Origin of the sequence: Hyphomonas sp. (assembly GCF_016125515.1) — a bacterium.
Classification (GTDB): domain Bacteria; phylum Pseudomonadota; class Alphaproteobacteria; order Caulobacterales; family Hyphomonadaceae; genus Hyphomonas.
The window spans coordinates 342,103-395,963 of record NZ_WGLO01000001.1 but is presented as its reverse complement, the minus strand read 5'-3'; the positions used below and the strand labels follow the sequence as shown (position 1 = coordinate 395,963).

Sequence of the window (53,861 nt, the reverse complement as noted above, 5' to 3'; positions counted from 1 at the left end):
GATACGTCAGGCGTGACACTGCGCCTCGACAAGTCGCTGACCGATTCCATAGATGTGACCTATATAATCGGCTTGGAATCCGCCTCGATCGAAAGCCGCGGCGACATTGATGGCGGCTTCGGTGCTGCTTTCCTTGGCGCCGGCAATTTCGGACCCGGCAACATTCCGTTCCCGGTCGAAACCAGCGGCGCAGTCGACTCGTTGAACCAGACGACCCACGAAGTACGCTTCATGTTCGACAATGGCGGGCGCCTGCGCGCGCAGGCGGGCGTCTTCCTGTTCCAGGAAGATGTCGCCATCACATCGCGTAGCTTTGCGACCCTTACGCCGGGCCAGCCGCAGACCTCGGTCGCCCGGCGCGCACTCGATACCGACAGCAAGGCGGTGTTCGCCTCACTCAGTTATGACGTGACCGACCGGTTGGTTGTCGCAGGCGGCGCCCGCTGGACCGAGGACGACAAGCAGTTCCGTGCGGCCGGTGACCAGCGCGAGCTCGGCGACGAGCAAGTCAGCTGGGACGTCTCGGCCACCTACACGGCCAATGACCAGATGAACGTCTACGGACGGGTCGCCAAGGGCTTCCGCGGCCCGACCGTGCAGCAGCGCTTCGGCGCGCCGTCACAGGCCAACAGCGAAACGGTTCTTTCCTACGAGCTCGGCACCAAGACCCAGCTCTTCGACGACCGCCTGCGCGCGAACGTCAGCGTCTACGCCTTCGATATGGAAGGCCAGCAGCTGACAATCGTGGGTGGACTGACGAATGATGTCTCGCTGTTCAATGCTGACGAGAGCAGCGGTTATGGCTTCGAAGCGGATATCGAAGCGGCGCCGCTGCCGAACCTCCTGCTGACTGGCGGATTGTCCTCCAACAAGACCGAATTCAAGGATGCGGTGATCATTGCACCGGGCTGCGGCGCGCCCTGCACGATCCTCGACCCGGCTGTCTATGCCAGTGATGGCATTACGCTGATCGGCTACAATATTTCCGGCAACTCATTCCCGAATGCGCCGGAATGGATCGCTAACATGACCGCGCGCTATGCAATCCCCGTCATGGGCGGCGAGTATTACGGCTTCACCGACTGGGCCTACAAGGGCGAGACGAACTTCTTCCTGTATGACAGCGTCGAGTTCGGTCAAGAGGGCTATTGGGAAGGCGGCTTGAAGTTCGGCTACAAGTCGGATCGCGGATATGACGCTTCGATCTTTGTGCGGAACATACTGGACGAAGAGGCACTCGAAGGTGCCATCGACTTCAACAACCTCACAGGTTTCGTCAATGAGCCGAGAACCTACGGCGTTCAGCTGCGCTGGGACTTCTAGGTCGCTTTAGCCATCGCAGCGGTGCGCTCGCACACCTTGGGCGTCAGGCTCATGACGCCGGTCATGCGCGACCGGTCGTCGTAGAATTCGAGCCGCAGCGCGATGTCGTGACCGTCGAGGTAAGAGGCTAGATAACCGGCGCATGCCTGACGGAACGTATCTTGCCGGCGGCGGCTCTCCATGAGCGCGCCGTCGCTGCGCACCTTGACCCGGGCCTGCTTGGCATCGCCGGTAACGATCACCGCACGCGGCTCGTCGCGAACGACCAGCTGCGCTCGGCGCACCGCTTCCTGCGCCTGACGCTCAGTGAACGCGACGCGCTTCTCCGGGCTCGCGCGATCGAAGTTGAAGCCTGCATCGTGCGTGAAATAAAGAAACGCACTGACGACGAGCACAACGGGTGTGGCAATCTTGTCCATACCCGGCACTCTAGCGGGTTATGGCTAACACGCTGTGTCGGCAAGCGATTGAATCGACACCGGCCAATTAATCCTGCAGCAAGGATCAGACGGGCGAAATGTCCGTGACCTTGTAGGTTTGCGCGTCACTGCCCGGATGGTCGATCGTGATGTATTCGCCCTCGCGGAACACGTGGGCCCCGAAGCGGAATACCGCTTCGTCATCGCCTTCCGACTCCTCGTCATAATGGAAGAACCACTTGTCGCCGCGATGGGTGAGCCAGCCGTCTGCCTTTTCGGCGGGATCGGGATGGAACCGGTACACGCGGCAAGCCTTGCGCTGTGTGCGCCAGGCTCCGACGTCGAGATGCCCCTCCGCATCGATCGGCGCAATGATCATATAGCCTTGCGACGGGTCGCCGGCGGGAAGGCCCGGATTTCGGGCAAGCTGAAGGGTTATGCGTCGTAGCGTCATGATCGGCCTCCGGAAGGGTTCAACGGGCAAGTGCCAGGGCGGGCGCGTTTTCGGCCTCGAGCAGCCTGCGGCTGGTTCCACCGAACAGACGCTCGCCCAGGCGCGAGTGTCCATAGGCGCCAGCGATGATCATCGTCGCGCCGGTCTTTGCCGCGAGATTGAGCAGTGCGCCGGCCACTTGGCCTTCGAGGCTTTCGGACCGTACCGTCACGCCCTTGCGCTTCAGCCAGTCTTCGAGGGAATCGGTTGCGATACCGGGCCGCGCGCCATCGCGCTCGGCATCCTTGCGATTCTGCGCGATGATCACCTCGCCGGCGGCGCGGATCAACGGCAGATGAAAACGCACGGCGCGCGAGGCCGCGTTCGAGCCGTCCCACCCCACGATCACCGGGCCCGGCTTGAAACGCTCGGTGCCCGCCAGAACGACGGGCAGGCGCGCATCCATCAGCACATAGTCAAAGGCCATCGACAGGGGCTCGCCCGTCTTGGCGGCGCTGCGCGGAAACACGATGGCTTCGGCCAGCGTGGCCGCGCTGGCGGCTGCATGTTCGGACGTACCCACTTGATGCAGGAAGGTGCATTCCAGCCCGTGTGCGCCTGCCGTGACCGTATCGCGGAAGGCGTTTTCGGATTTGGCGAGGATGTCCTTCTGAAGCTCCATCACGTTCTGGACAGCGGCGGCGGACATGCCTGCCGACTCCGGCGTCGAGACAACCATGAGTGCGGATTGCGGGTCGGGCAGCGCACACAGGCCGATGAGCGGAAGGTTCATGCGTTGGGCGATGGCGAGTGCAGACTGGGTCGTCGAGATGTCGACGTCCGTCGAGCCTTCGAGCATGGCGATGATAGACACGGCGATCCTCCTTGCAGCCTGATGCAGCCACTAACAGGCCTCTACCATCACGCGGCTGAGGCGGGACTAAGGAGTCTTACCTAATTGCCCTTGCGGCGGCAATACGGGCGCGGGCAATGCGGTCTGCCACATAGTTTGTAGGCTGATCGGTTCTGCGCGCTTCATCCAGAACATCGCCGAGCGTGACGATCAGTTTCGCCAGTGTCGCATCCACCCACTCGCGCGAATAGCTGCCCGAAATCTCCGCCGCCACGTTGATGATGCCGCCGCCATTGATCACGTAGTCGGGCGCATAGAGGATGCCCTTGCGGCGCAGGAACTCGCCCATCTCGGGAACGACCAGCTGGTTGTTCGCGCCGCCCGCGATGCCCTTCACCTTGAACCGCGCAAGCGTCTTTTCGTTGACGACGGCGCCCAGGGCGTTCGGCGAGAAGATGTCTGCCTCGACATCGTAGATGTCCCCGGGCGCAACGACGCGCGCGCCGGTGCTTTTCGACACGGCGGCCAGGGCCTCCTGGTCGATGTCGGTGATGATAAGGTTTGCGCCCGCCGCCGCCAGGTGCTTGCAGGTATAGCCGCCGACTGAACCGACACCCTGCACGGCGATGGTGCGGCCGGTCAGGTCATCGGTGCCGAAAAGGCGCTTCGCCACCTCTCGGATGCCGAGATAGACGCCCCGCGCGGTAACCGGCGAAGGATCGCCGCTTGCGGCTGCGCCCTCGTCCAACCCGGCCACAAACCGCGTCTCTTGGCGCACGACCGACATGTCGGACACGTCCACGCCGACATCCTCAGCGGTGTAGTAGGTGCCTTGCAGGCTCTCCACCGCCCGGCCGAAGGCGCGGAACAGCTCCGGCGACTTGTCGGATTTCGGGTCGCCCCAGATGACGGCCTTGCCACCGCCCAGCGGAATTCCGGCCATGGCGTTCTTGTAGCTCATGCCCTGCGACAAACGCAGCACATCGGTCATCATCGCGTCGCCTGTGGGATAATTCCACATCCGGCAGCCTCCGGCAGCCGGCCCCAGGGCCGTGGAATGGACCGCAATCACGCTTTTCAGGCCCGTGGCCGCGTCGTGGAAGGCGTGAACGCCCTCATGGGCATCATAGGAGGGGTGGTCGAACATCTCTGCGGCCCGGAGCGTTACATTTGAAACTGTTGCGCCGCTCTACCCGCCCCCTTGCCGGAACGTCAACTGCGGCCCGCCGGCCAGGTGCCCGGCATTGACACCTTTGCAGGGTTTGCGGCGTAAGGTGCGCGCGCATGCAGCTCCGCCCTGTCATCTACGCCTTGGGAATGATGATCCTGCTGGTGACAGCGGCCATGGTGCCCTGTGCCCTGATCGACATTGCCGACGGAACCGACAAGCAGCACGTTTTCGTGATGTCGGGCGCCATTTCGCTGCTGGTTGGCAGCCTGCTCTGGGTCATGGCCCGCAGCAAGGATCTGCATATCGGCCAGCGCGAGGCCTTCCTGCTGACCGTCAGTATCTGGGTGGTGATCAACGCCGTCGGCGCCCTGCCTTTCCTGGTTTCGGGCTATTCGATCACTGACGCCTTCTTCGAAAGCGTGTCGGGCATGACCACCACCGGGGCGACCGTCCTGAGCGGCCTCGACACGATGCCGCGCGGTCTTCTGCTCTGGCGCTCGATCCTCCACTGGATCGGCGGCGTCGGCATCATCGTCACAGCCGTCGCCATCCTTCCGCAGCTGCGGGTCGGCGGCATGCAATTGTTCAATCTCGAAAGCTCTGACCGGACCGGCAAGTTCCTGCCCAAGGTCTCCGACATCGCGGCCTATATCGGTTTTGCCTATGTCACGCTGACGGCGCTCTGCGCCCTGCTCTATGGCCTCACCGGCATGAACTGGTTCGACGCCATCAACCACGCCATGTCGACGCTCTCGGCCGGTGGCTTCTCGACCTATGACGCCTCGTTCGGCCAGTTCAACGGCACAGGCGCGCTTTATGTGGGGATCGTGTTCATGGCGGTGGCGGCCATGCCCTTCAGCCTGTTCGCCATCCTCTTCCTCAACGCGCGGCCCGGCCCCCTGTTGCGCGATCCGCAGCCACGCCTGTTCATTGCCATCGGCGTCATCGTCTCGGCCATCGTCATCCTGCTGCGCGAACGCGAGTTCTACACGGCCGGCTTCAGCGACCGCTGGAATGAGGGCGTCGCTGCGGTGTTCAACGTTTTCTCCGTGCTCTCGGGCACCGGATTCGCCACCGCGCCCTATGACACCTGGGGCGAGCCGATTGCAGCGCTCCTGCTGCTGGTCACCTTCCTTGGCGGCTGCGCCGGCTCGGCGGCCGGCGGGATCAAGATGTTCCGTTTGGAGATCACCTGGAAGGCTCTGATCGCCTGGTCGCAGCGAATGGTCCAGCCCCACCGCAAGGCCCCGATCCGCTATGGCGGGCGCGTCGTGGACGCCGACACGCTCCAGTCGGTGATGGTGTTCCTGTTCCTCTACCTGATGACCTTCATGGTCTCAGCGGCGCTGCTGTCCTTCGGTGGCCTGGACACGATGTCCGCGATCACCGGCGCAGCAGCGTGTGTCTCAAACGTCGGCCCGGGCCTCGGCCCAGTTGTCGGCCCCTCGAGCAATTACGGCTCGCTCGGCGATTTCGCGAAATGGGTCTGTACCGTCACCATGCTGCTGGGACGGCTCGAGTTCCTCGTGGTGTTCGTGGTGCTGACACCCCGCTTCTGGCGCGGCTGAGGCGTCACAGCCCCGACGCCTGCCAGACCATCCGGATCGCCACGAGCACGAGCAGGGCCCCGAACAGCTTGCGCAGCAGCGCCGCGTTCAGCTTGTGCGCCAGCCCGGCCCCAACCGGCGCCATCAGGACCGTGAACGTCGAGATCAACAGGAAGGCCGGCAGGTTCACGAACCCCGCCGACAGAGGCGGCAATCCCTCCCGGCCCCAGCCGACAAAGATGGCCGCAATGGCGCCTGGGAGGCCGATGGCAACGCCCCAACCCGCCGCCGTGGCGACAGCCCGGTGGATCGGCACGCCGAACAGCGTCATCAGGCTGACGCCGAAAGTTCCTCCGCCGATGCCCATGATCGCAGACAAGGTGCCCACAGCCGCGCCCGCGCCGGCCCGGCCGATACCGCCCGGCATCTGGTCAGCCAGGCGCCAGTTCGGCCGGCCGAACGCGATCTGAGCCGCCAGCAGGAACAGGAGCGTGCCGAAAACGCCCAGCAACATCCGTTTCGACATGTAGCCGGAAAGGCCCATGCCGCAGACCGCGCCCAGCATGATCCACGGCGCCCAGCCGCGGATGATGTTCCAGTCGACCGCGCCATGCTTGTGGTGGGCCATCACGCTGCGCGCCGAGGTGAGGATGATCGTCGCCAGCGAGGTCGCCACCGCCACGTGCATCGCTGTTTCGGCAAAGCCCATCCCGTCGAGCAAGAAGAACAGCACCGGCACGATCACCGCGCCGCCGCCGATGCCGAACATCCCGGCCACAAGGCCCGCAAACAGGCCCGCCGCAACCAGCGAGACAATCATGACGCCATACTGGCTGAAGAACTCGGTCATGGCCCGGCCTCAAGGCGCCGCCGCTGCGGCACCGGTTGCGCAGCGGCAGGGGGCCGCCTCAATGGTGGTGATGGGGTTCGGTGTTGATCTTCCCGCACTTGCCGCACTTCACGACCACGCCGTGCGCATCATGGTGCGCCACGTTGTTCAGCAGCTTCGTCTTGCAGCCGCCGCAGCGATAGGTCTCGTCGCCGCCGCCCTCGCGCACGGGCTTGCCCGCAGTGTGCTCAATCACATTGGCACCTTCCGCTTGTTGGGGCGTAAGGAGGATCATATCGAACTGGGGCATGGACGGGGCCTTTCAGGAACGCAGTGTCAGAATCGCCCGCCCTTGTTCACCAGACGCCCGCATTCTTCAAGGCGGCGTCGAGACTTGGCGGCAGATCGACCGCCGCCTCGCCCGATTTGAGATCGCGTGGCGCCTCGCCCGGTTTCAGGTAACGCCAGCCCTGGAAGGGCCGTTTCGGCTGGGCATAGGTGCGCACAAGAACCGGATCGAAGACCAGCTCGCACATGTCGCGGCCTTCCTCATCCTTGATCGAGCGAATGTCGATGATGCGCTGGCGCACCCGGATGGCCCGTTTGATGACCCAGTAGATCGAGCCGCCATCGAGCATTTCCTCGGCGCGTTTGGGCGCCATCCGCGTGTGGTGAACCGGGCTGGGCAGCGTCTTCATCAGGCGTTTCTGCCAATCCGCCAGATCGTCAACGTCTTCGGCGCCGACGCAGAGTTTCACCATGTGAATCGTCATGGCGCAAAGACTAGCGCCCTGTCGTCCCGAAGCTAGAGGCCATATGTAACTGTGCCGCGCGGCGGCTGTCATATTCAGCCTCGGCAGCCGCGCTAGCGAAGAAGAACTGCGCATCGATGACCCGCGCTTCGAAGCGGCGATTGATGCGCTTGAACGCGGCCTTGGCTTCCAGGTCGATGGTGAAGCCGGACACGTAGGAAAAGCCCCAGCGCGGCTCGGTCTTCAGCAGGTAGCTTTGCTCGTAACGGGTCAGTTTGCCGCCCGAGGGGCCTTTGACCGGCTTGGGCAGCGTGTAGTCGATGCGCTGGAAGCGCTCGCCCACGGGATCGAGCCAGGCAGTTGCGCGCAGGCGCTCAGCGGCCCAGACGTCGAATTCGGTGTCGTTGTAATTGGGATGGTGACGGAAACTGAGGCGCCAGAACCCGCCATCGGTGTTCACATCAACCGAGGGGCCAAGGCTGGCGCGCAGGTCGTCCGGGAACAAGCGGCCATCGGGGGCGGCCTCGGCGGCCCAGCTAGCCGCGACCTGGTCCAGCTCGGGATCGTTGCCGGTCCGCTCGAGCGTGATCCAGCGTGACCCCGCCGGCAGGCGCGGATCGAAGGTATAGGTCTGGTGCGCGGTGTTGGAGATCAGCTCGACGGTAAAGGCGGCCCGGAAAGTCTCCGGCGCTTCTGTGGCTTCAAGTGCTGCATGCATCGGGCCCGAGCCCGTAGCCATGGCGAGCGATATCAGGAACGCAATCAGCATAACTCTACCCATCCCGAGCGGCGACGAGTCATCGCCCGCGATTGCGGCAGCTATGCGGCAGCCAGGTCCCGCACAGAGTTCTCGGAATCGAGGTCGAAGACAAAGGTCGATCTAACCTGCTTTTCGAAAGATTTACCGGAGTTGAACAACTTCCTGGCCCCGGCCTGCACGGCGCTTGAAATTTTCGTAATGTTGCCGACCCGGACGACTGGCGCGTTCAGCGCCCAACCCTGCAGGGCGCGGCTGGCGCCATGCAGGTTGATTGACCGCAGGGCGTTGGCTCTAATGCTTGTAGGCGAGCGGACGCTGGCTCTCGTCAAGCGTGCGGTACCGGTCGCGCAACTCCGTCTGGCGGGAGACCATCGATTGGGCCTCGCCGTCGATATAGACCGCCGTCGGCGCCGAAGTAACTTCCAGCGGATCGCCGTCCCAGGCCACAACATCCGCCCGCGCGCCCGGCGCCAGGACGCCCAGCCCGGGCATGCCGTAGATTTCCGCCGGCGCGGTCGTCAGCGCGCGCATCGCATCGTCGAACGCCATGCCATTGGCCACGGCATTGCCTGCGATCTGTGAAGCGAGATGGGCAAGGTGGTCGTCATTGTCGAGATTGACAATGGCGACGGTCACGCCCGCCTCGGCAAGACGTTTGGCATTCTCGCCCGTCGCAGCCAGCTGCGAGAACGACGCCGGCAGGTTCGAGAAGGAATCCACCATCACGGGGATGTCGAGCTTTGCGAGACGTTCCGCCACGCGCCAGCCTTCATCGGCCCCGACAATGGCGATCCGCAGAGACGGATTGGCCTCTGCGAAATCCATGACCGCATTGAGGTCGCTGGCCCGGCGGGCTTGGAACAGGATGAGCTGATCGCCCTTCACCGCCGGCATCAGGGCCTGCGCATCCATGCGCGTCAGCACGTTGCCCTCGTTGTGGCTCATGTAGCGGGCGCCGAAGAAGCGAACGTCATCAAAGGCCCCCCGCAGCGTTGTCCAGCTGGCCGGCCGCGAGCCGCCCGAGAGTGACGCGCCATTCTCACCAAGCATGATAAAGGCGAACGCACGGTCGCGGAACACGCTGTCGACCGCGCCGCTTGTGTTCGCCAGAAAGCCCTGGCCCCCGAACAGGTTGGATCGGGCTTGCGGCGCTACTGCCAGGCGGGTGAACCCGGCCAGACGCGTCACGCCGATCGCCGTGGCGTCGGGGTTGAACCCGTCCGCCGCATCGAGCGCCGCAGAGAAGTGCGATCCGCCGGCGCCGGCATCGTTCGTGTCATCGACGCCGCTGACTTCGGTAATACCCGTGCGCGAGAATGCCGAGATGAGACCCGGCGTGACCCATTCGGCGCGCACTTCCTTCGCGCCGGCCGGCACGGGTGTGGAGGCGGGCCCGACGGCCACAACGCGGCCATTGTCGATCACGACCACACCATCGGTGATCGTGCCCTGGCTGGTGCCGGTCCAGACGGACTTGCCATACACGGCCACCGGTTCGGCGAGAGCGACCGGCGCGGCGGTCAGGATCGTGAGGCTCAGAAGGATGCGGCGGATCATTTGCGGTCTCCTTCTCCGGGCTGGCCAAGTTCGAAATCCATCACGGGATTGTTTGCCGGATCGTCGCGATCAAACATCAGCGCCCCGTCGATATAGACCTTCTCGGCCTTGCTATAGGTGCTGAACGGATTGCCGGTCCAGACCACCACGTCCGCCATCTTGCCGGGTTCGAGGCTGCCGGTCTTGTCATCGATGCCGAGCGTCTTGGCCGGGTTGATGGACAGCCATTCCCAGGCCTCCTCCATCGGTATGTCGATGCCGATACGCTTGCCATCGGCCCAGGCCTTTGCCGCTTCCTGGTTGAGGTGCTGGATGCCGACATCACTGTCCGAGTGCACGATCGCGCACGCGCCCGCGTTGTGGACCAGCGGGATGTTCTCGGCGATGCCGTCATAGGCTTCCATCTTGAAGCCCCACCAATCCGCCCACATCGACGAACAAGCGCCGTATTCCGCCAGCTTGTCGGCGATCTTGTAGGATTCGACCGCATGGTGGAACGCGGTGACCTTGTAGTCGAACTCCTTCGACAAATCCATGATCACGGCCATCTCGTCCGCGCGGTAGCAGTGCATATGAACGAGGATGTCTCCGTTCAGCACGCCCGCCAGCGTTTCCAGTTCAAGATCGCGCTTCGGCGGCTCGCCATTGCCGGCTTTCGCCTTGTCGAGTTGCTTCTTGTAATCGGTCGCCTTGATCCAGGCGTCTCGGTAGCCTGCGACGTTGCCCATGCGCGAATATGGCGCACCGCCCGGCGTCGAGCCGCGGCCGTAGCCGTAAACGCGCTTGGGGTTTTCGCCGCACGCCATTTTCAGCGTGTAGGGCGCGCCGGGAAACTTCATCCCCTGCATCGTGCGTGCGGGAACGTTCTTGAGCGTCACGCCGCGCCCGCCGAACAGGTTGGCGCTGCCCGGCAGGATCTGCAGCGAGGTGATGCCGCCGGCCAGCGCACGGGTGAAGCCGGCATCCTGCGGCCAGACCGAGTGTTCGACCCAGACTTCCGCCGTCACCGGCCCGGATATCTCGTTGCCGTCACCATGCGAGTCGACACCCGGCGATGGGTACGCGCCAAGGTGGCTGTGATTGTCGATGATGCCAGGCGTGATCCATTTGCCGCGCGCATCGAGCGTGGCGGCGCCTTCAGGTGCTTTGAGATCAGCGCCCACGGCAGCGATCTTTCCGTCCTGGATCAGCACCGAGCCGTTCTCGATCCGCCCGCCGATCCCGTCGAGCACCGTGGCGTTCCAGATCAGCAGCGTCCCGGATGGATACGCCTTGTAGGTCGAGGGAAAGGGATCCGCCGACGCCTCGAACGCAGGCGTCTTGGCGCTGCCTTTACCCGGCGCATCACACGCAGCAAGCGCCAACACGGCCGCCGCCGCCAGCCACAGATTTCTGAGTCGCATTGCAGCCCCGCTTCAATGTTGTGCGCTGCATGTGTGCGATCTTTTTTCCAGATGGCAAGCCCTGCTGCCACTTCAAACCGTCTCGGTCGTATGACCGGTCGAAGGTGAGGCGGAGACGCCGCGTTTGCGCAGCACCGTCAACAAATCCGCTGAGCCGGTTTTGCTGTGACTTGAAATCGTAGAGCGCCGCCTTGAGGCGTTCGTCGAGCGGACCCCAGGTGAGTTTAAGCTCGTGGCCGTCCCGGCCCATCTGGCTTTCGAGCCGGCAGAAATTCTTGAACCGCTTCGGAAACTCGGCCCGGCGCTGTTCCAATTAGTCGGCCGGCGCCAATCCCTCCATCCGCACGAGGCGCGACGCCGTGCCCCCGGTACGTTCGGCTTCAAAACAGTTCCAGGGATCGAGCAGGCTGTTCGTCCGGTATCCGCCCAATCCAGCCATGGCGACAATCTCGCGCAGGCTGAGGCTCAGCCCTTCACGGACAACCGGCCCGGAAAAATCACAGCGGGGTGGGCCGATCGGACGGCCGAGGCCGCACGGGCGCGCATGGAAGGCAAACGCCACGGCCAATCCGTTCGCATCTTCGATCAACGCAACACGTACATCGCGCCGCGCGCGACCGATCGTCTGCGCGAATGCTGGCGACAGCAGCGGCGTATCATACTCCGGATGGGCGTCGCGCAGATGGTTCCAGGCCGCGATGTCGTCCGCGCGGAGTTCGACGGGCGGCACGATACGGCTGTGCCAGGATGGCAGGCCTGCGTGCTGATCGGTCAAGACTACCCCTCCGACGGACTGCGGCCGCCCCCTTGCCGGGGCAATGCCTTGTCCGCCTCCGGGCACCAAGCGCCGGGCGAACTATTCGGAATGGACCCGCTTGTCGCGGCCGAACACGCGGTTCATCAGCCAGTTCGGCGCCATGCGCTCCAGACGCGGGTGGCGGGCAAGCATGCCCTCCATCCAGCGGCGCCCCCAAACGGCATTGCGGCCTAGCAGCACCACACCGACGATCGCCATCGGAAGGCCGACCGGAATGAACGGCGTTGCAAACGCGACAGGCACCGCCAGCGCGATCATGCCCAGCCCGAGCAGGGCCAGCACCTGGCGCACGGCGACGTTGACGCCCTGCCGTAAGACATGGATGCGCATAGGCGGCGCGAAAGTGGCTTCAGGGGGCGGCGGGATCTGATCGTCGGGCATGGGCGTGGATATGGGCACTTTTTGAGGTTCCACCAGACTATCCAACAACATGTGTCGAAAGTCTGGCAACACCGTTGCCCCGTTGCTACACCCGATAAGGTTTATATTACGCAACCGGGGGGCCGGAGAGTCAGGGAATGAAGCTCCAGTCCATCCAGGCCCTGCGCGGCATTGCGGCCCTCATCGTGGTCGCCTACCACGCGCACGCGCTGGAACTTGCCGGCATCGCCCGGGCCTCGAGCGCCGAACCGGGCTTGATCCGCGGCCTGTTCGCCAGCGGATTTGCCGGGGTCGACCTCTTTTTCGTGATTTCCGGGTTCATCATGGTCTGGGTCACGCGTAACGCCCGTTCCGGCCCGGCAACCAGCGCTGAATTCCTGTTCAGCCGCCTGACGCGGATCTACCCGGTCTGGTGGGCCGCCGCCGCGCTCGGCCTGGCCTATATGGTGCTGAGCGGCGGCGTGGCCCTGATCGATTCCAGCGGCGCCCCCGTCACGCCGGATTCTCCCCAGTACCAGTACGTCCTAAAATCCTTTCTGCTGATCCCGCAACAGGACTTCCCGGTTCTGCTGATCGGCTGGTCGCTGATCCACGAGATCTACTTCTATTTCATCTTTGCGCTGATCCTGCTTCTGCCCCGCGGCTGGCTTCCTTTCGCCCTGTTGACCTGGGGCATCGGCATCGCGGCGGCCTCGTTACTCGGCCTGTCGTTTCACACGGCGCGAGACTTGCTCACGCTCATCGTGCATCCCATGACGATGGAGTTCATCTTCGGCGCGGTCGTGGGCCTGATGCTGACCTCGGGCCTGGTCTGGCGCACCGGCCTCGTCACCCTGCTGGCGACTCTGGCGCTTGTCGCCGCGCTCGGTCTGCAGGGCGAACCGACACGTTACACTTTGCAATGGGGCCGCGTGCTGGAGATAGGCCTGCCGAGCGCCGCGCTGATCTATGGCCTCGCCGGGCTAGACCTTCAGGGCCGGCTTGCCTGGCTGGTGCCGGCCTTTCTGGGAGGACTGACCGCAACGCTGGTCTTCCAGATGTTCGGCCTCATGCCCCAGGCGCCCCTTGATGCGCGGCGGGACGCCGTCATCCTCGCCGTGCTCGTCGGCGGGCTGGTGATGCTGATTGTGCTGTGGGTGGGCTGGCTGCTTGGCCAGGCCCGCCCCGGCTGGCTGATGGCAATGGCGCCCGCCTGGCGCGGTCTGCTCAATGCCGCCTCGCACACAGGCGACTGGTCTTACTCGATCTACCTCTTCCACCTCTTCGCGCTCGGCATCGTGCAGCGGCTGATGGCGCGCACCGAGGCCGACAGCGCGCTCGCCCCCTGGCTCAGGCTCGGCGCGCCCGGTGGCGCGGACAATCTCGTTTTCCTGATCGGCGGGCTGCTTTCCGCGCTCGCCGCAGGCTGGCTCGGCTACATGATCATCGAACGCCCGGCGCAGTTCGTGTTCGGCTGGCTCCGCCGGCGCCTGTTCCGGCGCCGGCGGAGCCCGGCCGGTTGAGTGCTATTCGGCGGCGACCCGCTCGGAGGACGGCGCGGTCCATTTCAGCACCGGTTTGCGAGCCGCCCTCGTTTCGTCCAAACGCTTGGCCGGCGCCAGATATGGCGCGCCCCTGAGCGTGTCATCGCCTTGCGCTGCACGCCGCGCGATCGACTCCAGCGCATCGCAGAACCGGTCGAGTTCGGCTTTGGACTCGGTCTCGGTCGGCTCAATCAGCATGGCGCCATGCACGACCAGAGGGAAGTACATCGTCATCGGGTGATAACCCTCGTCGATCAGAGCCTTCGCGATGTCGATCGTCTCGATCCCGTCCGCCGTGAATGCATCCGAGAACAGCGCCTCGTGCATGCAGAACCCCTCGAACGCCGGGGTCATCACATGTTTCAGGCGCGCCTGGATATAGTTGGCGTTCAGCACCGCATCTTCCGCCACCTGTTTCAGGCCGTCGGCGCCGTGGCTGAGCATATATGTCAGTGCACGGACGAACATACCCATTTGGCCATGGAAGGCCACCATGCGCCCGAATGAGTCCTTGGCCGCGCCTTCGGTCTGCTCGACGAGACGGTAGAACCCGTCTTCATCCTTCACCACGAAGGGCACCGGCGCAAACGGCGCCAGCGCTTCGGAAAACACGGTCGGGCCTGAACCCGGACCGCCGCCGCCATGCGGCGTCGAGAAGGTCTTGTGCAGGTTGATGTGCATCGCGTCGACACCCAGGTCGCCCGGCCGCACGCGGCCGACAATGGCGTTGAAGTTCGCGCCGTCGCAATAGAAATAGCCGCCCGCCGCATGGATCAGGTCGGCAATCGCCTTGATGTCGGTCTCGAACAGGCCGCACGTGTTCGGGTTGGTGAGCATGATGCCGGCGATGTCGTCGGTGCGGACCAGCTTGGATTTCAGGTCGTCCATGTCGACCCGGCCGCGCTTGTTCGCCTTGATCTCGTCGACGATGAAACCGCATTGGACCGCGGTGGCCGGGTTTGTTCCGTGGGCGGATTCCGGCACCAGCACGCGTTTGCGTGTCTCGCTCTCGCCGCGTGCGATCAACGCCTGACGGATCGCCAGCATCCCGCACAGCTCGCCATGTGCGCCCGCCTTCGGGCTCATCGCGACTGACGGCATGCCGGTCAGCGTCTTCAGCCAGGTCGCGAGTTCGTCGATCAGTTGCAGCGCGCCCTGCACCGTCGCCTGCGGTTGCAGCGGGTGGATATCCGCAAAGCCCGGCAGGCGCGCCATCTTCTCATTGAGGCGCGGATTGTGCTTCATCGTGCAGCTGCCAAGCGGGAACAGGCCAAGATCGATCGCATAGTTCTTCTGCGACAGACGCATGTAATGGCGAACCGCCTGCGGCTCGGACAGGCCTGGCAGGCCGGTATCCACCTTGCGCGTCACGCCGCCGAGACGGCTCTTCAGGCCCTTCGGCTTCGGCAAGTCGACGCCGGTCGTCTCGCTCGTGCCGATCTCGAACAGCAGGTCTTCGTGCTGCAAAAGCCCACGCGAACCGGACACAGTTTCAATGGTCGGTGTGGAGATCGCGGCCGGCGCCGTGGGGCGGCCTTGAGTGTTCATGCTCATCAGATGATCTCCTTCAACGCCGTCACATAGGCAGCAATATCGTCCGCCGTCGTACATTCTGTGGCGGCCGCGATGATTACGTCGCCCATATGGCCATCCGGGAACAACCGGCTGGCGCGCACGCCGCCGACCACGCCGGCTTCATCCAGCATCGCCAGAACCGCTTCGGCATCGACCGGTGTGCGGAAGGCGAACTCGTTGAAGAAGCGCGGCGTCAGGATCTCGACCCCCTTCATCGCGCCGAGCGCGTCGGCAAGTTCGCAGGCCGCTTCGTGGTTCAGTTCCGCCAGCTGCTTCAGGCCTTTGCCGCCGAGCAGGGTCATGTGGGACGTGAACGCCAGCGCGCAGAGGCCGGAGTTCGTGCAGATGTTCGAGGTCGCCTTGTCGCGCCGGATATGCTGCTCACGCGTCGACAGGGTCAGCACGAAGCCGCGGTTGCCATCGGCGTCCACGGTTTCGCCGCACAAGCGGCCCGGCATCTGGCGCACCAGTTTGTCCTTGCACGCAAAGAGGCCGACATACGGTCCGCCGAAATTGAGGCCATTGCCGATCGACTGGCCTTCGCCCGCGGTGATGTCGGCGCCCATTTCGCCGGGCGGCGTCACGAGGCCAAGGCTGACTGCTTCGGTGAACACCGAGACGAGCAGTGCGCCCTTGTCATGCGCGCTCTTCGCGACATCTGAGAGATCCGTCACCGTGCCGAACACGTTCGGGCTCTGGCCGATCACGCAGGCAGTCTCACCATCGGCAGCCTCCGCCAGCGCGCCTTCGCCGTCGATGGCGATGGGCAGCTGCACGACCGTCAGCCCCTGAGCCTCGCACAGGAGCCGCGTGGCGGCGGCGTAGTGCGGATGCAGGCCGCCCGAAAGAATGATCTTCTTTCGTTTCGTCACGCGCGCCGCCATCACGGCGGCCTCGGCGCAGGCGGTCGAGCCATCATACATCGAGGCATTGGCCACATCCATCGCGGTGAGCGCGGCGACCTGTGTCTGGAACTCGAACAGCGTCTGCAACGTGCCTTGCGCGATCTCCGGCTGGTAAGGCGTGTAGGTCGTCAGGAATTCCGACCGCTGGAGGATCATGTCGACCGAGGCCGGCACGTGATGCTTGTAGGCGCCCGCGCCCACGAAGAACGGGCCGGACGACGCGGAGCGATTCCTCGCGGCCAGCTTTATCATGTAGCGCTCGACCGCCAGTTCGCCCTGATGGTCCGGCAGGCCGGCAATCTTGGTCTTCAGCCGGGCAGCGGCAGGCACGTCCGTGTAGAAATCTTCGGCGGATTTCGCGCCAATTACCGCCAGCATATTCGCGCGGTCTTCGGGGGTCAGCGGGAGATAGCGCATGTGTCTCAGAGCCCTTCGCAGAACGCTTCATAGGCGGCCTGATCCATCAGGCCCGACAGTTCGGCCCTGTCGGCGAGCTTTACGCGGACGAACCAGGCATCGCCTTCGGCCGCGGCGTTCACGGTCTCCGGTGCATCGGCCAGCGCGCCATTCACTTCCACCACAGAGCCGGATACCGGCGCATAGACATCCGACGCCGCCTTCACACTTTCGACAACCGCGAAGTCGTCGCCCTTGCTGAATTTCGCGCCGGTTTCTGGCAGCTCCACATAAACGACATCGCCCAGCTGACCGGCCGCATAGGCCGTGATGCCCACCGTGCCGGTGTCGCCTTCAACGCGGATCCATTCATGGTCTTTAGTAAAATAGATGGTCATTTCGGAATCTCCTTGAACGGATTAACGTTTGTAACGGGCAGGAATGAAGGGCAGGCTTGCGATCGCGGCGGGGCGGGCCTTGCCGCGCACCATGAGCTCGATCTTGGTGCCCGCCGCAGCAAAGGCAGCATCGATATAGCCCATCGCCACCGGCGCATCGAGGCTCGGCCCGAAACCTCCTGACGTGACGATGCCGGCCGGGACGCCATCGACATATATCTCCGTGCCCTCGCGGGCCGGCGCGCGCTCCAGCGGCCGTATGCCGACGCGCTTGCGGGCTGGGCCTTCCTTCAGCTCACGGAGAATGCGCTCAGCGCCCGGGAAATCGCCCGCCTCGCGGCGGCGCTTCTGGATCACCCAGGAGAGGTCTGCCTCCACCGGCGAAATCTCGGGAGACAAGTCGTGCCCGTAGAGGCAAAGCCCAGCCTCCAGGCGCAGCGAATCCCGCGCACCCAGCCCGATCGGCCGCACGCAAGGGTCATCCAGCAGCAGCCGCACGAACTCCGCGCCTGCCTCGGCCGGGATCAGCACTTCGAAACCGTCCTCGCCGGTATATCCGCAACGCGACACCATGCAGCGCGCGCCGTCGAGGTACATCCGGCGGCTTTCCATGAACTTCAGGCCCGCACATTCGGGGAAATACGCCGCGAGAACCTTTTCCGCCTTCGGCCCCTGCAGCGCGAACAGCACGCGGTCATCCGCCCGCGTCAGCGTGGCTTGCCCAGCCAGCGCCGCCTCAAAGAGGCCCCAGTCCTGTTCCTTCATCGCGCCGTTCACGACGATATAAAGCATGCCCTGCCGGTCTTCAGCATACGGACGGGTGATGATCAGGTCGTCCAGGATGCCGCCGTCCGCGTTCAGCAGCACCGTCAGGCGCGACTGGCCGGGCTTCAGTCCCTTGATGTCGGACGGCACAAGTGTCTCGACCAGCGCGGCGATCTCTTCATGCGCCGCCGGTTCTGCGCGCGTGCCGGAGTTCAGCGTCAGGAAACACGGGCCCATATGGCTGACATCGAACAGCCCCGCCTCGCTGCGCGTCCAGAGGTGTTCCTCCTTCACGCCGGTGGGAAACTGCACCGGCATGTCATAGCCGGCGAATTCCACAATCTTGCCGCCATATTCGACGTGCAGCGCATGCAGCGCGGTCTTCTTCAACGGTTGGGTCGTCGTATCGGCCATGGTGCATCCCGGAAAGCAGATGGTCTGCAGCCGTAGCCGCGCGATCATCGCCCCCGCTGTCCTTGGCGCCTGAGAGATTCCGCCGGTGAACGCCCGGCTTGCTCCTTCGGCGAGGCCTGTTTCAGCCTCTTTCCAGCGTGTTGGGTCTCTTCCGGCCCTTTTGCCTGAGCGTTTCCGGGGCGGTTGCGCCTTCGGCGGCGGCTACCGAATGCCGCTCTCTCCCGGAAGAGACTACTTGACTGTCAGCTATCCCGGATTCTCCGGCGCGGCAAGCGGGTCAGATGTCACCGAATGCGCCGGAACATGAACTGCACGGTTTTGCAGCGCGCTGCATCCGTGCCGGCACAGCAACGCCCGCGAGGCCAAGCCCCGATTCCAGCTGGTGTCGCGCCGATCAAGCCAATCCCTCGCCACGTGGGCCATTCAACTGCAACAAACGAAAGTTCAGCGCCGCAGCAACCGTGACCCATGCGAGATACGGCGTGAGCAACAGGGCTGCTGGCACACTGATCCGGGCAAAGGCTATGATAACGCTTAGGATCATGATCCAGAGGCAGATGACCTCCGCCATCGCCCAGTCCAGTCGTTTCAAGCCGAAGAACAGAAATGACCAGGCAGCGTTCACAAGCAGGTGCAGCGCATAAAGTGCCAAATGGGGCCAAGCCTCCAATCCGGCCGCTTCCCAAACCAGCCATGCCGAAACAGCCATTGCGCAGAACAACACCGACCACACGAGGGGGAACGCCCAGTTCGGCGGTGTCCACTTCGGCTTGCGCAAATTCCTGTACCAGGCCCCCGGGCGGAAAATAGCACCTGACGACGCGGCGGTGAAGCTCAAGACAAGAAACACGACCAGACTGGCGGTCGAGGAAAAGGGCACAAGACACCTGTGTGTTACGGATCACTACAGTAGGGCTAATTCTAACCTGGGTCGATGCAATCCTTCCCCGATGGGCCCGCGTCGATCGGCACCAGCATCGGCTTGGCCCTGCCCTTAGGCGCGCACGAAATAGGCGCAGAGCTTGTTTCCGTCGAGGTCGCGAAAATAGCTCATATAGAAAGGTGAGCCGCCGCGATAGCCGGGCGCGCCCTCGTCCGTTGCGCCGAGCGAAAGCGCCTTTGTATAAAGCGCGTCGACTTCCTCTGGCGTGCCGCAAAGAAACGAGATCATAATGCCGTTGCCCGCAGTCGCCGCCTCGCCATTGAACGGACTGAGCACGCCAAACGCTATGCTGCCATCGCGCGCATACACCCGGCCGCCGGACGGATGATCAAAAGCCGGCGCAATTCCCGCGACGGCGAACCACGCATCATAGAACGCCTTAGCCTCATCTAAACGGTTAGACCCAACCGTGGCATAGCCCAATCGCGCCATCGGCTACATCCGCTCTGGCACTTCGATACCAAGCAGGCCCAGCCCCGTTTCCAGCTGGTGCCTCACGGCGTCCGCCAAGGCGAGGCGGCTCGCGCGCCTCGCCGCATCCGCTTCCGCTGCAATGGGCAGCGCCGCGTAGAATGCGCTGAACGCCTGAGCGAGGCTGTAGAGATGTTCGCACAGGATATGCGGCATCCGCTTCTCCCGCGACCCTAGCAGCGCCGCGCCGAACCCGTCGAGCTGCAGCACCAGCGCGCGCTCACTATCCTCGGTCACTGCCAATCGGCCTGGCTCATGCCCGGCTTCGGCGGCCCGGCGCAGTACGGACTTCACCCGCACCGCCGCGTACATCAGGTAGGGCCCGGTCTTGCCCTCGAAGCTCGTGAAGCGGTCGAGATCGAACACATAGTTCGTGGTTCGCGTATTCATCAGGTCGGAGAAGCGCAGCGCCGCCACCGCCACCTTCTTCGCCACATCCAAGCGCTCTTCTGCGCCCATGTCGGCCGGCAAGTTTGCGGCGGAGAGTTTCTTCTCCGCTTCATCCATCGCCATCGCCTGGAGGTCGGCCAGCCGCAACACGCCGCCTTCGCGCGTCTTGAACGGCTTGCCGTCCGTGCCGTTGACTGTGCCGAAGCCGATATGTTCCAGCTTCGACTCGTCGATCAGGCCCAGAAGGCCCGCCGCTCGGTAAACCTGTTCGAAGTGCAGCGCCTGGCGCTGGTCGACCACGTAGAGCATCCGCTCCGGCGTCGGCTTCAGGCTCTCCATCCGGTCCTCGATCGTGGCGAGGTCGGTCGTGTGATAGCCCGTGCCGCCGCGGCTGTTGACCAGCATCACCGGCGGCATCTCTTTCTTGTCGCTCTCGCGCGCCACCGGCACGATCCACGCCCCATCGCTAAGCTCGGCAAGGCCCGCCTGCTTGAACCGCTCCACAAGGCCCGGGATCAGGTGATCCACATCGCTCTCGCCCTTCCACAGGTCGAACGACACGTTGAGGAAGCCATAATCCTTCTTCAGCGCCTCCACCGACACGTCGATGAAATGGCGCAGCAGCGCGCGGTAGCCGGCCCGGCCCGCCTGCATCTCCGCGACCGCCCTCTGCGAGCGCTCGTTGCGCGCCTCATCCGCTTTCGCCTTGTTAGACGCCTGCGGATAGAGCCGGCCCAGATCGTCGATCGTGACCGGCGGCTCTTTCGGATAGGGCCCCGAATAGCCCGCATCGAAATAGATCAGCCCTGGCTGCTCGTCCTCAAGCTCGGTGACGAGGTGGCCCATCTGCAGGCCCCAGTCGCCGAGGTGCACGTCCGAGATCACCGTATCGCCGAGGAAGCGCAGCATCCGCTGCAGCGTGTCGCCGATCACCGCCGAGCGGAGGTGCCCCACATGCATGGGCTTAGCCACATTCGCCCCGCCGTAATCGATCACCGTCACCTGGCCGTCCGCCGCCTTCTCGGCGCCCGCCATCGCATCGCCGCGCACCGCCTGCGCCCGCGCCGACAGCGCCGCGTCCGAGACCCGCAGGTTGATGAAGCCAGGCCCCGCCACTTCCGCCGACAGCACCATCGGGTGCGCCTTCAGCGTGGCGGCAATCTCTCCGGCAATCTCGCGCGGATTGCGCCCGGCCGCCTTCGCCGCTGCCATCGCGCCGTTGCACTGGAAATCCGCAAGTTCGGGCTTGTCGCTCCGGCGCACCTCACCGAAGCGCGCCTCCAGCCCCATGGCGTCGAACGCGGCGCCAGCGGCCGCCGACAACGCCTTCGCCAGGCTCGTCATGGCCTACTCCGCCGCGTCCAGACGGAAGCGGTTACCCCCGCGGTTGAATTCCAGCTGTTCCGGCGTCAGGTCGAAGCCAACCACGATCTCGAAGTTCACGCCCGAAATCGATTCGTCGGCGCGGGGGATGCGGATCTTGTTCACAAGCTCGGTCTTGCTGGACACTTTGCCCCGGCCGAAATCGGCCTCGGTGTTGAAGTATTCCTTGGCCAGTACCTTGCCGTTGCGCCGGGTGACCGCCACGAAATACGGATAGTTCTTCTTGTTGGCCGTACCTTCCGGGCCCTTGCCGAAGGCAAAATCCACCTCGATCTCGGCTTCCAGCGGCATGTCGCCGGTATAGCGGCAGAACAGACGCACATCGGTGATCTCGCCCGTATAGGCGATGTTGGTATAGAGCTTTGGCGCGCTCTCATCGGCAAATTTCACATACCGGGACGCATCGTACACTGAGCCGACCACCGGGCACGGCCCGGCATTCTTGTTGGTGTTGAGCTGGTCGGCAAGCCGGCCGCCGGTGCTGCAGCCGGCCAGGGTCAGCGCCAGAAGAATGGAGGCAAATTTCAGCATGCGTCGGCGTGTCCGTATTGGCCTTATATAAGGCGTGCCCATTTGATAGCTTGCTCGTGTTAAAGGCCTTGGCGCCCGCACGCAACGCATCAGGCGCAGGAGAATTCGCCCCCATGACGTCCGCCCCCCCGCCTGTACGCCCCCTGACCCTGCGCCTGGCCGCCCCGCGCGGCTTCTGCGCCGGGGTGGACCGCGCCATCCAGATCGTCGAGGAGGCTCTCACCAAATGGGGCGCCCCCGTCTACGTTCGCCACGAGATCGTGCACAACCGCCACGTGGTCGAGCGCCTGGAGGCCCTTGGCGCCGTCTTCGTGGAGGAATTGTCAGACTGCCCAGACGATCGCCCGGTCATCTTCTCGGCCCACGGCGTGCCCAAATCCGTGCCCGCCGAGGCCAGCCGCCGCAACATGATCTATGTCGACGCCACCTGCCCGCTCGTCTCCAAGGTCCATGTCGAGGCCGAGCGCCACCACAACAACGCCCGCGAGATCGTCCTCATCGGCCATGCCGGCCACCCCGAAGTCATCGGCACCATGGGCCAGCTGCCCGAAGGCACCGTCACCCTGATCGAGACCGTAGACGATGTCGCCTGCTTCACGCCGAAAAACCCCGCCAACCTCGCCTTCCTGACGCAGACCACCCTCAGCGTGGACGACACGGCCGGCATCGTCGCCGCCCTTCAGGCGCGCTTTCCCGGCATCGCAACGCCGCACAAGGAAGACATCTGCTACGCCACCACCAACCGGCAGGAAGCCGTCAAGGTCCTCGCCCCGGACGCGGGTCTCGTTCTGGTGATCGGTGCACGGACGAGCTCGAACTCCGTCCGCCTCGTCGAGGTGGCGCTGCGCGCCGGCGCCGCCCGCGCCGAACTCATCGCCTCGGCCGACGATATCGACTGGTCCTGGTTCGACGGCGTCACCACCCTCGGCCTCACCGCCGGCGCCTCCGCCCCCGAAGACCTCGTCCAAGGCGTCATCACCGCCTGCCGCGCCCGCTTCGACGTCACCCTCGAAACCGTCAAGACCGCCGACGAAACCGTGACCTTCAAACTGCCGAGGGTGTTGGCGGGGTAAGCAGACAGGGATGACCCTGCGCCTTTTTACCAGATGCCGCCCGCAAGGCCCGCCATCAGACCGGCGCCTAGCTCGCGGCATTTTTCCAGTACCGCTGTCTCAAGCACCTTCGGCGCCAGGATCTGCGACGGAGTCTGCGCCGCCGTATTCACGATCATCGGCGGCTGCACTTCCCTGAGCCGCCAGCCCGTCGCAATCCTGGCAAGCTGCCGCGCCGCGCCCGATCCGTCCGATCCCGCGCAGATCATCTGCGCATAAGGCCGCCCCTCGATCTTCCCGAGCACGGGGTAATAACACCGGTCGAAGAATTCCTTCATTTCGCCGCTGAGACCTGCGAGATTTTCGGGCGCCGCAAACAGGTACCCGTCCGTGCCCAGCACATCCTCCGCTCCCGCTTCGCCCGCCCGCATCAGCCGCGCCTCGCCCTCGCCCCGCGCGCCCTCAAACGCCGCCCGCGCCATAGCCTCCGTCCCCCCGGTCCGCGAATGCCAGACGATCAGCAGCTGCCGGCCCATCCGCGCCCCTAGGCGCCCGCGCGCCAGGCGCGATAGCGCTTGGTGAGTTTCTTCGCTTTCATCTGGTCGGTGACCAGGCTGATCGCCGGCGACAATCCCGCCTTCGGGCGTTTGCCGCTCGCCAGACGGTTCAGCTGCCGCTTGACCAGCGCCATCGTCGCAAGTCCCGCCAACGTGCGGTTCTTCCAGGTGATCTCCGGTAGCGTGACGTCCGCTATCCGGCCGGCCTTCCACTGCGCCGGCAGGTCCGGCACGAAAGCCATCGCCCGGCCAATGCCGAGCACATCGACCCCGTTGCCGATCGCGGCCTCCGCCGTTTTCAGACGGTGAACACCGCCGGTCACCATGATCGGCATGCTCGCAACTGACGCAATGTCGCGCGCGAAGTCGATGAAATAGACCTCCCGCTTCGAGGTCGAACTATCGTCCGTATGCCCCTGCATTGCGGGGCTTTCATAGCTGCCTCCGGAAAGTTCCAGAAGATCGATACCGAGGCCATTCAACTGCCCGGCCACCCATTTGGCATCCTCGACATCGAAGCCGCCCTTCTGGAAGTCCGCCGAATTGAGTTTCACCGAAACGCAGAAGCCCTGGCTGACCCGGGCCCGGACCGCTTTCACCGTTTCCAGCAGGAACCGCGCACGGTTCTCAAGGCTGCCGCCCCATTGGTCCGTCCGCTTGTTGACCAGCGGCGACAGGAACTGGCTGATCAGGTAGCCGTGGGCAGCGTGGATCTGCACGCCGGTGAACCCGGCCGCCTCGGCCTGCTGGGCCGTGTCGGCGTAGCGCTTGATCAGCTCACGGATTTCGGCCTCGTCGAGCGCTTTGGGCTCTGCCATCAGTTTCGAATGCTCGCCGATATCGACACGGATCGCCGAAGGTGCCACCGCCTGCTCGCCCAGCGCCTCCATTGTCTGGCGGCCCGGATGGTTGATCTGCATCCACAGATGCCCGCCCGGCGGCTTTGCAATACGCGCCCACTCACCGAAAGGCGCCAGATCGGTGCCCGCCTGAAGCACCACACCGCCCGGCCCAGTCATCGCGGCAGGCGAGATCATCACGTTGCCGGTCAACACAAGGCCAACGCCACCCTCCGCCCAGGCCTTGTAGAGGCGGAACAGGTCCTGCCCCGGAACCTGGCCCGGCGCAGAAAGATTCTCTTCCATCGCCGCCTTGCACAGACGGTTCGGCAAAACGGCGCCATTCGGCAGGGTCAGTGGTTCGAAAAGGGCAGACGTGTTCATCGAATCGGCTCCGTTGATCTAGCTTCTGCGTGACCTAAACCTGCAACCCCGGTTCAAGGTCAAGCGACATGAAAGCTGGCGCGCGTGCCGGGCCCCTCCCCCTTTCGTGTCCGTTGGGATAAGGTGCCCCAAGCTCAGGAACGCCCCCATGACCCTATCATCTGCGCCGCCCGTCACCTTCATCGGCACCCCGGACCACCGGAAAGCCAAAGCCTTCTACACTGATACGCTCGGCCTCACGCTCGTCTCCGAGGACGACTTCGCCGCGGTTTTCGATCTGGCCGGAACCATGCTCCGCCTCACAAGCCTCGGCGCGGGCCACAACCCCAGCCGCCACACCGTGCTCGGCTGGATCGTGCCGGATCTGCCCGCCGCGATGTCCGCGCTGAAAGCCAAAGGCGTGCAGTTCGAAGCGTATCCCGGCATGGGCATGGATGCCGACGGCTACTGGACCGCCCCTGGCGGCGGCCCGAAGATCGCTTGGTTCCTCGATCCCGATGGCAATAATCTCAGCCTCACGCAGTTCAGCTGACCGGTTTATTGCCGGACGGTACTCTGCCATAAGCCCGTCTCATGACCGTTCGCATTGCTGCCTTCTACAAATTCTTCCGGTTCCCGGACTATCAGCATCGCCGCCAGGCGCTCGCCGCCACGTTCTGCGGCCTCGGTATCAAGGGTTCGGTGTTGCTGGCCGAGGAAGGCGTCAACGGCACGATCGCCGGCAGCCCGGAGGCGATCGACGCCGCGCTGGCGACGCTGCGCGCGCTGCCGGGCGCCGAAAAGCTGGAGGCGAAATTTTCCGAAGCAGACGCGATGCCGTTCCTGCGTCTGAAGGTGCGCCTGAAGCGCGAGATCGTCACCATGGGCGTGCCGGGTACGGACCCGAATGCGCTGGTGGGAACGTACGTGAAGCCGCAGGACTGGAACGCCCTGATCACCGATCCCGATACCGTGTTGATCGATACGCGCAATGATTACGAAGTGGCGATCGGCACGTTCGAAGGCGCCATCGATCCGCAGACGGACAGTTTCCGCGGGTTCCCGGCCTGGTTCCGGGCGTTCCGCGACCAGCTGGAGGCGGAGGGGCGCAAGCCGAAGATTGCCATGTTCTGCACCGGCGGCATCCGCTGCGAAAAGGCCACCAGCTTCGTCAAGGCCGAAGGCCTCGACGATGTCTACCACCTCGAAGGCGGCATCCTGAAATATCTCGAAACCGTGCCTGAAACCGAAACGCGCTGGCGCGGAGAATGCTACGTGTTCGATGAGCGCGTGTCCGTGCGCCACGATCTTACCCCCGGCGAGCATGTTCTGTGCCATGCCTGCGGGCGCCCGGTCTCTCCGGAAGGCCGTCAGTATAAGGACTATGCCGAAGGCATTTCCTGCGCCGCCTGCGCCGGCGAGATGAGCGATGAACAGCGCGCCCGCTTTGCCGAGCGCCAGCGCCAGATCGAGCTTGCCCGCGCGCGCGGCGAAAAGCATATGGCCCGGCGGGAACAGGACGCGTGAGCGCGCCCGCGCCGATCCTCTATTCCTTCCGCCGGTGCCCCTATGCCATGCGCGCGCGTATGGCCCTCTCGGCCTCAGGCCTGAAGGTGCGTGTGCGCGAAATCGTGCTGCGCGACAAACCGGCGGAAATGCTGGACGCGAGCCCGAAGGGCACCGTGCCGGTTCTTGTTCTGGCCGACGGACGGGTGATCGACGAGAGCCTCGACATCATGCACTGGGCGCTGGCGCAGAACGATCCGGAAGACTGGCTCGGCGCAGACGCGGAAGACACGGCCCGCCTCATCGCGCAGAATGATGGCCCGTTCAAACGCGCGGTCGACCGCTACAAATATCCCGGGCGCTACGCCGCCGGAGGCGTCGATGCGGGCGCCCACCGCGCTGCGGGCCTCGAGATTCTCGACCGTCTTGCCGCGCGCATTGCGGAACAGGGCGGCCAGTTCTTCGGCCCCGCGCCGACGCTGGCCGACATCGCGATCTTCCCCTTCGTGCGCCAATTCGCGGCGACCGATCCGGACGTCTGGTCCCGCGACGCACCTGCGCCGATGCAAGCCTGGCTGACCGGGCATACGGCCAGCGCGCGCTTTGCCGCCATCATGGCGAAACTGCCCCGATGGCAGGCGGGCGCGCCCGAGCCGCTGCTCGCCTGAGGGCGCGTTCCGACCACCGGCGGGCGGGTCTGAGGAGGCGTCTTTTGCCCCTTGCAAAATCCGTCATGGGGCGTAAAACCCCGGCTTCCCGGCTCGGGCGCCCGACGGCGGCCGAGACAATTTGATGGCATCGGAGTGTGGCTCAGCCTGGTAGAGCACTAGCTTCGGGAGCTAGGGGTCGGAGGTTCGAATCCTCTCACTCCGACCATCTCTCACCGCAATTCCTTCCGGATGACCAGCTTCAGGCCGGACCAGACCGCATCCACCGCGCAGACTTTCACGTCCACGAAGCCCATGGGCAGCGCGAGCTGGCGGATCGTGTCTTCGGTGATGCCGGTCGCGACTTTCGCGGCCTTTTTCGGCCAGGAGACCCAGACCATGCCGTTCGGCGCGATCATCGGGCGCAGGCGCGTGAGATCGGCCTCGAGACCGGCCGCCGACGTGTGGAAAACATGCGCCGCCGCGAGCCCCATTGCGGACCGGGCGAGGAAGCGCGGGCGGGCCGTCGTCTCGATTTCGGCGCGCACGCTGTCTGGCAGGCCAGGTGCCCAGACCGGCAGGGCGTCCGTGAAGCCGAGCTTGCGGGCGAGCGGCGTACCTGAATATCCGGCGGGCATGTTCGACCTCCCGCCGGCCGGCGTCAGCCCTTGAGCGCCGCGCGAACGGCCTCGAGCGCGGCCTCGGCCTTGCCGGCATCCGGGCCGCCGGCCATGGCCATGTCCGGCCGGCCGCCGCCGCCCTGACCGCCGACTGCAGCGGCAGCGACTTTTACGAGCTCGACCGCGGAGAACTTGTCCGTCAGCTCTTTGGTGACGCCGACGGCCACGCCGGCCTTGCCGCCTTCGGTGCCGACGAACACGACGACGCCCGAGCCGATCCTGGCTTTTGCCTCATCGACCAGCGCGCGCAGGTCCTTGCCGGTGACGCCTTCGGCGACGCGCGCGATCAGGTTCACACCATTGATCACTTCCGGGCCCGACGGGGCGCTGCCGCCACCGCCCATCGCCAGCTTGCGCTTGGCATCGTTGAGCTCGCGCTCCAGCGTGCGGCGCTCCTCGGTCAGCGCGGCGACCTTGCGCGGCAAGTCCTTGAGCGGAACTTTCAGGCTTTCGGCGACATCGGCCGCGATCTGCGCCCGGCCCTTGAGATAGTTCAGCGCTTCGGCGCCGGTGGCAGCCTCGATGCGGCGCACGCCGGCCGAGACGCCGCCTTCCGAAAGCACCGCGAAGACCGCGATGTCGCCCGAGCGCGCGACATGCGTGCCGCCGCACAGCTCCACCGAATAGGAACGGCCACCTTCGCCGGGCTCTCCCATCGACAGCACACGGACTTCATCGCCATACTTTTCGCCGAACAGCGCCAGCGCGCCGGCCTCGATGGCCTTTTCCGGGCTCGTCACCTTGATGCCGGTCTCGATATTGGCGCGGATCTGGGCGTTGACTTCGTCTTCTACCGCTTCGATCTGCGCAGGCGTCATCGGCGCGCCGTGGGCAAAGTCGAACCGCAGGCGGTCGGCTTCGACCAGCGACCCCTTCTGCGTCACATGTTCGCCGAGCACCTTGCGCAGCGCGGCATGCATCAAATGGGTCGCCGAATGGTTCGCCATGACCTGGCGGCGGCGCACGGCGTCGACACTCATCTGCGCCTTGGCGCCGAGCCTGGCCGAGCCCGACACGAGTTCGCCGACATGCACGTGCACGTCGCCGGCCCGCTTCTGCACGTCGCGTACGATGAAGCGCGCGCCGCCTTCAAGGATGATCTCGCCATGATCGCCCGCCTGCCCGCCGGATTCGGCGTAGAAGGGCGTCGCGTCGAAAACGAGTTCGGCGGCGCCCGGCTGCAGCGTATCGGACAGCGCGCCGCCCGCGGCGATGGCCACAAGCTTTCCGTCTCCGGAGGTTGCGCCATAGCCGGTAAACTTTGTGGCGCCCTGCTTGGCGCGCACATCGAACCAGATATCTTCGGTCGCCTGGTCGCCGGACGAGAAGCCCGAGGCGCGGCTGTTCTCGCGCTGGGCATCCAGCGCCGCTTCAAAGCCGGACACATCGACTTCGAGATTGCGCCCGCGCAGGATGTCCTGCGTCAGGTCCAGCGGAAAGCCGAACGTGTCCGACAGGCGGAACGCCACATCGCCCGGCAGCGCGGCGCCCGGCTTCAGATCGGCGACCGCCTTGTCGAGCAGCGCGAGACCGTTGCCCAGCGTGCGCTGGAAGCGGGCCTCTTCCTGCTCGATGGCCGTCTCGATGGCGACCTTCGCGCGGCCGAGTTCCGGATAGGCCTTGCCCATTTCCGCGATCAGCGCCGGCACCAGCCGGTGCATCAGCGGCTCGCGCGCGCCGAGCATGTGGCCGTGGCGCATGGCGCGGCGCATGATCCGGCGCAGCACATAGCCGCGCCCTTCATTCGACGGCAGCACGCCGTCAGCCACGAGGAAGGCGGAGGTGCGCAGGTGGTCGGCGATCACACGGAACGAGGCGAGCTTGTCGCCGGCCGCCTTCTGGCCATACACGGTCTCTTCCGCATCGATCAGCGTACGGAACAGATCGATCTCGTAATTGTTGTGCTTGCCCTGAAGTACTGCCGCGATGCGCTCCAGGCCCATGCCGGTGTCGATCGATGGCTTCGGCAGGCTTGTGCGGTTTCCGCCTTCGTGCTGCTCGAACTGCATGAAGACGAGGTTCCAAATCTCGATGAACCGGTCGCCATCCTGGTCGGCGCTGCCCGGCGGGCCGCCGGCGACCTTGTCGCCATGGTCGAAGAAGATTTCCGAACAGGGCCCGCAGGGGCCCGTATCGCCCATCGACCAGAAATTGTCGCTGGTCGGAATGCGGATGATCTTCGAATCGCTGAAGCCCGCGACCTTCTTCCAGATGGCAGCGGCTTCATCGTCTTCGGCATAGACCGTGACCAGAAGGCGCTTCGGGTCGAGCCCGTAATGCTTAGTGATCAGTTCCCAGGCAAGGCGGATCGCATCATCCTTGAAATAGTCGCCGAAGGAGAAATTCCCCAGCATTTCGAAGAAGGTGTGGTGGCGCGCGGTGTAGCCGACATTGTCGAGGTCATTGTGCTTGCCGCCGGCGCGCACGCATTTCTGCGAGGTCGTCGCGCGCGGGGCGAACGGGGTCTCGACGCCGGTGAAGATGTTCTTGAAGGGAACCATACCGGCATTGACGAACAACAGGGTCGGGTCGTTCTGCGGCACCAGAGGCGCCGAAGCCCGGCGCGCGTGGCCGTTCTTCTCGAAAAAGCTGAGGAACGCTTCCCGGATCTCGTTTACGCCTTGCATCTGTCGCTTCTGGTCCTTGCCAATCATGAAGGGAATCCCTGCCCGCCTTAGCCGAGGCGCGCGCAGGATTACAGAGGCGATATAAAGGCCCCTTTGCAGCCCGCCAAGACAAGGCGCGCCGCAAAGGGGACTCATCCAGCCTGGAGATCGATAGGCCGGAAGCTTGCCAGGCCTGTCGTGCACCGGTTTCCCGGCGCCCTGACCTGGCCAGCGGAGACCACCTTAGACGTGGATCACCGCGAAATCATGTCCGTATGACAGGCCGGGTTCAGCCTTCTGCCGCATCTGGCGTGTCATCTTCATCTTCGGACGAGTTCATGCCGGCCGCCAGCAGCTCTTCGGCGAGCAGGCCTGCATTGCGGCGGATGGCATCCTCGATCTCATTGGCGACGGCGACATTGTCCTTGAGGAACTGGCGGGCCTTTTCACGGCCCTGACCGATGCGCTCGCCATTGTAGGAGTACCAGGAGCCCGATTTCTCGACCACATTGGCCTTGACGCCAAGGTCGATCAGCTCGCCGGTCTTGGAAATGCCCTCGCCATAGAGGATGTCGAACTCGACCTGCCGGAACGGCGGTGCGACCTTGTTTTTGACGACCTTGACGCGGGTCTGGTTGCCGATCACGTCCTCACGTTCCTTGATCTGACCGATACGGCGGATATCAAGGCGGACAGATGCATAGAATTTCAAGGCGTTACCGCCCGTCGTGGTCTCCGGGTTGCCGAACATCACACCGATCTTCATGCGGATCTGGTTGATGAAGATGACCATGCATTTCGACTTGGAGATCGAGCCGGTCAGCTTGCGCAGCGCCTGGCTCATCAGGCGGGCCTGAAGGCCGGGCAGCGAGTCGCCCATTTCGCCTTCCAGTTCAGCGCGCGGGGTCAGCGCGGCCACCGAGTCGATCACGAGCAGGTCCACCGCGCCCGAACGCACCAGCGTATCGGCGATTTCCAGCGCCTGCTCGCCCGAATCGGGCTGCGAGATCAGAAGGTCGTCCAGATCGATGCCCAGCTTGCCGGCATAGACCGGATCGAGCGCATGCTCGGCGTCGATGAAGGCGCACACGCCGCCATTGCGCTGGGCTTCCGCCACGCAGTGCAGCGACAGGGTGGTCTTGCCCGAGCTTTCCGGGCCGAAAATCTCGATGATCCGGCCTTTCGGGAGGCCGCCGATGCCGAGCGCGATGTCGAGACCGAGCGAACCGGTGGAAATCGCCTCGATATCCATCGATTTCTTGTCGCCAAGGCGCATGACCGAGCCCTTGCCGAACGACCGTTCGATGTTTCCAAGCGCGGTTTCGAGGGCCTTTTGCTTATCCACACCGGTTTCCTTCTGCACGATCGCAAGCGTCGGTTTGCTCATCAGTGATCTCCTTTGGTCTACCATGGGGGCCGATTTGGCAAGGCCCCCGATTGCCATGCTGGATCTGCATGTACACTATTTGTTCCGGAGAACAAAGCGGAAACTTTTGACAGCTCCGCTTTCCTTTCCGCGGCCGCTGAGTCATACTGCCAGCATGCTCACACGATCCGGAAATTCCGGCGGGGAAGCCCGTCTTCGCTATGGCGACAATGATTATGACATCCTGTCGCCCGGCAGTTTCGTCACCTGTGCCGTGACCGGTAGGCCGATTCCCCTCGGCGCCCTACGCTATTGGAGCGTTGACCTGCAGGAAGCCTATTGGGACGCCGAAGCCGCTGCCCATCGCCTCTCACCCGCGCAGTGATGCACCATGGGCTGGCCGCGGTTGCCATGAGCCTGCTGGCCGCCTGCTCGGCCGCCCCGCCCGCTGCGATGCCGGCGCCCGCGACGGATGAAACCACCGACATCGGATTGCCGGACCCGGTTCCGGAACCTGCCCCGCCTGCGCCGGAGGCCGAGCCCCGCCCCGCCCTGTCAGACGCCTGCACCGGCCTTTTCCAGCAAGGCGGCCTCGTGATCTGCCGCGCCCCACCCGGCGAAGCTGTCCGCTTCGATCAAACCGTGCTGACCGCCGATGAGACCGGCGCCGTGCAGTTCGGGCTTTCCCGCGCGGCGCCGGAAACGCTCACCGTCGAGGCCGGGAGCGAAACGCTGACTCTTTCCGTGACGGCGCGCAGCCACGAGAGCCGCGTCGTGCCAGGGCTCGACTGCGACAAGGTCGACGCCCGCACGCCGGCCCAGAAAGCGCACGCCGCCGAGAGCTGGGAGAAGAAGGCGGCCGCCTTCGCCACGTTTGCGCCCGGCCGCGGCGCGCTGGACGGGTTTGCCGCGCCCTCGGCCCGGCCGACGTCTTCGCCCTTCGGCCCGGAGCGGCGCTATACCGGTGTCTCGAAGACGAGCGGCAAGCCCTGCGACTCGACCTTGGTCCATCTGGGGCTGGACTTTGCTGCCCCCATCGGCTCGCCGGTCACCGCCCCGGCGGCCGGTCGCGTCACGCTGGCCGATCCGGATCTCTATTATGAAGGCGGCGCAGTGTTCATCGATCACGGCCAGGGGCTCCTCTCGGTGTTTATGCACCTGTCGGAAATCGATGTGTCGGCGGGCGACACGGTGGCGGCCGGCCAGCTGATCGCGCGTTCCGGGGATACCGGGCGCTCGTCCGGGCCGCACCTTCACTGGGGCGTCAAATGGCGCAACCCGGCGAGCAGCGACCGCGACGGGGACACCTATCTTGACCCCGCGCTCCTGCTAACCCTTCCGTCTACGGACTGAACCGGCATGACCGCCAACCAGATCACGCCGCATGTGGGGCGCTGGATCACGCGCGCGGTCGAGGCGGCGCCGAGTGGCCATATCCCGCTGCTTTTCCTCTCCGGTCCGCAAGGCTGCGGCAAGTCGACGGCCCTGGCCGAAGCCGTCTCGGCTTTGCCGGTGCCGGTTGCCGGGTTCGGTCTGGACGACGTCTACCTCAAGAAGGCGGAGCGCGAACGTCTCGCGCTGGAGGTCAGCGCGCTGTTCCGTGTGCGGGGCCCTCCGGGTACACATGACCTTGGCTTGCTGCGAAGCCTCATCGCAGAGCTGCGCGAGGCAAGCGCCCAGAGCGTGACCGCCCTGCCCGTCTTCGACAAGCTCGCCGACGACCGTGCGCCGCGCGAAGCCTGGCGCGCCGTCTTGGGCCGCCCGGCGGCGATCGTGGTGGAGGGCTGGCTGATGGGCGTTTGCCCGGATCCTGACGCGCCAAACTCGCCGCCAATCAACCGCGTCGAAGCCGCTGATGCGGACAAAACCTGGCGGCTGCATCAGGAAACCGTGCTCGCGCGGTCCTATGCGCCGCTCTGGGATGCAGCGGACGGCTTCCTCCACATCGTACCGCCCGCTTTCGACTGCGTGCTGGACTGGCGGATGCAGCAGGAGGCCGCGCTGTGGGCGGCGCGGGGCGAAGCCGTACCGCCGGAGCGGCGCGCCTGGGTAGCGGGCTTCATCGAGCATTACGAGCGCCTCACGCGCCGGATGATTGCAGGCGGCCGGCGGCCGGGCACCGAGATCCATATCGACGCCGCGCGGCAGGTGTTGAGTTTATCAGCAGGCGGATGAGACGCGGGCACGCCCGCAGGAACAAGGCCGAAGTCCATCTTGTCGCGCCTGACTGATTGGCCTAGCGTTTCACCGATACCTGTTTAGGGGAACCGAAATGACCAGCCGACACGCCTTTGCCAGTCTCGCCCTTGCCTTTTTCCTGACGGGATGCGCCGGGGGAATCGAGCAGATCGGCCCCAATAAATACAGGATCGAGCTCGCATCCGAAGCAACGGACGCTGAGGCTGACCGGGCCGAAGAGGCAGCGCGCCGCGACGCGGCCGACTTCTGCGCCGGCCAGGGCAGGCAGATCACCCAGCAATTCCTAGAACAGGACAGCTTCAAGATCCGCTCCGGTGACAATCACACCGCATCGATCAAGTCCACGCTGACCTTCCGTTGCAAGTAGACACCCCGGGTGAAGATAGCCCTTTACGTATGAGTGTGTTTGTCGCCCTGCTTCGCGCCGTCAATGTCGGTGGCACCGGCAAGTTGCCGATGATCGAGCTCAAGGCGATGTGCGAAGCGTCGGGCTTTACGGATGTGAAAACCTATATCGCGAGCGGCAATGTCGTGTTCCGCGCCGCCGTCGATGCCATCAAGGTCAAGGCGGCCCTCGAGGCGCGCCTTGCGGACTATGCCGGAAAGCCGGTAGGCGTCATCATCCGCACACCGACTGAAATGGCTGCTGTGCTGGCCACCAATCCCTTTCCGGATGGGCCGGGCAATCGAACGGTCGCCATTTTCCTTGATGGCGCGCCGCCGCCCGGCGCGCTGGACGATCTGAAACACCGGAAATCGGAAGTGCTCGCGCTTGGCTCGCGGGAAATCTATGTCCTCTATGACGACGGGATGGCCGACTCAAGACTGGTCATCCCCGCCGCCAAAGCGGGAACTGCGCGCAACATGAACACGGTCGCCAAGCTGGCCGGGATGGCGGCCGCGCTCGAAGGCTGACGGGTTCAGTCCGTCCGCCACACGACCTCGTCAGCGCCGACGAAGCGCGCCATCCGGGCAAGTTCTGCGTCCAGCCGCGCGGCGCGCGCATCGGTCCATTTCACGCCGGGCTCATGCCAGAGATTGTGCACGCTGAGTTCGCCCTTCTCACGGTCGGCCTTGACTTCGATACGGCCCACGAACCGGTCGCCTTCCAGCAGCGGATACACGTAATAGCCCCATTGGCGCTTGGCGGCGGGTACGAAGATCTCGATTCGGTAGTCGAAGCCGAACAGGCGGGTCAGACGATTGCGGTCGCGGATCACAGGATCGAACGGATTGAGGATACGCAGGCGCGAGACGGGCGCGGGCACCGCCTCGAGCTGCACCTCGATATCGGCTGGCGCCAGCGCCGCCGTCCATTGTCCGCCTACGGATTCGATCTCCACGGGCACCAGTTCTTCGGCATTCGCCTCGGTCCAGTCCTTCACCTCGCCGAGGTCGGCTGCCGCCCAGAAACGCTGGATGTCGCCCGGCGTGCCGAAAGCGAGCCGGTCCAGCGCCTCGCGGCACAGCCAGTCCACCTGCACCTCGTCGTCATGTTCGGTCTCCCGGTGGTGGTCCGGGATGACACGGTGCGTGAGATCATAGAATTTGGTGAAGCCCTCGCGGTGCGAGGTGGACAACTCGCCGGCATACCACATGTAATCCAGCGCCAGCTTATGCGGCGGTCGCCGCCACATCTCGCGCTTGCCTTCGATCTTCGTATCGAAAGCCTTGGTGCTGAGCGGCCCTTCCGCTTCGATCCGCCTGCGGATTTCGGCGCGCCCCTCCTCATCCAGCATGCCCCGGTGCCATTCCCATCCGCGCACCTTTTCCTCCAGGCGGCGGAACTGGCGCCGCCACATTGGATAGAACTCTATCGGGATCACCGAAGCATCATGCGTGAAATGTTCGAACACGTGCCGGTCCTGCCCGAGGCATTTTTCCAGCATAGGTTCGCGGTAGTTCTGGTTGCGGCTCCACAGGATATGGTCGTGCGCGCGCGCCACGACGCGGATCGTGTCAAGCTGGACGAAGCCGAGCCTGCGGATCGTTCCGGGCAGATCGACGGGTCCGGTCGGCGCCGCCGACAGGCCCTGCGCCCCCAGCCACAGTCGGCGCGCATCCCGGTTGGAAATCTTCAGCGCCATGCCCCCTCACGCCGGCAGGTTCGTCCTAGTTCGGACTGTAATCCCGGATCAGCCGCTTGCCTTGTTCCCATTGCGCCGCCCAGATGATGACGGTGGGCGAGGAGGCGATGTAGACGTCTTTCGCCTCGCCTTTCTTCACCCCGTCAATCAGGCTGACCAGGTCCGCGGCGACCACCGACAGGTCGGTCGGCTTTCCGGCGGCGGACAGTTCGTTCTGCGCCGCCACGCGGGCCGAATCTGCGGCCACTGCATCGACATAGAACACGACCCGCGCCTTGCCTTCCACGGGCTGGGTCATCGGTTCATCATCTGGCCCGGTGATGTAGAAGGCCGGCGGGCGCGTTTCGGTGCCGTTCACCAGCACGGCGTTGTCCGCACTGGTGCGCCAGAGAATATCGCCCTTCGCAATCGCCATGAGCGCGGCCCCGTTGAACAGCCGGCCTTCCACCTTGTCTTGCATCCCGGCCTTCTTCACTTCGCGGGCGGCATCGGCAGCGTCGAGGAAAGCCACGACCACCTCGCGCTCCGGCTTGCCGTCGGCGGCGGGCAGTTTCGCCATCATCGCGGCGCCGGTCTCCGGATTGGTCGGCACCACGACAAACAGGCCGCTCATGGCCTCTTCCAGCGCCGTCGCGGTCGGTTTCGTGTCTGCGCCGGCGGCGGGCACGAAGGCCGCCACGAGCAGGGCCGCTGCCATCCATCGCAACATGTCGAATTCCTTTCAGGTCTCGCGCGCCAGACTAGCGGCCCGTGTGTTGCCGTCCAGCCGAGTTGCGCACCTAGAGCGGCGGCTCTGCGGGCGCCAGCCCGTCATCGATGGCCGACCGGACGGGCTCCGGCCAGTCCAGCCCCGTGTTGACGCAGTCGCGGCGGAAATCCACGTCCGTGGTGTAGATGCTGTCGGCCCGCTTCGGGGCGCTTGTCACGGTCACCTCCCAGTCGAACTGGCAGGCGCGCGTGGCGAAACTGCGGGTGCAGACGACGGCCGGCTCCGGATAATCCTCATGCGCTTCGCCGTATTCACAGGTGTACCCGGCCTCCGCGAGCTGCTCCAGCGTTGCGGCCCGGCCATTCTTGCGGGCAATCCGGCTGACATCATTGGCCAGCGCCGCATAAAGCCGCTCGCCGCGATCATAGGCCCAGTCATTCGTCTGGTGCATCTCAAGGATTGTCTGTGGTTTCGGGTTGCCATGCGCACACGCGCCCAGCCCGGCGACCAGCAGTGCAAGCCAAACCGTTCTCATCTGTCTCTCCCCATTGCCGTGCGAGAATTCTCCCTGATTGCGGCGCAATCAAGGAAAGCCGCTCAGGGCATCAGCAGCGTCGCGCCGGACGTCTTGCCGCTCTCCAGGGCCCGGTGGGCGCCGGCCGCATCGCTCAGGGCAAAGCGCTGGCCGATGTCCGGCGTCAGCACGCCAGACTCGATCAAGCTGAACAGGCGCCGGGACGCCCGCGCCAGCGATTCCGGCGTGTCGGTGAAGTTGAACAGCGTCGGGCGCGTCATCACCAGCGAGCCGCCTGCTGCCAGCCGGCCCGGCGGGATCGGGTCTGCCGCGCCGGAGGCGTTGCCATAGGTGATGAACCAGCCGCGCGGACGCAGGCTCGACAGCGAGGCCTCCATCGAGATTTTGCCGACGCTATCATAGACGACATCGACACCCTTACCACCCGTCAGCTCACGGACCTTTTTCGCCACATCGTCATAGCCGACGACCACCTCGTCGGCGCCGAGCGCCCGGGCCTTCTCCGCTTTCGACTCGCTGGACGTGACCGCAATCACCCGCGCGCCGAGATGTTTCGCCCAGGGCGTCAGCAGCGAGCCGACCCCGCCGACCGGCGCCCAGACGAGCGCCGTTTCACCCTTTTGCAGCGGGCGGATCTCCTCCAGCAGCATCCAGACGGTCATGCCTTTCAGCAGCACGGCGGCCGCTTCCTCATCGCTCACGCCCGCCGGCAGGGGCAGCATCGTGGCGGCCGGCCCGGTATAATGGGTCGCGTAGGTGCCGCGCCCAAGATAGGCGACGCGCTCGCCCGGCTCCAGATGCGTCACGCCCTCACCGACTTCCTCGATCACGCCGGCACCTTCCGAACCCGGAACAAAGGGCAGCGGCATCTTGTAAAGGCCGGTGCGGTGATAGGTGTCGATGAAATTGACCCCCACAGCCGTCTGGCGCACCAGCACTTCGCCGGGCCCCGGCGCGCGCGGCGGCGCCGCTTCCACCTTCAGGACGTCCGGTCCGCCGGTCTCGTGCATCCGGATCGCATAGGCATTGGGAAGGGTCATCGGCTGGTCCTCTCGGGTTTTCACCAGTTGAAGCCCCGGCCTGCGCCAAGGTCAAATGCCGTTGTAAAAACTTCACTCGACAAGTCTAATTTGTTCTTGTTATGTTCCGATTCCGCAAGGAGGACAAAACAATGATCGGATACGTTACGCTCGGCACGCGCGACCTCGAAAAGGCCGCCGTATTCTACGATGCGCTCGCCGCCGAACTCGGCACGCCGCGCATGTTCACGACAGACAAGACCATCGCCTGGGGAAATCCGGACGGCCCGGCCGGGATCGGCATCACCTTGCCGTTCGACGGCAATCCGATGAGCGTCGGCAACGGTATCATGGTGGCCCTGCAGGCGAAGGACAAGGCGCAGGTCGACCGGCTGCACGCCCTCGCCCTTACCCTTGGCGGCACTGATGAAGGGGCCCCCGGCCCGCGCAGCGAGACCTTCTATGCCGGCTATTTCCGCGACCTCGACGGCAACAAGCTCAACGCCTTCTACATGGGTTGAGGCCCACCTCAGCGGCCGGTGAATTTTGCCGGCCGCTTCTCGAGGAAGGAGGCGACGCCTTCCTTGTGGTCCGCCGATTTGAAACAGGCCGACAGCGCGGTCACGTGCGCTTTCATGTGATCCGGCAGGTCGCGCGCCAGGCCTTCATAGACCAGCGCCTTCATGTGGCGGATCGAGAAAGGCGAGGAGGCGAGATACCGCCGCGCCTCGGCGAGCGCTGTCTCCATCAGTGCTTCCGGCGCCACCACAGCGTTGGCATAGCCGATCTCTTTTGCCTCGACCGCTTCGAGGAAGCCGCCGGAATAGAGCAGCCGCAAGGCCCGGCTGTGCCCGATCAGGCGCGGCAGGATCCAGCTGCCCGCGCCGGTATCCGGCACCAGCCCCCGGTGCGCAAAGTTCCAGGCAAACCGCGCCCGGTCGCTGACGATGCGCACATCGCACTGGCTGGAGAACTCCGCGCCCATGCCCACGGCAAAGCCGTCAATCGCGCCGATCACCGGCTTCGGACATGAGACCAGCGGCCACCACACATCGCCCTCATGCGCCTCGCCGCGCACGCCGCGTGTCTCGCCCGGAATCGTCGACAGGTCCGCGAGGTCCGTGCCGGCACAGAACGTGCCGCCCGCCCCGGTCACGATCAGCACACGGACGCTGTCATCTGCGGAGACTTCCCGCACCTTCTCGATGAACGCGAACAGCATAGCATAGGTCATCGCATTGCGCTTTTCCGCGCGGTCGATGGTCAGGATGGCAATGCCATCCTCGGTCTTCTCGAGCTTGATATGATGCGCCGTCATGTTGTTCCTCCCTTTGTTTTTTTTAACCCCTCAATGGGGAGCAGGCCCGGCAAGGCTCAATGCGCCCCGCCCGCCCCTTTCGTATTCTTCCGCATCTGGATGTTCAGCAGTTCGACGCCCAGCGAGAACGCGATCGCGAAATAGAGATACCCGCGGGGAATGTGGAAGCCGAGCCCGTCGGCCACAAGCGCCACACCCACCAACAGGATGAATGACAGGGCGAGCATCTTGGTGGTCGGATGGTTGGCGATGAACTTCGCCAGCGGATCAGCCGCAACCGCCATCACCAGCGTCGACAGCACCACCGCCGCGATCATCACTTCCAGAATGGTCGTCATCCCCACGGCCGTGATCACCGAGTCCATCGAGAAGACGATGTTGATCACGAACAGCTGCACGATCACCCCGCTGAAACTGTTCTTCGCGTCGGCGTCGGCCTCATGCGTGCCTTCCACCGAGGCATGGATCTCCTGCGTGCCCTTCCACAGCAGGAACAGGCCGCCCGCAAACAGGATCACGTCCTTCAGCGTCACATATTCGATATGATGCAGCGCTTCTTCGCTGCCGCCCGCCAGGAAAACCGCCATTCCGTGCGGCACTTCGAACAGCGGGTTCTTGTCCAGCTGCAGGATCCAGAAGATCACGGCCAGCATGGCGATGCGCAGCACCATCGCGCCCCACACGCCGACGCGGGTTGCAGTGACCTTCTGCTTGCCCTCCAGCTTGCCGGTCGCAATCGACACGAACAACAGGTTGTCGATGCCCAGCACGATTTCGAGGAAGGTCAGGGTCGCAAGCGATCCCCAGAAGGCAGGCGACGCCAACAGTTCGGTCATGAAACTCATCCCTTGGGCTGCAACGGCTCGGCGTGAGTGAACCCTGCGCCGCGCGCTTCGGCAAGGCCTGACGCGGCGGCGCGCCTTGCGCCCGGCCTCCGCCTGTCGCAGCCTCCGAAAAAACGAGGGAGGCCCCGATGCCCGAATTCCGTACCATCGATGCAGGCGCCGCGCAGATCCGAGTTGCGCTCGAAGGCAGCGGCCCGCTGGTTCTAATGGTCCATGGGTTTCCGGAAAGCTGGTATTCCTGGCGCCACCAGATCGGCCCCATTGCCGCGGCCGGCTTCACGGCCGCCGCCATGGATGTGCGCGGCTATGGCGGCTCCTCGCGCCTGCCCGAGGTCGCCGACTACCGGATGGAAGCCCTTATCGGCGACATCCTCGGCGTCGGCGCCGCCTTTTCGCCCGAGCAGAAATTCATCCTCCTCGGCCATGACTGGGGCGCGCCCCAGGTCTGGAACACCACACTCACCCATCCGGACCGGATCGCCGCCGTCGCCGCGCTGTCCGTGCCTTTCTACGGCGCGCCGGAGTTCTCCTTCGACGATGTGATCAAGCGCGTCTTCGACGACCGGGACCGGTTCTTCTATCAGTCCTATTTCCGCACGCCCGGCCGCTCCGAAGCCGACCTCGAAGCGGATCTGCGCCGCTTCCTTGCCGCGTTCTACTATTCCATCTCGGGTGACGCGAAGCCGGGCGAATGGAAGCTCGGCCTGCCTTCCAGCGCCACACTAATGGACAGCCTCACCGTGCCTGACACGCTGCCCGCCTGGATGTCCGAGGCCGATCTCGACTATTACGAAGCGGAATTCCGCCGCTCCGGCCTGTTCGGCCCGATCAGCCGTTACCGCAACCACACGCGCGACTTCGAGTTGCTCTCGCCCTTCCGCGGCAGGACGATCACCCAGCCGGCTTGTTTCGTCGCCGGCGACAAGGACCCCGCCTTCAACGGCTTCGGCATGGTCACCGACCCCATCGGCAAGATGCGCCCCGCCGTGCCGAACCTTGAAACGGCGGTCGTCCTGCCCGGCTGCGGCCACTGGACCCAGCAGGAGCGCCCCGCCGAGGTCAACGCCGCCCTCCTGCCCTGGCTCACCAGCCTCAAAGGCCGGGTCGTCTGATCGCCGCAAAATCCGGCTATCTATTTTCGCAGCGTCTGCTTAGCTGGTCGCCTCTTGGGAGGAGACGCCACATGTTCCGCACACTCATCACCGCTGCCCTGCTGGCCACCTTACCGCTGGCCGCTTTTGCCGACGAAGTCTGGACCCTGCCCAGCGGCAATCAGGTCACCTATCTCAACGACGACGGCAACACCGCCATCCTCGGCTACACGCCGGTCATGGGTGTCGAGCAGTCCTATATCTTCGTGCCCGGCCTCGGCGGCAATTTCGACAATCGCGGCACCTATACCGGCTACTGGGTCGAGCCTACCTATGTCGGCAAGACCTGCCCGGTCTCGATCAACACGCCGGACGGCATGGCCTGGCAGCGCTGGGGCATCATGGAAGTGCGCTTCCACAAGAAGGGCTTTCCCTCGAAGATCACCCTGAAGCGCGGCGACTGTTTCGGCGCTCCGAAGGAAAAGATCCTGCTGAAACCGGTCGTCGGCGCCGGCCTACAATAGTCCGTTCACGGATCTGTCCCGTCCTCTCCCGTTCACGGGAGAGGCGGCCCTAGGCGCGCGCGAAGGGACCTTCCAGACCCTACCGCGTCTGCCCCCCATCCACCGGCACCACGGCACCGTTGATGAAGCTCGCTCGCTCCGACAGCAGGAAGGTTGCTGTATCGCCGATCTCCCGCGGCGTGCCGAAACGTTTCATCGGCACCTCGCGCTTGATCCAGCGCCACCACGCATCGGCGCGCGGACCGGTGGACTGTTTTTCCCAATTGTTACCCGGAAAGATAATGTTGCCCGGTGCGATTGTATTGACCCGGACTTTGGTATCGAACGCGAAGCGCGCCACGCTGGTCGAGAGATGGTTCACGGCGGCTTTCGTCGCGCCATAATCCAGCGGCGTGCCGAGTGCGCCAAGGCCGGCAATCGAACTGATGAACAGGAAGCTGCCGCCGCCATTCTGGGCCATGCGGGGGATCGCCCCGCGCGCCAGGCGGAAGGCCGAGTTGAGGTTCTGGTCCAGCCCCGCCTGCCATTCCTCATCCGACACATCAAGCCCCAGCGGCGACGGCGACAGACCCACATTTGCCACCGCGCCCGTGATCGGCCCGAACTCCGCCTCGCACGCGGCCAACGCCGCCTCGATGGGCGCGGTCTGAGTCAGGTCCCCGGCAAAGCTCCACACCTTATCCTGGCCGAAGCGCGCCGCGAATTCCGCTTTCGTCGCCTCCAGCGCTTCGGCTCCGCGTGCCGTTAGCGCCACTTTCGCGCCTTCGCCGAGCAGGCTTTCGGCAATCCCGTGGCCAATACCCCGGCTTGCCCCGGCGATGAAGATCACCTTGTCCTTGAGTCCGAAATCCATGCGCTTGTCCTCCGTTTCGCACATGCTGGCGCGCCCGGCCCCGAAAGGCCAGCCGTCACGTAGCGCGAAGCGGCGGCTAGAGGCGGGAGCGGTCGCGGGTCAAAGGCGGCGGCACAGGCCCCGGCGGCGAATCCGCCACACGCGGCCGCGCTGTGCCATCGATTTCATTCGGATTGCGCCGGCCCGGCGCCGCCATCACGGGCAGCTCCGGCGCGGCGTCCTTCGCCGCAGCCGCGTCTTCCTCCATCCGGCGCTCGGAGCGCAGGGCCATGCGGAACACCTGCGCACCGAGAACCAGCATGCCGAGCCCGGTCAGCACCAGTGCCGGCATCATCACCACACCCGGAAGGTGTAGTTCCGACACCAGCGCCCAGACGGACGTCTCGGAGAAGATGGTTGCGATTTCGATGATGAGAACAGTTGAGATCAGAGCCTTCAGAAGGCGGCCCATTTGTGTCGTCCTGGAAAGCACCAGCACGCGCTGGCACACCTCGCATTATCTGCCTGTTTCCATTTCCCGGCAATGGCGTCCCGGAAAAAATACACCCGCCATCGTCCTCAACCGACGAAATAGGGCGGCTAAAACGAATCCCGCTTCCTCCGGCCCGGGTAGAGCGGTATATGGTTCCCTTACGGATGAAACAGGAACCGCTGAACCTGCAGATCAGATAACTCGGGCCCAAGGTTGGGCCCATGTCAGCAAGCTGAACCGACTTTGCACAACGTGCGCCCCTTGCCACGGTCCCGGGACCGGCTTCGGCCAACCCCTGCGACCGCCCGCTTGTCCGCTTCAAAGGAATTGCAATTGGTTGTCGACATTTTCATCTGGTTTGTCCTGATCGGCTTCCTCGCCCAGTTGGTCGATGGCACGTTGGGCATGGCCTATGGTGTCGTCTCGACCTCCTCGATGATTGCCATGGGCGTTCCTCCGGCTATCGCCAGCGCAAATGTGCATTCTGCTGAAGTGTTCACCACGGCGGCGTCCGGCATTTCCCATGCCGCCGCCGGCAACGTGGACTGGCAGATCTTCTGGCGCCTTGCCTTGTTCGGCTCGGCGGGCGGAGCCGTCGGCGCAGTTCTGGTCAGCCTGGCAGACACAGACATGATCCGGCCCTTCATTGCAGCTTACCTCTTTGCGATGGGCGTTGTCGTGATCTGGAAGGGCCTGCGCCCCGTCGGCAGCCCTCCCAAGATCGGCCGTGTACGGATGCTGGGCTTCCTGGGCGGCGCGGCTGACGCCATAGGCGGGGGCGGTTGGGGACCCGTCGTCGCGTCAAACTTGATCGCCCGCGGCGGTCAGCCGAGCAAGATGGTCGGCACTGTCAATCTCGCCGAATTCTTCGTCACGCTCGCAGTGTCGATCACGTTCCTCCTAGCGCTTGGCCCGAATTTCGGCAAAGCAGCCGCGGGCCTGCTTGTGGGCGGTGTTGTGGCGGCGCCGATCGCTGCTTTTGCGGCCAAACGTGTACCGCGCAAAGCCCTGACGATCCTGGTCGGCGCCGCCATCTGTCTGGTCAGCGCCTACAATCTCTATCGCTACCTGCATTGATCCAGCAGCGGAGCGAGATCCGGCGCCACCCAGGCGCGCCGGGCCTCAACCGAGAACAGCACGTCCCTCGTCCAGTGCGTCAGGATCCAGTCTGACCGCCCGTAAGGCCCGGCCATCATGTCCGCCAGCACGGCATGCAACGGCGCCCCCGCCCGCGCGGCCAACGCGGCCGCCGCGACGTCCAGCGAGGCCCGTGTGATCGTCTCGTGAAAGCCTTCCGTATCGGTGTTCCGTCCGCCTACGGACTCGTTGTAGCGCCGGATCAGGCCCGGCATGTCGGCATAGGCGGCCGCTTCCCGGTCCTGCAGCAGCCACAGCGCCACGGCAAAGTGTGCCGCATGCGTCCAGGCCGCCTTCGGCAGGGTACACGCCATCATCGCATGCGCCGTCGCTGCGATCTCGTCATCGGTTTCAAGACTCATGTCAGTCTCCTCAGGTTAGGGAGCAGCGGGGGCGCAAACAAAAACCCCGCCACTCGGGCGGGGTTTGCAGCTGCTCGGCGCGGGGATTTCAGGTCCTGGGCCAGCCACACAAAAACACACGCGCCGCAATCGGGAGCGTCTGTTGGGTCTGTTGCAGGGTCTTTCGCGTGAACATGCGCGCTGGATAAATCCGCCGCGCGCGGGCGTCAACCGCCCTGCTCTGGCCACCGCCGGCGACTCCGGCTTATTCAGGAGCGTCAATTGCGATGCCCCGGAGGCCAACCCGCATGAGCGCCAAGGATTTCAATGCCGCCATCGCCGCCAGCCACGCCGCCCTGGGCGCCATGGCGCGAGGGGATAACGGGCCGACGATGGCGCTCTGGTCACGTCGTCCGGACGCGGTGCTTGCCAATCCGCTCGGTGCGCCGGTCAAGGGCTGGGACAATATAAACCGGGAATCCGCTCGGGTCGCAGCCATGTTCGACGGCGAAGTTGCGCCGATGGCCTTTGAAGAGGTGACGCGTATCGAAACGGCAGACCTCGGGCAGCTCACGGGTTTTGAACGTAGTCGTGTCAGGCGCGTGGGCACCGGCGAGATCGTCGACATGGCCCTGCGTGTAACCACGGTATTCCGCCGCGAAGAAGACGGCTGGAAACTCGTGCTGCGCCACGCAGACCGCATTGTGCCTTCGGCCGGTTGAGCAAATGGCGGTGTTCCTCACCTGCGGCGTCGATGAAGCCGGCCGGGGCCCCTGGGCCGGGCCGGTTACGGCCGCCGCCGTGATCCTCGATCCCGCCCGCCCCATCGCCGGCCTTACCGATTCCAAGAAACTCTCCGAAGCCGCCCGCGACCGTCTCGCCCCTGAAATCCGCGCCCGCGCCCTCGCCTGGTGCGTAGCCGAAGCCAGCCCCGATGAGATCGACCGGATCAACATCCGCGAGGCGACCTTCCTCGCCATGACCCGCGCCGTCGCCGGCCTGTCCGCCGCGCCGGGGCATATCCTGATCGACGGCAATGCCCTGCCGAAAAAGCTGCCCTGCCCGGCCACCGCCATCGTCAAGGGCGACCTCACCGAGCCGGCGATCTCCGCCGCTTCGATCCTCGCCAAGACACACCGCGACGCGCAGATGAAAGCCTTCTGCGCCGAGCATCCCGGCTACGGCTTCAGCCAGCACAAGGGCTATGGCACCGCCGCCCACGCCGAAGCCCTTACCCGCCTCGGCCCCTGCGCCATCCACCGGATGACCTTCGCTCCCGTGCGCGCCGCCCTCGCGGCAGGTTAACCTGCTGGACCCCGCGTCAGGGTTTGCAAAGCCGGTCTGCCAAGTTCAGTATGCGTCCATCGGCCCGTCAGAGGCCGGACGGAGGAACCGCGCATGACCTACGATCTCGTCATTGTCGGCGGCGGCATCGGCGGCAGCGCGCTCGCCGCCGTCATGGCCCGCGCCGGCCGCCGCGTCCTGCTGCTCGAAAAATCCTTGCAGTATGAAGACCGTGTACGCGGCGAATGGATCGCCCCCTGGGGCGTCACCGAAACCAAACGCCTCGGCCTTTACGACCTGCTTATGGGCGCGGGCGGGCACCACATCACCGACCACGTCACCTATGACGAAAGCCTGCCGCCCGCCGAATGCGAACAGGCGGCGCTGCCGCTCGGGATCTTCGCGCCGGACGTGCCAGGTCCCCTCTGCCTCGGCCACCCGCACCATTGCCAGACGCTGTACGATGCGGCCGCTGCCGCCGGCGCCGAAACCCTCCGTCCCGTGATCGTCGAGAAGATCACGCTGGGCAGCGATCCGTCCGTCACCTTCTCCCACGCCGGCGAAACAAGAACCGTGCAAGCGCTCCTGATCGTCGGCGCTGAAGGCCGCCAGTCCGAAGTGCGCGCCGCCGCCGGCATCCCGCTGCACCAGGACAAGCCGCACCACTGGTTCGCCGGTCTCCTGGTCGAGAACGTGCCGGAGGTGAACCCGCAGCGCCAGACGATCGGCACCGAAGGCAATTTCGGCTTCCTCACCTTCCCGCAAGGCAATGGCCGCGTCCGCGTCTATGGCGGCTACGCGCTTGAGGAAAAAGGCCGCTTCCATGGCGAAGAAGGCGCGAGGCGTTTCCTCGACGCATTCCGCGTCGCCTGCGCCCCGCAGAACGAGGCGCTTGCGAAAGGCACGCCCGCCGGACCGCTCTTCTCCTATTTCAACAATGACAGCTGGACCGACGAGCCATTTTCAGAAGGCTGTGTGCTGATCGGCGATGCCGCCGGCTGGAACGACCCGATCAACGGCCTCGGCCTGTCGATCACCTACCGCGACGTACGCATCGTCTCCGACATCCTCAAGGACACGCCCGCCGGCGCCGCGCCGGACTTTGCGCCGTATGCGGAAGAACGCGCCGAACGCATGCGCCGCCTGCGTTTTGCGGGCCAGCTACAGGCCGCGCTCGACATGGAGTTCGGCCCCGAAGCCCGCGAACGCCGCCGCCTCTACCATCAGCGCAAGGCGGCCGATCCGAGCCTTGGCCTGCACGGCGTCGCCATCATGGCCGGCCCGGAAAATGCACCCGCCGAGATCTTCACCGAGGCCCACCGTGCCCGCGTGCTCGGCAAGGTGACCGCATGAGCTTCGACATCGCCAAATTCAACGCCGACTGGCTCGCGGCTTGGAGCGCCAAGGATGTCGACGCCCTGCTCGGCTTCTATGCCGCCGACACGGTGTACAAGGACAACAACACCGCCGCCGGCATCACCGGTCATGCCCAGCTGCGCCCCTATCTGGAAGGCCTCTTCGCGGCCACGCCGAAGATGATCTACACGCCGGACGAGACCTGGCCGATCCCCGGCGGGTTCTGCGGCCGCTGGTATTGCGCCATCGGCGAAGACGGCAAGGACGGCGCCCTGCGCGGGTTCGACCTCTGCCTCGTGAAAAACGGTCGCATCACCCTCAACGAAGTTTATGTGCATGTAATGCCGGCCTGAACATCGGTGTCTGCATGATACGTCTTGGCGTCCTGTCACTTACTTTCCTCGCATTGACGGCTTGCGTCTCGACTCCGCAGCCTTCCCCTGACCTGCGCGTCGCGGGCAACCGGCTCTTCATCGCCGCCGAAATCAATGGCGAGCCGATCGAAGCGCTGCTCGATTCCGGCGCGGAGATGACGCTGCTCGACAGCGCCGCAGCGGTTCGGCTCGGGCTCATGACTGGCGGCACGGCCGAAGCGCGCGGCACAGGGGCAGCGAGCGAAGAGGTGACATTTGCAGAGGGCCTGCACACCCGAGCGGGCGGTGTGGAGTTAGAAAACCAGACGGCGGCTGTACTCGATCTTTCTGAGCTCTCTTCACGTCTGATTGGCAAACCGGTCAGCGCCGTCCTCGGGCGCGAAATTTTTGACGCCGCCCGCTTTTATCTAGATATCGACGCGGCCGTCTTCCGGATCACGGACAAGACCAGCCTTGTCCGCGCTGTCCGCGTGCCATTGTCGGACGCTAACGGCATCAAGCAGGTGCCCGTTCGCATTGAAGGCCAAGCCGGAATTCTCGCTGATTTCGACATCGGCAATGGCAACCGCGTCCTCATCAGCGAAGCGTTCGCCCGCCGCGCAGGCCTGCTTGACCCGGCCCGCATCACGGGAACCGAGTCCGGCGGCGGCATCGGCGGCCCGGTCACACGCCAACTGGTCATCCTCGAGACTCTTGAGATCGCCGGCGTGACTCTGCAAAACATCGAGGCCGCGATTGATCCCTCACCGAACGCGACCGACGCCAATACTGGCGTCTCGGTCCTGCGGAAGTTTGAAATGCTGATCGATTTTCCCGGAGGCACCGTCTGGTTGCGCCCCCGTCGCAGTTAACGCCCCGTTAACCCCAAATCGTCGATTTTGCCGCCGTTCGCCCCGCATCGGGGCCAAACGGGTGGGTGTCGCAATGTTCCTCTTCGATTGGTTTCTCTTCCGCTGGCACGTGTGGACCGGCGAGACGGGCGAGCGCTACCGCTTCCGAATCACGCTGACCCGCAAGGCCATCCCGGAAGCCGGCGGCATCTATATCTTCGTGCGCCGCCGCTTCGGCTTCTTCCTCCAGCCGCTCTATATCGGAAAGGCGACCGACCTGCGCTCGCGCCTGTTCGGCCATGAGCGCTGGTGGGAGGCCTGGTGGAAACGCGGCGCCACCGAGCGCCACATCCTGCCCGTGCGCACCGGCACCGACCGTGCCCGCATCGAGGAAGACCTGATCCGCCGCTACCAGCCGCGCATGAACGACATGCTCGTGCCCCGCAACGGTCTCGACGCCCCGGCCAACAGCAAACTCCGGCGCGCCTGGCTCTGGCGCCAATGGTGGAAGAACCTGTTCCGCCTAGGCCGCAAGCACCCGGCTCACTGAAGCTCAAGTCGTTGCTACTGTAATCGGCGGCCGGCCGCAGGCTTCCAGATTTCCAAAAAAGCTGTATCAGGGTGCCGTCCAGCCTGGTCGCGTGCTCATGACTCCAGAACTCAAGTTGAATCCCGAACTCGACGTGGCGGCTCTCGCCCGCGAGTTCGCCATTGATGGCAAGATCCGGGTTCGAGATCTGCTGACTCTGGAGAGCGCCGATGCACTGGCGCGCTGCCTTGAGACCGAAACGGAATATTCGATTGCTGCAGTCGACGGCAACAGCAAGCCGGTCATTCTGCCCGGAAGCGAAATCAATTGGGCGTCGCCCGCGATCCGCGTGGCTGTTGAGCGCGGGCGTAGCGGTTTCTCATTCCTCTACAAATCCAACCCGATGTACGGAAACTACCTCGTTGGCAAGAACCCGGAACATACGCTGCACGCCGCTACAGCGTTTATCAACAGTGCGCCGTTCCTCGACTTCATTCGTACACTGACGGGATGTAGCGATGTTACGCGCGCCGACGCGCAGGCGGCGCGCTATGAGCCAGGTTGTTACCTCACCTCGCATACGGACCGCGTGCCGGGCGAGCGTAGGCGCGCCGCTTATGTGCTGGGACTCACCCGACGCTGGCATCCGGATTGGGGCGGGCTACTTTTATTTACCGACATGCAGGGCCAGGTGACCGACGCATATGCGCCTGGCTTCAACACGCTAGACGTGTTCCGCACGCCGCGTCCGCATTCGGTTACACCCGTCACACCGTTCGCTTCCGGAGTTCGTCAGTCGATCACCGGCTGGGCGCGCGCCGCCGAAGACGCCGAGGACTAGCGTTGGCCGACACGATCCCCACCACGCCTAGCCTCTATGCCAACGCGCCCGGCTCCGTAAGCTTCAAGAAGCTGCGCAAACGCCTCGTGCGCGGCGCGCTGGAAGTGATCGACACCTACGGCCTAATCGACCGGCGCGCCATCGAAAGCGGCGAGCGTCCGCGCCCGAAATGGCTGGTCTGCCTGTCCGGCGGCAAAGATTCCTACGGCCTCCTCGCCGTGCTGATGGACCTTGCCTGGCAAGGCGCCCTGCCGGTCGACCTGATTGCTTGCAATCTCGATCAGGGCCAACCGGGCTTTCCGAAACACGTGCTGCCGGATTGGCTGTCCTCAGTCGGGGTACCCTTCAAGATCATCACCGAAGACACCTATTCCATCGTCACGGAAAAGGTCGAAGCCGGCCGCACCTACTGCTCCATGTGTTCGCGCCTGCGCCGGGGCATCCTCTACCGCGTCGCGCGCGAGGAAGGCTGCGAGGCCATCGTCCTCGGCCACCACCGCGACGATGCGCTCGAAACCTTCATGATGAATCTGGTCCATGGCGGCCGCCTCGCCGCGATGCCGCCGAAGCTCGTCAATGACGAGGGCGACGTGATGGTGTTCCGTCCCCTGATCACCGCAGCAGAAGAAGATCTGTCAAAGTTTGCTGAAGCGATGAATTTCCCGATCATCCCCTGCAACCTCTGCGGCAGCCAGGACGGGCTGCAGCGCGTGGCGATGAAACACCTGCTCGACGAATGGGAACGCAAGAAGCCGGGCGTGCGTCAGGTCATGGCCCGCGCCCTCGCCAATGTCCGGCCGAGCCATCTTCACGATCCGTCCGTGTTCGGATTTGCCGGCCTTGCCCTCGGCGCCGCCGGCGAAGACGATCCCAACGTGCCCTTCTAGTCCGGCGGGCCCGCCGCGGCTCGGATGACGTCGGCAATCCAGCTCGCATACGGCGCTGTGCGCATGTAGATGCCCGGCGCATTCTCCCGCGCGCAGCCGAGCCCCCAGCTCACCACGCCGACTTGCACCAGGTCGCCGTCCGGTGAATAGACCACCAGCGGCCCGCCGCTGTCGCCCTGGCAGGAATCAACCCCGCGCGCGCCCGCGCACATCTGCGTCGCCGCATCCACGTCCGCATCCCCGTAGACCGCGCCGAGCCCCAGCATTTCGATCAGCGTGCTGATCTGCTGGCGGCAGACGGCTGTAGGCACGACCGGCACCTGCGCCGCCTGCAGCACCATGCTGGGCGCATGGATCCGCCGCCCGGAAGGATTGCTGCCCTGAAGGCTCGGCCCGGCCTCCGACGTGCGGCCATAGCCCGCCGCCGAGGCCGTCGCGCCCGCTTCGTCAAGCCCGGCGGCCACGCCCGCCAACCCGTCCACCCGCATCAGCGCACCGGTCCACGTGCCACTGATCCGCACCAGCGCCACATCATTGCCGCGCTCCGGCGCGCCCGCCACATAGTCCGGATGCTGCACAAAGCGGGTGACGCGGCGGACAGACCCGCCCCCCGACTCGCGCAGGTCCACCCGTCCGACGACGAGGGCGACCGAGCCGAGCCGGGCCCGCGCCGCGCCGGGTTCGGCCTCGCCGAGTTGCACCGCCCAGCCACGCGCATCGATCTCGACATCATCGAGACAATGTGCCGCCGTCAACGCCCATTGCGGGGTGATCATGGTCGCACCGCATTGGTGATACACGGAATTTCCTTGCACGGTCTGGAGCGACGCCATGCCGGGCCAGTCCGAAATCCGGGCATCGCGCCCCCCGACAATCTGGCCGTGGGCGGCGGGCACAAGACTGGTGATGACGAACAGGAGTGCGAGCCAGCGCATGGCGGCGTCCCTTCGTTGTCGCGCCCCTGACGACACCGCAAAGGGCGCCCCAAGTCAAGAACGCTCAACGCAGCAGCCGGCCCTTGCGCAGACGGTCCACGACCAACCAGACCCCGGCTAGCGACAGCACGAGCGCGCCGAACGCGAACAGTTTCAACCACCAGCTCGAGAAAGTTTCGCGGCCTTCCCAGTCCATGATGTGCAGGCCCCAGAAGAGGTCGTAGGTGCGCCACCAGCCGGTGCGTACTGCGGCAAGGTCGCCCGTCTGCGGATCGATCCAGAAGGTCGCCTTGTCCTTGCCGTTGAACTCTGCGCGCCACATGGCCCGGCCTTCGCCGCGGCCCGCTTCGCGCGGCGCAGGATCGACGAGCGTGATGCCTGTCAGCGCGCCCTCGCCCGCCCAGGCTGCCTCGGCGACGCGGCGCGCATTTTCCTCCGTGAGCGGCGAAAGCATAGCGCCGGTGCGGGCATCGAACAGCGCCTTGCCGGCGGTAAGCTCTGCCTCCCAGACCGGTTCGCCCATCCACACCTTCAGCCGCAGCGCCGAGACGGGCTCGCCCGATCCGGCGAGCAGCGTGCCCGGCGGCGCCAGCCCGTCCAGCTCCGCCGGAAGCGTGGTCACCGCGACTTCGCGGCGCAGGTGATCGCCCCGCACCTCGCCGATCGGCTTGAGCGAGAAGACAAGGCCGGACAGGACCCAGAGCAGAACCTGCGCCCCGAAGATCAGGCCAAGCAGGTTATGGGTGCGCCGGAGGAAATGGGTCAGCTTGTTCACTCACCAGCACCGCTCTCGACGGTCAGCGTGTACGGAATGAACATCTCCAGCTCCAGCGGACCGGAGGGCTGGGTGACGATCCGGTTCTCGAGCCCTGTCAGCGTGACCCGGGCCGGGGCAAGAAGAGCCTGCAGGCCGCGCACTTCGGCTGCGATGTCGGCGACCAGGTCGGCGCGGTGCTTGGTGACATCGCGGGCACCGATGAACTGGTCGTCGCCGAGATAGGCCTCGGCGCGCCCGGCCGTCTTGATGGTCATCACGAAGTCTTCAGCCCGCTTCATCAGCCGGTCGAAGGGCTCGCCGCCCTTGGTGTCCACGCTAAGGGTCAGCGTGAACCGGCCCGTGCCATTATAGTCGGTCTGGTGGATGTCGGAGAACAGCACCGTGTCGATATCGGCGGTGCTCTCGCCGATCGTGCCTCCGGACAGGTCAAAGCCGTCCGTCTTGGCAGCCTTTTCCTTCAGCCGGATGAACATGGTCTCCAGCTCCTTCTTGCGCTCGCCGGGGTCGCGCGTGGCGCTTTGGTAGCTGACCGAGACGAGCACGAAGTCTGCCGGGATCCGCCGGTAGATAGCCGGCGCGCTGCGCAGGTCGTCCTGGTCGATCCGGCTGGCGGTCACGACCACCCGTTCCATATCCTGTGCGATAGCCGCCCCGCACGGCACCATCGTCAAAGCGAAAGCCAGAAGCATTGCCCGCATGAAAAAACCCTCCCTGTTTCCAGGGAGGGTCTTCGCCTTTCAGGGGCCTGTCAATCAGGCGCTTATTTGCGCCAGATGGCAGCCAGGGCCGGGTCTTCTACGCCGCCTTCATATTTGCGCAGCTCGTTGCGGCCGACGACCATGTGGTGCACTTCGTCCGGGCCGTCCGCCAGGCGCAGGGTGCGCTGCTGGGCGTACATCCGGGCCAGCGGCGTCCATTGCGAGACACCGGTCGCGCCATGGATCTGGATCGCCTGGTCGATGATCTGGCAGACGCGCTCGGGCACCATGGCCTTCACCATCGAGATCCAGACGCGGGCTTCCTTGTTACCGAGCACGTCCATCGCCTTAGCGGCTTTCAGAACCATCATGCGCATCGCCTCGATCTCGATCCGAGCGCGGCTGATGATTTCGGTGTTGCCACCGAGCTTGGCCAGCGGGCGGCCGAAGGCTTCGCGGCTGAGGCCGCGGATGCACATCAGGTCGAGCGCCTTCTCGGCGGCGCCGAGCGAACGCATGCAGTGGTGGATACGGCCGGGGCCGAGGCGCAGCTGCGAGATCTCGAAGCCGCGGCCTTCGCCGAGCAGCATGTTTTCCTTCGGCACACGGACGTTTTTGAATCGCAGGTGCATGTGGCCATGCGGGGCATCCGGATCGCCGAACA

General features: G+C 65.0%; 62 protein-coding genes, 1 tRNA gene and 1 riboswitch (2 of these 64 only partly in view). Of the genes, 25 read left to right on the top strand and 38 right to left on the bottom strand.

Translation table 11 applies throughout. The annotated features are described in order from the left end of the window. A protein-coding gene (locus GC148_RS01920) for a TonB-dependent receptor (protein ID WP_291068339.1) crosses the window boundary here: on the top strand, window positions 1–1,323 show its 3' portion. It extends 900 nt beyond the left edge of the window; 1,323 of the gene's 2,223 nt are visible here — the last part of the coding sequence; the start codon falls outside the window, past its left edge; it ends in the stop codon at window positions 1,321–1,323. Here the strand turns inward: GC148_RS01920 and GC148_RS01915 are convergent. The 4 genes from GC148_RS01915 to GC148_RS01900 all read right to left on the bottom strand — a co-directional run bounded on the left by GC148_RS01915 (window position 1,320) and on the right by GC148_RS01900 (window position 4,175). After that, window positions 1,320–1,742 (bottom strand): hypothetical protein, encoded by a 423-nt coding sequence (locus GC148_RS01915; protein ID WP_291068338.1) that lies wholly within the window; start codon window positions 1,740–1,742, stop codon window positions 1,320–1,322. The two genes, GC148_RS01920 and GC148_RS01915, sit on opposite strands and share 4 nt — an antisense overlap. An 85-nt stretch (window positions 1,743–1,827) precedes the next feature. Next, window positions 1,828–2,196 (bottom strand): hypothetical protein, encoded by a 369-nt coding sequence (locus GC148_RS01910; protein ID WP_291068337.1) that lies wholly within the window; start codon window positions 2,194–2,196, stop codon window positions 1,828–1,830. A 19-nt stretch (window positions 2,197–2,215) separates the two neighbouring features. Continuing rightward, complete coding sequence (locus tag GC148_RS01905) at window positions 2,216–3,049, bottom strand: universal stress protein (RefSeq protein WP_291068336.1); 834 nt, start codon at window positions 3,047–3,049, stop codon at window positions 2,216–2,218. Between the two features lie 76 nt (window positions 3,050–3,125). Continuing rightward, on the bottom strand, window positions 3,126–4,175 hold the full coding sequence (locus GC148_RS01900; RefSeq protein ID WP_291068335.1) for a Glu/Leu/Phe/Val dehydrogenase dimerization domain-containing protein: 1,050 nt from the start codon (window positions 4,173–4,175) through the stop codon (window positions 3,126–3,128). A gap of 137 nt (window positions 4,176–4,312) precedes the next feature. Between GC148_RS01900 and GC148_RS01895 the strand changes: the two genes are divergently transcribed. Continuing rightward, on the top strand, window positions 4,313–5,767 hold the full coding sequence (locus tag GC148_RS01895) for a TrkH family potassium uptake protein (protein WP_291068334.1): 1,455 nt from the start codon (window positions 4,313–4,315) through the stop codon (window positions 5,765–5,767). Between the two features lie 4 nt (window positions 5,768–5,771). Here the strand turns inward: GC148_RS01895 and GC148_RS01890 are convergent, their stop codons facing one another. The 8 genes from GC148_RS01890 to GC148_RS01855 all read right to left on the bottom strand — a co-directional run bounded on the left by GC148_RS01890 (window position 5,772) and on the right by GC148_RS01855 (window position 12,245). Next, window positions 5,772–6,596, bottom strand: a complete 825-nt coding sequence (locus GC148_RS01890) for a sulfite exporter TauE/SafE family protein (protein WP_291068333.1) — start codon at window positions 6,594–6,596, stop codon at window positions 5,772–5,774. Window positions 6,597–6,654: 58 nt separating this feature from the next. Beyond that, window positions 6,655–6,885 (bottom strand): hypothetical protein, encoded by a 231-nt coding sequence (locus GC148_RS01885; protein ID WP_291068332.1) that lies wholly within the window; start codon window positions 6,883–6,885, stop codon window positions 6,655–6,657. Window positions 6,886–6,931: 46 nt separating this feature from the next. Then, complete coding sequence (locus tag GC148_RS01880; RefSeq protein WP_291068331.1) at window positions 6,932–7,348, bottom strand: DUF1489 domain-containing protein; 417 nt, start codon at window positions 7,346–7,348, stop codon at window positions 6,932–6,934. Between the two features lie 10 nt (window positions 7,349–7,358). Further along, the gene (locus tag GC148_RS01875; RefSeq protein ID WP_291068330.1) at window positions 7,359–8,096 is read right to left on the bottom strand and encodes a hypothetical protein; all 738 of its coding nucleotides are present in this window, start codon (window positions 8,094–8,096) and stop codon (window positions 7,359–7,361) included. A 282-nt stretch (window positions 8,097–8,378) separates the two neighbouring features. Next, complete coding sequence (locus GC148_RS01870; RefSeq protein ID WP_291068329.1) at window positions 8,379–9,644, bottom strand: amidohydrolase family protein; 1,266 nt, start codon at window positions 9,642–9,644, stop codon at window positions 8,379–8,381. Next, window positions 9,641–11,047: an amidohydrolase gene (locus GC148_RS01865; protein WP_291068328.1), complete on the bottom strand. Its 1,407-nt coding sequence runs from the start codon at window positions 11,045–11,047 to the stop codon at window positions 9,641–9,643. The genes GC148_RS01870 and GC148_RS01865 overlap by 4 nt, the downstream gene beginning before the upstream one ends. 313 nt (window positions 11,048–11,360) lie before the next feature. Further along, window positions 11,361–11,822 carry a hypothetical protein gene (locus tag GC148_RS01860; RefSeq protein ID WP_291068327.1) on the bottom strand — a complete coding sequence of 154 codons (462 nt, stop codon included), beginning with the start codon at window positions 11,820–11,822 and terminating at the stop codon, window positions 11,361–11,363. Window positions 11,823–11,903: 81 nt separating this feature from the next. Continuing rightward, window positions 11,904–12,245, bottom strand: coding sequence for a hypothetical protein (locus GC148_RS01855; protein ID WP_291068326.1), 342 nt, complete (start codon window positions 12,243–12,245; stop codon window positions 11,904–11,906). A 137-nt stretch (window positions 12,246–12,382) separates the two neighbouring features. On the opposite strand from GC148_RS01855, the gene GC148_RS01850 reads away from it, so the two are divergent. Beyond that, entirely contained in the window at window positions 12,383–13,747 is a 1,365-nt protein-coding gene (locus GC148_RS01850; RefSeq protein WP_291068325.1) for an acyltransferase, read from the top strand. Between the two features lie 3 nt (window positions 13,748–13,750). Here the strand turns inward: GC148_RS01850 and gcvPB are convergent, their stop codons facing one another. The 8 genes from gcvPB to GC148_RS01810 form a co-directional block, all read right to left on the bottom strand. Then, on the bottom strand, window positions 13,751–15,322 hold the full coding sequence (gene gcvPB, locus GC148_RS01845) for an aminomethyl-transferring glycine dehydrogenase subunit GcvPB (RefSeq protein ID WP_291068324.1): 1,572 nt from the start codon (window positions 15,320–15,322) through the stop codon (window positions 13,751–13,753). Next, complete coding sequence (gcvPA, locus tag GC148_RS01840; RefSeq protein ID WP_291068323.1) at window positions 15,322–16,665, bottom strand: aminomethyl-transferring glycine dehydrogenase subunit GcvPA; 1,344 nt, start codon at window positions 16,663–16,665, stop codon at window positions 15,322–15,324. Before gcvPA ends, gcvPB begins: the two co-directional genes overlap by 1 nt. 5 nt (window positions 16,666–16,670) lie before the next feature. Next, on the bottom strand, window positions 16,671–17,042 hold the full coding sequence (gene gcvH, locus GC148_RS01835; RefSeq protein WP_291068322.1) for a glycine cleavage system protein GcvH: 372 nt from the start codon (window positions 17,040–17,042) through the stop codon (window positions 16,671–16,673). Window positions 17,043–17,063: 21 nt separating this feature from the next. Next, window positions 17,064–18,221 (bottom strand): glycine cleavage system aminomethyltransferase GcvT, encoded by a 1,158-nt coding sequence (gene gcvT, locus GC148_RS01830; RefSeq protein WP_291068321.1) that lies wholly within the window; start codon window positions 18,219–18,221, stop codon window positions 17,064–17,066. 142 nt (window positions 18,222–18,363) lie between these two features. Further along, window positions 18,364–18,455, bottom strand: a riboswitch (glycine riboswitch). 160 nt (window positions 18,456–18,615) lie between these two features. Continuing rightward, window positions 18,616–19,059, bottom strand: coding sequence for a TspO/MBR family protein (locus GC148_RS01825; protein ID WP_291068320.1), 444 nt, complete (start codon window positions 19,057–19,059; stop codon window positions 18,616–18,618). Window positions 19,060–19,215: 156 nt separating this feature from the next. After that, complete coding sequence (locus tag GC148_RS01820; RefSeq protein ID WP_291068319.1) at window positions 19,216–19,596, bottom strand: VOC family protein; 381 nt, start codon at window positions 19,594–19,596, stop codon at window positions 19,216–19,218. A 3-nt stretch (window positions 19,597–19,599) separates the two neighbouring features. Beyond that, window positions 19,600–21,369 (bottom strand): arginine--tRNA ligase, encoded by a 1,770-nt coding sequence (gene argS, locus GC148_RS01815; RefSeq protein ID WP_291068318.1) that lies wholly within the window; start codon window positions 21,367–21,369, stop codon window positions 19,600–19,602. 3 nt (window positions 21,370–21,372) lie between these two features. Next, window positions 21,373–21,939 (bottom strand): hypothetical protein, encoded by a 567-nt coding sequence (locus GC148_RS01810; RefSeq protein ID WP_291068317.1) that lies wholly within the window; start codon window positions 21,937–21,939, stop codon window positions 21,373–21,375. Between the two features lie 113 nt (window positions 21,940–22,052). Here GC148_RS01810 and ispH point away from each other — a divergent pair, with 113 nt between their 5' ends. Beyond that, complete coding sequence (gene ispH, locus GC148_RS01805) at window positions 22,053–23,012, top strand: 4-hydroxy-3-methylbut-2-enyl diphosphate reductase (protein ID WP_291068316.1); 960 nt, start codon at window positions 22,053–22,055, stop codon at window positions 23,010–23,012. 26 nt (window positions 23,013–23,038) lie between these two features. On the opposite strand, the gene GC148_RS01800 is transcribed toward ispH, so the two are convergent. Both GC148_RS01800 and GC148_RS01795 read right to left on the bottom strand, forming a co-directional pair. Beyond that, on the bottom strand, window positions 23,039–23,527 hold the full coding sequence (locus GC148_RS01800) for an NAD(P)H-dependent oxidoreductase (protein ID WP_291068315.1): 489 nt from the start codon (window positions 23,525–23,527) through the stop codon (window positions 23,039–23,041). Between the two features lie 8 nt (window positions 23,528–23,535). After that, window positions 23,536–24,771 carry an NADH:flavin oxidoreductase/NADH oxidase family protein gene (locus GC148_RS01795; protein ID WP_291068314.1) on the bottom strand — a complete coding sequence of 412 codons (1,236 nt, stop codon included), beginning with the start codon at window positions 24,769–24,771 and terminating at the stop codon, window positions 23,536–23,538. A gap of 148 nt (window positions 24,772–24,919) precedes the next feature. Here GC148_RS01795 and GC148_RS01790 point away from each other — a divergent pair, with 148 nt between their 5' ends. The 4 genes from GC148_RS01790 to GC148_RS01775 all read left to right on the top strand — a co-directional run bounded on the left by GC148_RS01790 (window position 24,920) and on the right by GC148_RS01775 (window position 27,132). Next, complete coding sequence (locus GC148_RS01790) at window positions 24,920–25,303, top strand: VOC family protein (protein WP_291068313.1); 384 nt, start codon at window positions 24,920–24,922, stop codon at window positions 25,301–25,303. Between the two features lie 41 nt (window positions 25,304–25,344). Beyond that, window positions 25,345–26,277 carry a rhodanese-related sulfurtransferase gene (locus tag GC148_RS01785; RefSeq protein ID WP_291068312.1) on the top strand — a complete coding sequence of 311 codons (933 nt, stop codon included), beginning with the start codon at window positions 25,345–25,347 and terminating at the stop codon, window positions 26,275–26,277. Next, window positions 26,274–26,924, top strand: coding sequence for a glutathione S-transferase N-terminal domain-containing protein (locus GC148_RS01780; protein ID WP_291068311.1), 651 nt, complete (start codon window positions 26,274–26,276; stop codon window positions 26,922–26,924). The genes GC148_RS01785 and GC148_RS01780 overlap by 4 nt, the downstream gene beginning before the upstream one ends. A gap of 131 nt (window positions 26,925–27,055) precedes the next feature. Further along, window positions 27,056–27,132: transfer RNA gene (locus GC148_RS01775), tRNA-Pro, on the top strand. A gap of 4 nt (window positions 27,133–27,136) precedes the next feature. Here the strand turns inward: GC148_RS01775 and GC148_RS01770 are convergent. The 3 genes from GC148_RS01770 to recA all read right to left on the bottom strand — a co-directional run bounded on the left by GC148_RS01770 (window position 27,137) and on the right by recA (window position 31,576). Then, on the bottom strand, window positions 27,137–27,541 hold the full coding sequence (locus GC148_RS01770) for a hypothetical protein (protein ID WP_291068310.1): 405 nt from the start codon (window positions 27,539–27,541) through the stop codon (window positions 27,137–27,139). A gap of 23 nt (window positions 27,542–27,564) precedes the next feature. Then, window positions 27,565–30,210, bottom strand: coding sequence for an alanine--tRNA ligase (gene alaS, locus GC148_RS01765; protein ID WP_366062898.1), 2,646 nt, complete (start codon window positions 30,208–30,210; stop codon window positions 27,565–27,567). A gap of 268 nt (window positions 30,211–30,478) precedes the next feature. Beyond that, a complete protein-coding gene (recA, locus tag GC148_RS01760; RefSeq protein ID WP_291068308.1) occupies window positions 30,479–31,576 on the bottom strand; it encodes a recombinase RecA in 1,098 nt (365 codons plus the stop codon). Between the two features lie 154 nt (window positions 31,577–31,730). Here recA and GC148_RS01755 point away from each other — a divergent pair, with 154 nt between their 5' ends. The 5 genes from GC148_RS01755 to GC148_RS01735 all read left to right on the top strand — a co-directional run bounded on the left by GC148_RS01755 (window position 31,731) and on the right by GC148_RS01735 (window position 34,669). Further along, window positions 31,731–31,940, top strand: a complete 210-nt coding sequence (locus tag GC148_RS01755) for a DUF2093 domain-containing protein (protein WP_291068307.1) — start codon at window positions 31,731–31,733, stop codon at window positions 31,938–31,940. Between the two features lie 26 nt (window positions 31,941–31,966). Next, window positions 31,967–32,908 (top strand): M23 family metallopeptidase, encoded by a 942-nt coding sequence (locus GC148_RS01750; protein ID WP_291068306.1) that lies wholly within the window; start codon window positions 31,967–31,969, stop codon window positions 32,906–32,908. Between the two features lie 6 nt (window positions 32,909–32,914). Then, a complete protein-coding gene (locus GC148_RS01745) occupies window positions 32,915–33,730 on the top strand; it encodes a hypothetical protein (protein WP_291068305.1) in 816 nt (271 codons plus the stop codon). A 97-nt stretch (window positions 33,731–33,827) separates the two neighbouring features. Continuing rightward, window positions 33,828–34,121: a hypothetical protein gene (locus GC148_RS01740; protein ID WP_291068304.1), complete on the top strand. Its 294-nt coding sequence runs from the start codon at window positions 33,828–33,830 to the stop codon at window positions 34,119–34,121. 29 nt (window positions 34,122–34,150) lie between these two features. Next, window positions 34,151–34,669 carry a DUF1697 domain-containing protein gene (locus GC148_RS01735; RefSeq protein WP_291068303.1) on the top strand — a complete coding sequence of 173 codons (519 nt, stop codon included), beginning with the start codon at window positions 34,151–34,153 and terminating at the stop codon, window positions 34,667–34,669. A gap of 5 nt (window positions 34,670–34,674) precedes the next feature. Here GC148_RS01735 and GC148_RS01730 read toward each other — a convergent pair whose 3' ends face one another. The 4 genes from GC148_RS01730 to GC148_RS01715 all read right to left on the bottom strand — a co-directional run bounded on the left by GC148_RS01730 (window position 34,675) and on the right by GC148_RS01715 (window position 38,125). Next, on the bottom strand, window positions 34,675–35,841 hold the full coding sequence (locus tag GC148_RS01730) for a crosslink repair DNA glycosylase YcaQ family protein (RefSeq protein WP_291068302.1): 1,167 nt from the start codon (window positions 35,839–35,841) through the stop codon (window positions 34,675–34,677). A 25-nt stretch (window positions 35,842–35,866) separates the two neighbouring features. Continuing rightward, window positions 35,867–36,550, bottom strand: a complete 684-nt coding sequence (locus tag GC148_RS01725) for a hypothetical protein (RefSeq protein WP_291068301.1) — start codon at window positions 36,548–36,550, stop codon at window positions 35,867–35,869. 70 nt (window positions 36,551–36,620) lie between these two features. Beyond that, complete coding sequence (locus GC148_RS01720; RefSeq protein ID WP_291068300.1) at window positions 36,621–37,085, bottom strand: hypothetical protein; 465 nt, start codon at window positions 37,083–37,085, stop codon at window positions 36,621–36,623. Between the two features lie 62 nt (window positions 37,086–37,147). After that, window positions 37,148–38,125, bottom strand: coding sequence for a quinone oxidoreductase (locus GC148_RS01715; RefSeq protein ID WP_291068299.1), 978 nt, complete (start codon window positions 38,123–38,125; stop codon window positions 37,148–37,150). A gap of 131 nt (window positions 38,126–38,256) precedes the next feature. On the opposite strand from GC148_RS01715, the gene GC148_RS01710 reads away from it, so the two are divergent. Further along, on the top strand, window positions 38,257–38,625 hold the full coding sequence (locus GC148_RS01710) for a VOC family protein (RefSeq protein WP_291068298.1): 369 nt from the start codon (window positions 38,257–38,259) through the stop codon (window positions 38,623–38,625). An 8-nt stretch (window positions 38,626–38,633) separates the two neighbouring features. Here GC148_RS01710 and GC148_RS01705 read toward each other — a convergent pair whose 3' ends face one another. After that, a complete protein-coding gene (locus GC148_RS01705; protein ID WP_291068297.1) occupies window positions 38,634–39,422 on the bottom strand; it encodes an enoyl-CoA hydratase/isomerase family protein in 789 nt (262 codons plus the stop codon). A 56-nt stretch (window positions 39,423–39,478) separates the two neighbouring features. Further along, window positions 39,479–40,258: a TerC family protein gene (locus GC148_RS01700; RefSeq protein WP_291068296.1), complete on the bottom strand. Its 780-nt coding sequence runs from the start codon at window positions 40,256–40,258 to the stop codon at window positions 39,479–39,481. A gap of 137 nt (window positions 40,259–40,395) precedes the next feature. Between GC148_RS01700 and GC148_RS01695 the strand changes: the two genes are divergently transcribed. Next, window positions 40,396–41,379 carry an alpha/beta hydrolase gene (locus GC148_RS01695; RefSeq protein ID WP_291068295.1) on the top strand — a complete coding sequence of 328 codons (984 nt, stop codon included), beginning with the start codon at window positions 40,396–40,398 and terminating at the stop codon, window positions 41,377–41,379. A gap of 71 nt (window positions 41,380–41,450) precedes the next feature. After that, window positions 41,451–41,882: a hypothetical protein gene (locus GC148_RS01690; RefSeq protein WP_291068294.1), complete on the top strand. Its 432-nt coding sequence runs from the start codon at window positions 41,451–41,453 to the stop codon at window positions 41,880–41,882. Between the two features lie 79 nt (window positions 41,883–41,961). On the opposite strand, the gene GC148_RS01685 is transcribed toward GC148_RS01690, so the two are convergent. Both GC148_RS01685 and GC148_RS01680 read right to left on the bottom strand, forming a co-directional pair. Next, a complete protein-coding gene (locus GC148_RS01685; RefSeq protein WP_291068293.1) occupies window positions 41,962–42,735 on the bottom strand; it encodes an SDR family NAD(P)-dependent oxidoreductase in 774 nt (257 codons plus the stop codon). Window positions 42,736–42,811: 76 nt separating this feature from the next. Continuing rightward, the gene (locus tag GC148_RS01680) at window positions 42,812–43,186 is read right to left on the bottom strand and encodes a hypothetical protein (protein WP_291068292.1); all 375 of its coding nucleotides are present in this window, start codon (window positions 43,184–43,186) and stop codon (window positions 42,812–42,814) included. Window positions 43,187–43,540: 354 nt separating this feature from the next. Between GC148_RS01680 and GC148_RS01675 the strand changes: the two genes are divergently transcribed. Then, window positions 43,541–44,284, top strand: coding sequence for a sulfite exporter TauE/SafE family protein (locus GC148_RS01675; RefSeq protein ID WP_291068291.1), 744 nt, complete (start codon window positions 43,541–43,543; stop codon window positions 44,282–44,284). On the opposite strand, the gene GC148_RS01670 is transcribed toward GC148_RS01675, so the two are convergent. Next, complete coding sequence (locus tag GC148_RS01670) at window positions 44,272–44,706, bottom strand: hypothetical protein (protein ID WP_291068290.1); 435 nt, start codon at window positions 44,704–44,706, stop codon at window positions 44,272–44,274. The genes GC148_RS01675 and GC148_RS01670 overlap by 13 nt on opposite strands. 287 nt (window positions 44,707–44,993) lie before the next feature. Between GC148_RS01670 and GC148_RS01665 the strand changes: the two genes are divergently transcribed. From GC148_RS01665 to ttcA, 8 genes are all read left to right on the top strand, one after another. Continuing rightward, window positions 44,994–45,407 carry a DUF4440 domain-containing protein gene (locus GC148_RS01665; RefSeq protein WP_291068289.1) on the top strand — a complete coding sequence of 138 codons (414 nt, stop codon included), beginning with the start codon at window positions 44,994–44,996 and terminating at the stop codon, window positions 45,405–45,407. Between the two features lie 4 nt (window positions 45,408–45,411). Next, entirely contained in the window at window positions 45,412–45,990 is a 579-nt protein-coding gene (gene rnhB, locus GC148_RS01660; RefSeq protein WP_291068288.1) for a ribonuclease HII, read from the top strand. Between the two features lie 93 nt (window positions 45,991–46,083). After that, window positions 46,084–47,322 (top strand): FAD-dependent monooxygenase, encoded by a 1,239-nt coding sequence (locus GC148_RS01655; protein ID WP_291068287.1) that lies wholly within the window; start codon window positions 46,084–46,086, stop codon window positions 47,320–47,322. Beyond that, the gene (locus GC148_RS01650; RefSeq protein ID WP_291068286.1) at window positions 47,319–47,678 is read left to right on the top strand and encodes a nuclear transport factor 2 family protein; all 360 of its coding nucleotides are present in this window, start codon (window positions 47,319–47,321) and stop codon (window positions 47,676–47,678) included. The genes GC148_RS01655 and GC148_RS01650 overlap by 4 nt, the downstream gene beginning before the upstream one ends. Window positions 47,679–47,692: 14 nt before the next feature. Continuing rightward, window positions 47,693–48,550, top strand: a complete 858-nt coding sequence (locus GC148_RS01645; RefSeq protein WP_291068285.1) for a pepsin/retropepsin-like aspartic protease family protein — start codon at window positions 47,693–47,695, stop codon at window positions 48,548–48,550. 73 nt (window positions 48,551–48,623) lie between these two features. Then, complete coding sequence (locus tag GC148_RS01640) at window positions 48,624–49,079, top strand: GIY-YIG nuclease family protein (protein ID WP_291068284.1); 456 nt, start codon at window positions 48,624–48,626, stop codon at window positions 49,077–49,079. A gap of 97 nt (window positions 49,080–49,176) precedes the next feature. Continuing rightward, window positions 49,177–49,899: a 2OG-Fe(II) oxygenase family protein gene (locus GC148_RS01635; RefSeq protein WP_291068283.1), complete on the top strand. Its 723-nt coding sequence runs from the start codon at window positions 49,177–49,179 to the stop codon at window positions 49,897–49,899. 2 nt (window positions 49,900–49,901) lie between these two features. Then, on the top strand, window positions 49,902–50,786 hold the full coding sequence (gene ttcA, locus GC148_RS01630; protein WP_291068282.1) for a tRNA 2-thiocytidine(32) synthetase TtcA: 885 nt from the start codon (window positions 49,902–49,904) through the stop codon (window positions 50,784–50,786). Here ttcA and GC148_RS01625 read toward each other — a convergent pair. From GC148_RS01625 to GC148_RS01610, 4 genes are all read right to left on the bottom strand, one after another. Continuing rightward, a complete protein-coding gene (locus GC148_RS01625) occupies window positions 50,783–51,721 on the bottom strand; it encodes a serine protease (RefSeq protein WP_291068281.1) in 939 nt (312 codons plus the stop codon). The genes ttcA and GC148_RS01625 overlap by 4 nt on opposite strands. 64 nt (window positions 51,722–51,785) lie before the next feature. Further along, window positions 51,786–52,496, bottom strand: a complete 711-nt coding sequence (locus GC148_RS01620; protein WP_291068280.1) for a PepSY domain-containing protein — start codon at window positions 52,494–52,496, stop codon at window positions 51,786–51,788. Further along, window positions 52,493–53,197 (bottom strand): hypothetical protein, encoded by a 705-nt coding sequence (locus tag GC148_RS01615; protein ID WP_291068279.1) that lies wholly within the window; start codon window positions 53,195–53,197, stop codon window positions 52,493–52,495. Before GC148_RS01615 ends, GC148_RS01620 begins: the two co-directional genes overlap by 4 nt. 62 nt (window positions 53,198–53,259) lie before the next feature. Further along, a protein-coding gene (locus GC148_RS01610) for an acyl-CoA dehydrogenase family protein (protein ID WP_291068278.1) crosses the window boundary here: on the bottom strand, window positions 53,260–53,861 show its 3' end. The gene runs 700 nt beyond the window's last position; 602 of the gene's 1,302 nt are visible here — the last part of the coding sequence; the start codon falls outside the window, past its right edge; it ends in the stop codon at window positions 53,260–53,262.

Excerpts from the sequence above, each read along its gene's own strand:
- GC148_RS01915 (WP_291068338.1), bottom strand. The coding sequence starts at position 1,742 with ATGGACAAGATTGCCACACCCGTTGTGCTCGTCGTCAGTGCGTTTCTT.
- GC148_RS01910 (WP_291068337.1), bottom strand. The coding sequence starts at position 2,196 with ATGACGCTACGACGCATAACCCTTCAGCTTGCCCGAAATCCGGGCCTT.
- GC148_RS01900 (WP_291068335.1), bottom strand. The coding sequence starts at position 4,175 with ATGTTCGACCACCCCTCCTATGATGCCCATGAGGGCGTTCACGCCTTC.
- GC148_RS01895 (WP_291068334.1), top strand. The coding sequence starts at position 4,313 with ATGCAGCTCCGCCCTGTCATCTACGCCTTGGGAATGATGATCCTGCTG.
- GC148_RS01890 (WP_291068333.1), bottom strand. The coding sequence starts at position 6,596 with ATGACCGAGTTCTTCAGCCAGTATGGCGTCATGATTGTCTCGCTGGTT.
- GC148_RS01885 (WP_291068332.1), bottom strand. The coding sequence starts at position 6,885 with ATGCCCCAGTTCGATATGATCCTCCTTACGCCCCAACAAGCGGAAGGT.
- GC148_RS01880 (WP_291068331.1), bottom strand. The coding sequence starts at position 7,348 with ATGACGATTCACATGGTGAAACTCTGCGTCGGCGCCGAAGACGTTGAC.
- GC148_RS01875 (WP_291068330.1), bottom strand. The coding sequence starts at position 8,096 with ATGCTGATTGCGTTCCTGATATCGCTCGCCATGGCTACGGGCTCGGGC.
- GC148_RS01870 (WP_291068329.1), bottom strand. The coding sequence starts at position 9,644 with ATGATCCGCCGCATCCTTCTGAGCCTCACGATCCTGACCGCCGCGCCG.
- GC148_RS01865 (WP_291068328.1), bottom strand. The coding sequence starts at position 11,047 with ATGCGACTCAGAAATCTGTGGCTGGCGGCGGCGGCCGTGTTGGCGCTT.
- GC148_RS01855 (WP_291068326.1), bottom strand. The coding sequence starts at position 12,245 with ATGCCCGACGATCAGATCCCGCCGCCCCCTGAAGCCACTTTCGCGCCG.
- GC148_RS01850 (WP_291068325.1), top strand. The coding sequence starts at position 12,383 with ATGAAGCTCCAGTCCATCCAGGCCCTGCGCGGCATTGCGGCCCTCATC.
- gcvPB (WP_291068324.1), bottom strand. The coding sequence starts at position 15,322 with ATGAGCATGAACACTCAAGGCCGCCCCACGGCGCCGGCCGCGATCTCC.
- gcvPA (WP_291068323.1), bottom strand. The coding sequence starts at position 16,665 with ATGCGCTATCTCCCGCTGACCCCCGAAGACCGCGCGAATATGCTGGCG.
- gcvH (WP_291068322.1), bottom strand. The coding sequence starts at position 17,042 with ATGACCATCTATTTTACTAAAGACCATGAATGGATCCGCGTTGAAGGC.
- gcvT (WP_291068321.1), bottom strand. The coding sequence starts at position 18,221 with ATGGCCGATACGACGACCCAACCGTTGAAGAAGACCGCGCTGCATGCG.
- GC148_RS01820 (WP_291068319.1), bottom strand. The coding sequence starts at position 19,596 with ATGGCGCGATTGGGCTATGCCACGGTTGGGTCTAACCGTTTAGATGAG.
- argS (WP_291068318.1), bottom strand. The coding sequence starts at position 21,369 with ATGACGAGCCTGGCGAAGGCGTTGTCGGCGGCCGCTGGCGCCGCGTTC.
- GC148_RS01810 (WP_291068317.1), bottom strand. The coding sequence starts at position 21,939 with ATGCTGAAATTTGCCTCCATTCTTCTGGCGCTGACCCTGGCCGGCTGC.
- ispH (WP_291068316.1), top strand. The coding sequence starts at position 22,053 with ATGACGTCCGCCCCCCCGCCTGTACGCCCCCTGACCCTGCGCCTGGCC.
- GC148_RS01800 (WP_291068315.1), bottom strand. The coding sequence starts at position 23,527 with ATGGGCCGGCAGCTGCTGATCGTCTGGCATTCGCGGACCGGGGGGACG.
- GC148_RS01795 (WP_291068314.1), bottom strand. The coding sequence starts at position 24,771 with ATGAACACGTCTGCCCTTTTCGAACCACTGACCCTGCCGAATGGCGCC.
- GC148_RS01790 (WP_291068313.1), top strand. The coding sequence starts at position 24,920 with ATGACCCTATCATCTGCGCCGCCCGTCACCTTCATCGGCACCCCGGAC.
- GC148_RS01785 (WP_291068312.1), top strand. The coding sequence starts at position 25,345 with ATGACCGTTCGCATTGCTGCCTTCTACAAATTCTTCCGGTTCCCGGAC.
- GC148_RS01770 (WP_291068310.1), bottom strand. The coding sequence starts at position 27,541 with ATGCCCGCCGGATATTCAGGTACGCCGCTCGCCCGCAAGCTCGGCTTC.
- alaS (WP_366062898.1), bottom strand. The coding sequence starts at position 30,210 with ATGCAAGGCGTAAACGAGATCCGGGAAGCGTTCCTCAGCTTTTTCGAG.
- recA (WP_291068308.1), bottom strand. The coding sequence starts at position 31,576 with ATGAGCAAACCGACGCTTGCGATCGTGCAGAAGGAAACCGGTGTGGAT.
- GC148_RS01755 (WP_291068307.1), top strand. The coding sequence starts at position 31,731 with ATGCTCACACGATCCGGAAATTCCGGCGGGGAAGCCCGTCTTCGCTAT.
- GC148_RS01750 (WP_291068306.1), top strand. The coding sequence starts at position 31,967 with ATGAGCCTGCTGGCCGCCTGCTCGGCCGCCCCGCCCGCTGCGATGCCG.
- GC148_RS01745 (WP_291068305.1), top strand. The coding sequence starts at position 32,915 with ATGACCGCCAACCAGATCACGCCGCATGTGGGGCGCTGGATCACGCGC.
- GC148_RS01740 (WP_291068304.1), top strand. The coding sequence starts at position 33,828 with ATGACCAGCCGACACGCCTTTGCCAGTCTCGCCCTTGCCTTTTTCCTG.
- GC148_RS01735 (WP_291068303.1), top strand. The coding sequence starts at position 34,151 with ATGAGTGTGTTTGTCGCCCTGCTTCGCGCCGTCAATGTCGGTGGCACC.
- GC148_RS01730 (WP_291068302.1), bottom strand. The coding sequence starts at position 35,841 with ATGGCGCTGAAGATTTCCAACCGGGATGCGCGCCGACTGTGGCTGGGG.
- GC148_RS01725 (WP_291068301.1), bottom strand. The coding sequence starts at position 36,550 with ATGTTGCGATGGATGGCAGCGGCCCTGCTCGTGGCGGCCTTCGTGCCC.
- GC148_RS01720 (WP_291068300.1), bottom strand. The coding sequence starts at position 37,085 with ATGAGAACGGTTTGGCTTGCACTGCTGGTCGCCGGGCTGGGCGCGTGT.
- GC148_RS01715 (WP_291068299.1), bottom strand. The coding sequence starts at position 38,125 with ATGACCCTTCCCAATGCCTATGCGATCCGGATGCACGAGACCGGCGGA.
- GC148_RS01710 (WP_291068298.1), top strand. The coding sequence starts at position 38,257 with ATGATCGGATACGTTACGCTCGGCACGCGCGACCTCGAAAAGGCCGCC.
- GC148_RS01705 (WP_291068297.1), bottom strand. The coding sequence starts at position 39,422 with ATGACGGCGCATCATATCAAGCTCGAGAAGACCGAGGATGGCATTGCC.
- GC148_RS01700 (WP_291068296.1), bottom strand. The coding sequence starts at position 40,258 with ATGACCGAACTGTTGGCGTCGCCTGCCTTCTGGGGATCGCTTGCGACC.
- GC148_RS01695 (WP_291068295.1), top strand. The coding sequence starts at position 40,396 with ATGCCCGAATTCCGTACCATCGATGCAGGCGCCGCGCAGATCCGAGTT.
- GC148_RS01690 (WP_291068294.1), top strand. The coding sequence starts at position 41,451 with ATGTTCCGCACACTCATCACCGCTGCCCTGCTGGCCACCTTACCGCTG.
- GC148_RS01685 (WP_291068293.1), bottom strand. The coding sequence starts at position 42,735 with ATGGATTTCGGACTCAAGGACAAGGTGATCTTCATCGCCGGGGCAAGC.
- GC148_RS01680 (WP_291068292.1), bottom strand. The coding sequence starts at position 43,186 with ATGGGCCGCCTTCTGAAGGCTCTGATCTCAACTGTTCTCATCATCGAA.
- GC148_RS01670 (WP_291068290.1), bottom strand. The coding sequence starts at position 44,706 with ATGAGTCTTGAAACCGATGACGAGATCGCAGCGACGGCGCATGCGATG.
- GC148_RS01665 (WP_291068289.1), top strand. The coding sequence starts at position 44,994 with ATGAGCGCCAAGGATTTCAATGCCGCCATCGCCGCCAGCCACGCCGCC.
- rnhB (WP_291068288.1), top strand. The coding sequence starts at position 45,412 with ATGGCGGTGTTCCTCACCTGCGGCGTCGATGAAGCCGGCCGGGGCCCC.
- GC148_RS01655 (WP_291068287.1), top strand. The coding sequence starts at position 46,084 with ATGACCTACGATCTCGTCATTGTCGGCGGCGGCATCGGCGGCAGCGCG.
- GC148_RS01650 (WP_291068286.1), top strand. The coding sequence starts at position 47,319 with ATGAGCTTCGACATCGCCAAATTCAACGCCGACTGGCTCGCGGCTTGG.
- GC148_RS01645 (WP_291068285.1), top strand. The coding sequence starts at position 47,693 with ATGATACGTCTTGGCGTCCTGTCACTTACTTTCCTCGCATTGACGGCT.
- GC148_RS01640 (WP_291068284.1), top strand. The coding sequence starts at position 48,624 with ATGTTCCTCTTCGATTGGTTTCTCTTCCGCTGGCACGTGTGGACCGGC.
- GC148_RS01635 (WP_291068283.1), top strand. The coding sequence starts at position 49,177 with ATGACTCCAGAACTCAAGTTGAATCCCGAACTCGACGTGGCGGCTCTC.
- GC148_RS01625 (WP_291068281.1), bottom strand. The coding sequence starts at position 51,721 with ATGCGCTGGCTCGCACTCCTGTTCGTCATCACCAGTCTTGTGCCCGCC.
- GC148_RS01615 (WP_291068279.1), bottom strand. The coding sequence starts at position 53,197 with ATGCGGGCAATGCTTCTGGCTTTCGCTTTGACGATGGTGCCGTGCGGG.